This is a genomic window from Aquabacterium sp. (assembly GCF_036273115.1).
Classification (GTDB): domain Bacteria; phylum Pseudomonadota; class Gammaproteobacteria; order Burkholderiales; family Burkholderiaceae_C; genus Aquabacterium.
Map to the genome: position 1 here is coordinate 1 of NZ_DASUIN010000022.1, position 57671 is coordinate 57671.

The 57671-nt window shown below is 61.1% G+C and carries 45 protein-coding genes (1 of these 45 running past the window's edge); 17 read left to right on the forward strand and 28 right to left on the reverse strand.

Translation table 11 applies throughout. The features are described 5' to 3' along the window. The 7 genes from VFW72_RS08120 to VFW72_RS08150 form a co-directional block, all read left to right on the forward strand. A partial coding sequence (locus VFW72_RS08120; RefSeq protein ID WP_329673784.1) for a UDP-3-O-acyl-N-acetylglucosamine deacetylase occupies positions 1–204 on the forward strand: 204 nt, incomplete at its 5' end. A gap of 18 nt (positions 205–222) precedes the next feature. Beyond that, positions 223–408 carry a hypothetical protein gene (locus tag VFW72_RS08125; protein ID WP_329673785.1) on the forward strand — a complete coding sequence of 62 codons (186 nt, stop codon included), beginning with the start codon at positions 223–225 and terminating at the stop codon, positions 406–408. Positions 409–552: 144 nt separating this feature from the next. Continuing rightward, positions 553–2460 carry a propionate--CoA ligase gene (locus VFW72_RS08130; RefSeq protein WP_329673786.1) on the forward strand — a complete coding sequence of 636 codons (1908 nt, stop codon included), beginning with the start codon at positions 553–555 and terminating at the stop codon, positions 2458–2460. A gap of 54 nt (positions 2461–2514) precedes the next feature. Then, a complete protein-coding gene (locus tag VFW72_RS08135) occupies positions 2515–3234 on the forward strand; it encodes a UPF0149 family protein (RefSeq protein WP_329673787.1) in 720 nt (239 codons plus the stop codon). Positions 3235–3387: 153 nt separating this feature from the next. Beyond that, positions 3388–4968: a methyl-accepting chemotaxis protein gene (locus tag VFW72_RS08140; RefSeq protein WP_329673788.1), complete on the forward strand. Its 1581-nt coding sequence runs from the start codon at positions 3388–3390 to the stop codon at positions 4966–4968. A 53-nt stretch (positions 4969–5021) separates the two neighbouring features. Continuing rightward, positions 5022–5813 (forward strand): metallophosphoesterase, encoded by a 792-nt coding sequence (locus VFW72_RS08145; protein ID WP_329673789.1) that lies wholly within the window; start codon positions 5022–5024, stop codon positions 5811–5813. Positions 5814–5831: 18 nt separating this feature from the next. Next, the gene (locus VFW72_RS08150; protein ID WP_329673790.1) at positions 5832–6254 is read left to right on the forward strand and encodes a universal stress protein; all 423 of its coding nucleotides are present in this window, start codon (positions 5832–5834) and stop codon (positions 6252–6254) included. A gap of 8 nt (positions 6255–6262) precedes the next feature. Here VFW72_RS08150 and VFW72_RS08155 read toward each other — a convergent pair whose 3' ends face one another. From VFW72_RS08155 to VFW72_RS08170, 4 genes are read right to left on the reverse strand one after another with little or no spacing between them, the layout of a single operon-like run. After that, positions 6263–6646 carry a response regulator gene (locus tag VFW72_RS08155; protein WP_329673791.1) on the reverse strand — a complete coding sequence of 128 codons (384 nt, stop codon included), beginning with the start codon at positions 6644–6646 and terminating at the stop codon, positions 6263–6265. Beyond that, positions 6643–8295 carry a sensor histidine kinase gene (locus VFW72_RS08160; protein WP_329673792.1) on the reverse strand — a complete coding sequence of 551 codons (1653 nt, stop codon included), beginning with the start codon at positions 8293–8295 and terminating at the stop codon, positions 6643–6645. Before VFW72_RS08160 ends, VFW72_RS08155 begins: the two co-directional genes overlap by 4 nt. Before the next feature lie 48 nt (positions 8296–8343). Further along, entirely contained in the window at positions 8344–8775 is a 432-nt protein-coding gene (locus VFW72_RS08165; protein ID WP_329673793.1) for a hypothetical protein, read from the reverse strand. A gap of 30 nt (positions 8776–8805) precedes the next feature. After that, positions 8806–9918: a GGDEF domain-containing protein gene (locus VFW72_RS08170; protein ID WP_329673794.1), complete on the reverse strand. Its 1113-nt coding sequence runs from the start codon at positions 9916–9918 to the stop codon at positions 8806–8808. Positions 9919–10139: 221 nt separating this feature from the next. Between VFW72_RS08170 and VFW72_RS08175 the strand changes: the two genes are divergently transcribed. Both VFW72_RS08175 and VFW72_RS08180 read left to right on the forward strand, forming a co-directional pair. Then, entirely contained in the window at positions 10140–16130 is a 5991-nt protein-coding gene (locus tag VFW72_RS08175) for an excinuclease ABC subunit A (RefSeq protein ID WP_329673795.1), read from the forward strand. Between the two features lie 82 nt (positions 16131–16212). Next, on the forward strand, positions 16213–18714 hold the full coding sequence (locus VFW72_RS08180; RefSeq protein WP_329673796.1) for an alkaline phosphatase D family protein: 2502 nt from the start codon (positions 16213–16215) through the stop codon (positions 18712–18714). Positions 18715–18722: 8 nt separating this feature from the next. On the opposite strand, the gene VFW72_RS08185 is transcribed toward VFW72_RS08180, so the two are convergent. The 5 genes from VFW72_RS08185 to VFW72_RS08205 all read right to left on the reverse strand — a co-directional run bounded on the left by VFW72_RS08185 (position 18723) and on the right by VFW72_RS08205 (position 24898). After that, complete coding sequence (locus VFW72_RS08185; RefSeq protein ID WP_329673797.1) at positions 18723–19508, reverse strand: transporter substrate-binding domain-containing protein; 786 nt, start codon at positions 19506–19508, stop codon at positions 18723–18725. Between the two features lie 63 nt (positions 19509–19571). Beyond that, positions 19572–20543: an AEC family transporter gene (locus VFW72_RS08190; RefSeq protein ID WP_329673798.1), complete on the reverse strand. Its 972-nt coding sequence runs from the start codon at positions 20541–20543 to the stop codon at positions 19572–19574. A 1-nt stretch (position 20544) separates the two neighbouring features. Continuing rightward, entirely contained in the window at positions 20545–21177 is a 633-nt protein-coding gene (locus tag VFW72_RS08195) for a protein-methionine-sulfoxide reductase heme-binding subunit MsrQ (RefSeq protein ID WP_329673799.1), read from the reverse strand. Continuing rightward, the gene (msrP, locus tag VFW72_RS08200; protein ID WP_329673800.1) at positions 21177–22199 is read right to left on the reverse strand and encodes a protein-methionine-sulfoxide reductase catalytic subunit MsrP; all 1023 of its coding nucleotides are present in this window, start codon (positions 22197–22199) and stop codon (positions 21177–21179) included. The genes VFW72_RS08195 and msrP overlap by 1 nt, the downstream gene beginning before the upstream one ends. 65 nt (positions 22200–22264) lie before the next feature. Further along, positions 22265–24898 (reverse strand): DNA topoisomerase III, encoded by a 2634-nt coding sequence (locus VFW72_RS08205; RefSeq protein WP_329673801.1) that lies wholly within the window; start codon positions 24896–24898, stop codon positions 22265–22267. Positions 24899–25003: 105 nt separating this feature from the next. Between VFW72_RS08205 and VFW72_RS08210 the strand changes: the two genes are divergently transcribed. Genes VFW72_RS08210 through VFW72_RS08220 form a run of 3 tightly spaced genes read left to right on the forward strand, consistent with a single transcriptional unit; the run spans position 25004 to position 27108 of the window. After that, a complete protein-coding gene (locus VFW72_RS08210; RefSeq protein ID WP_329673802.1) occupies positions 25004–25489 on the forward strand; it encodes an SET domain-containing protein in 486 nt (161 codons plus the stop codon). 26 nt (positions 25490–25515) lie between these two features. Next, a complete protein-coding gene (locus VFW72_RS08215) occupies positions 25516–26415 on the forward strand; it encodes a biotin--[acetyl-CoA-carboxylase] ligase (protein ID WP_329673803.1) in 900 nt (299 codons plus the stop codon). 15 nt (positions 26416–26430) lie between these two features. Then, a complete protein-coding gene (locus VFW72_RS08220) occupies positions 26431–27108 on the forward strand; it encodes an SPOR domain-containing protein (RefSeq protein ID WP_329673804.1) in 678 nt (225 codons plus the stop codon). Here VFW72_RS08220 and VFW72_RS08225 read toward each other — a convergent pair. The 14 genes from VFW72_RS08225 to recA all read right to left on the reverse strand — a co-directional run bounded on the left by VFW72_RS08225 (position 27083) and on the right by recA (position 43100). Further along, positions 27083–28792: a S8 family serine peptidase gene (locus tag VFW72_RS08225; protein ID WP_329673805.1), complete on the reverse strand. Its 1710-nt coding sequence runs from the start codon at positions 28790–28792 to the stop codon at positions 27083–27085. The genes VFW72_RS08220 and VFW72_RS08225 overlap by 26 nt on opposite strands. Before the next feature lie 344 nt (positions 28793–29136). Beyond that, positions 29137–30138, reverse strand: coding sequence for a type I glyceraldehyde-3-phosphate dehydrogenase (gene gap / locus VFW72_RS08230; protein WP_329673806.1), 1002 nt, complete (start codon positions 30136–30138; stop codon positions 29137–29139). A 65-nt stretch (positions 30139–30203) separates the two neighbouring features. Next, on the reverse strand, positions 30204–32255 hold the full coding sequence (tkt, locus tag VFW72_RS08235) for a transketolase (protein WP_329673807.1): 2052 nt from the start codon (positions 32253–32255) through the stop codon (positions 30204–30206). A 106-nt stretch (positions 32256–32361) separates the two neighbouring features. Continuing rightward, a complete protein-coding gene (locus VFW72_RS08240; protein WP_329673808.1) occupies positions 32362–33768 on the reverse strand; it encodes an O-antigen ligase family protein in 1407 nt (468 codons plus the stop codon). A gap of 97 nt (positions 33769–33865) precedes the next feature. Next, complete coding sequence (locus tag VFW72_RS08245; protein WP_329673809.1) at positions 33866–34321, reverse strand: pilin; 456 nt, start codon at positions 34319–34321, stop codon at positions 33866–33868. 253 nt (positions 34322–34574) lie between these two features. After that, on the reverse strand, positions 34575–35387 hold the full coding sequence (locus VFW72_RS08250) for a 3',5'-cyclic-nucleotide phosphodiesterase (protein WP_329673810.1): 813 nt from the start codon (positions 35385–35387) through the stop codon (positions 34575–34577). A gap of 25 nt (positions 35388–35412) precedes the next feature. Then, a complete protein-coding gene (locus VFW72_RS08255; RefSeq protein ID WP_329673811.1) occupies positions 35413–36153 on the reverse strand; it encodes an FHA domain-containing protein in 741 nt (246 codons plus the stop codon). A gap of 23 nt (positions 36154–36176) precedes the next feature. Beyond that, a complete protein-coding gene (locus tag VFW72_RS08260; RefSeq protein ID WP_329673812.1) occupies positions 36177–36962 on the reverse strand; it encodes a Stp1/IreP family PP2C-type Ser/Thr phosphatase in 786 nt (261 codons plus the stop codon). A 98-nt stretch (positions 36963–37060) separates the two neighbouring features. Next, a complete protein-coding gene (locus tag VFW72_RS08265; RefSeq protein ID WP_329673813.1) occupies positions 37061–38506 on the reverse strand; it encodes a serine/threonine-protein kinase in 1446 nt (481 codons plus the stop codon). Between the two features lie 3 nt (positions 38507–38509). Then, positions 38510–39211: a TerC family protein gene (locus VFW72_RS08270; protein WP_329673814.1), complete on the reverse strand. Its 702-nt coding sequence runs from the start codon at positions 39209–39211 to the stop codon at positions 38510–38512. Positions 39212–39272: 61 nt separating this feature from the next. Beyond that, positions 39273–40166 carry a succinate--CoA ligase subunit alpha gene (gene sucD, locus VFW72_RS08275; protein WP_329673815.1) on the reverse strand — a complete coding sequence of 298 codons (894 nt, stop codon included), beginning with the start codon at positions 40164–40166 and terminating at the stop codon, positions 39273–39275. Positions 40167–40189: 23 nt separating this feature from the next. Then, positions 40190–41350, reverse strand: a complete 1161-nt coding sequence (gene sucC, locus VFW72_RS08280) for an ADP-forming succinate--CoA ligase subunit beta (protein WP_329673816.1) — start codon at positions 41348–41350, stop codon at positions 40190–40192. Between the two features lie 221 nt (positions 41351–41571). Continuing rightward, positions 41572–42024 carry a recombination regulator RecX gene (gene recX, locus VFW72_RS08285; protein WP_329673817.1) on the reverse strand — a complete coding sequence of 151 codons (453 nt, stop codon included), beginning with the start codon at positions 42022–42024 and terminating at the stop codon, positions 41572–41574. A 23-nt stretch (positions 42025–42047) separates the two neighbouring features. Next, positions 42048–43100 (reverse strand): recombinase RecA, encoded by a 1053-nt coding sequence (recA, locus tag VFW72_RS08290; RefSeq protein WP_329673818.1) that lies wholly within the window; start codon positions 43098–43100, stop codon positions 42048–42050. Between the two features lie 196 nt (positions 43101–43296). Between recA and VFW72_RS08295 the strand changes: the two genes are divergently transcribed. From VFW72_RS08295 to VFW72_RS08310, 4 genes are all read left to right on the forward strand, one after another. After that, the gene (locus VFW72_RS08295; protein WP_329673819.1) at positions 43297–43533 is read left to right on the forward strand and encodes a YdcH family protein; all 237 of its coding nucleotides are present in this window, start codon (positions 43297–43299) and stop codon (positions 43531–43533) included. Positions 43534–43675: 142 nt separating this feature from the next. Further along, positions 43676–46495 (forward strand): methionine synthase, encoded by a 2820-nt coding sequence (metH, locus tag VFW72_RS08300; RefSeq protein ID WP_329673820.1) that lies wholly within the window; start codon positions 43676–43678, stop codon positions 46493–46495. A gap of 127 nt (positions 46496–46622) precedes the next feature. Further along, a complete protein-coding gene (locus tag VFW72_RS08305) occupies positions 46623–48359 on the forward strand; it encodes a DUF1800 domain-containing protein (RefSeq protein ID WP_329673821.1) in 1737 nt (578 codons plus the stop codon). Between the two features lie 7 nt (positions 48360–48366). Further along, a complete protein-coding gene (locus VFW72_RS08310; protein WP_329673822.1) occupies positions 48367–49956 on the forward strand; it encodes a DUF1501 domain-containing protein in 1590 nt (529 codons plus the stop codon). 25 nt (positions 49957–49981) lie between these two features. Here the strand turns inward: VFW72_RS08310 and uvrA are convergent, their stop codons facing one another. The 5 genes from uvrA to VFW72_RS08335 all read right to left on the reverse strand — a co-directional run bounded on the left by uvrA (position 49982) and on the right by VFW72_RS08335 (position 57538). Then, positions 49982–52897 (reverse strand): excinuclease ABC subunit UvrA, encoded by a 2916-nt coding sequence (uvrA, locus tag VFW72_RS08315; protein WP_329673823.1) that lies wholly within the window; start codon positions 52895–52897, stop codon positions 49982–49984. A 78-nt stretch (positions 52898–52975) separates the two neighbouring features. After that, positions 52976–53872, reverse strand: a complete 897-nt coding sequence (locus tag VFW72_RS08320; RefSeq protein ID WP_329673824.1) for a fumarylacetoacetate hydrolase family protein — start codon at positions 53870–53872, stop codon at positions 52976–52978. Positions 53873–53929: 57 nt separating this feature from the next. Further along, positions 53930–54772, reverse strand: a complete 843-nt coding sequence (pyrF, locus tag VFW72_RS08325) for an orotidine-5'-phosphate decarboxylase (RefSeq protein WP_329673825.1) — start codon at positions 54770–54772, stop codon at positions 53930–53932. A 16-nt stretch (positions 54773–54788) separates the two neighbouring features. Beyond that, entirely contained in the window at positions 54789–56159 is a 1371-nt protein-coding gene (gene purB / locus VFW72_RS08330) for an adenylosuccinate lyase (protein ID WP_329673826.1), read from the reverse strand. A gap of 35 nt (positions 56160–56194) precedes the next feature. Continuing rightward, entirely contained in the window at positions 56195–57538 is a 1344-nt protein-coding gene (locus tag VFW72_RS08335) for a DUF898 family protein (protein ID WP_329673827.1), read from the reverse strand. A gap of 126 nt (positions 57539–57664) precedes the next feature. On the opposite strand from VFW72_RS08335, the gene VFW72_RS08340 reads away from it, so the two are divergent. Further along, a protein-coding gene (locus VFW72_RS08340; RefSeq protein ID WP_329673828.1) for a glutathione S-transferase N-terminal domain-containing protein crosses the window boundary here: on the forward strand, positions 57665–57671 show its 5' portion. 620 nt of this gene lie beyond the right edge of the window; 7 of the gene's 627 nt are visible here — the first part of the coding sequence; the start codon lies at positions 57665–57667; its stop codon lies beyond the right edge, outside the window.

Consider the following 57671-nt stretch of genomic DNA (forward strand, 5'->3'; position numbering starts at 1 on the left):
CACAAGATCCTGGACGCCATTGGCGACCTGTATGTGATCGGCCACCCCTTGCTGGCGTCCTACAGCGCCTACAAATCGGGCCACGCGCTCAACAACAAGCTGCTGCGCGTCTTGTTGGAGCAGCCCGATGCCTATGAGATCGTCACCTTTGCTGACGAGGCCAAGGCCCCCAAGGGCCTGAACGAACTGGCTCCGGCCTGGTAACCCCACCCGATCTCGACCATGGCCCTCGTTCGATTGCTGGTGATGGCCATGGGCCTGGGCTTTTTGCTCTGCATGGGCATGTTCACCCTCAGCGGTGAGCCCATCTGGCGCCAGCGCGCCATCCAAATCCTCAAATGGGGCGTGGTGCTGGGCCTGTGTTTTGTTGGCCTGTTTGTGCTGCGTCGCGCGGCGGTTTTCATCTAGATCAAGCTTTTTCTGGCTCAGCTTTTTCTGACCCGCAAACATGGGGTAACCCCCCTACATGCGGGATGTTTGACGTCCCTAGTATGACAACAAACATCGCATCAGACGCTTGGCCAAGACCGGCGCTAGAGGAGACCCCGCACCATGGATTACGCCGCTGTGTATCGGCGCTCTGTCGCCGACCGTGACGCTTTTTGGCGCGATCAGGCCTACCGCATTGACTGGCATCGCCCGTTCGATCAGGTGTGCGATTACAGCCAGCCACCGATGGCAAAGTGGTTCGTGGGCGGACAGACCAATCTGTGCCACAACGCGGTCGACCGCCATGTGCCCGCCCGCCCCGATCAGCCCGCGCTGATCCATGTGTCGACCGAAACCGGTGAGGAACAAGTCCTGAGCTTTGGCCAGTTGCACGTCGAAGTGCAACGCATGGCCGCCGTGCTGCAAAGCATGGGCGTCAGCAAGGGCGATCGCGTCCTGATCTACATGCCGATGATCCCGCAAGCCGTGATCGCCATGCTGGCGACCGTGCGCATCGGGGCCATCCACTGTGTCGTGTTCGGCGGCTTTGCCTCTCAGGCATTGGCCAGCCGCATCGATGATGCCAGCCCCACCGTGATCGTCACCGCCGATGCGGGATCACGTGGCGGCAAGGTCATCCCCTACAAGCCTTTGCTGGACGAGGCCCTCAAGCTGTCCACGCACAAGGTATCGCATGTGGTGTTGGTCAACCGCGGGCTTGCGCCGGCCGAGATGATCACCCCCCGAGATGTGGACTACGCCCTGGCCCGCAAGCTACATATGGACGCCATGGTGCCTTGCGAATGGGTGGAGTCCACGCACCCTAGCTACATCCTCTACACCAGCGGCACAACCGGAAAGCCCAAAGGGGTGCAGCGGGACTCGGGGGGTTATGCTGTGGCGCTGGCCGCGTCGATGGAACACATCTACCAAGGCCGCCCCGGCGAAACGTTCTTTTGCGCCAGCGACATTGGCTGGGTGGTGGGGCACAGCTACATCGTCTACGGCCCGCTGCTGGCCGGCATGAGCACCATCCTGTACGAAGGCCTGCCCGTGCGCCCCGATGCCGCCATCTGGTGGTCGCTGGTCGAGAAGTACAAGGTCAGCGTGATGTTCTCGGCACCCACCGCCATTCGGGTGCTGAAGAAGCAAGACCCGGATTGCCTCAAGCGGCATGACCTTTCCAGCCTGAAGCACCTGTTCCTGGCGGGCGAACCGCTCGATGAACCGACCGCCAAGTGGATTGGCGACGCCATCGACAAACCCATCGTTGACAACTATTGGCAAACCGAAACCGGTTGGCCCATTCTCAGCCTGGCGCGCGGCATTCAGGCTCAGCAAGCGACCAAACTGGGCTCACCCGGCATTCCCATGCTGGGCTACAACGTGAAGTTGCTGAGCGACCAGACAGGCGAAGAACTGAACGAACCGAACCAGAAAGGCGTGCTGACCATCGAAGGCCCCCTGCCCCCAGGCTGCATGCAAACGGTGTGGGGTGACGACCAACGCTTCGTCAACACCTACTGGAAGAGCTTTGGCGACCGCCTGATCTACAACACCTTCGATTGGGCCATCCGCGATGAAGACGGCTATTACTTCATCCTGGGCCGCACTGACGATGTGATCAATGTGGCCGGACACCGGCTGGGCACCCGCGAAATCGAGGAAGCCATCAGTCGCCATGCGGCCGTCACCGAAGTGGCGGTGGTGGGCGTGGCCGATGCCCTCAAAGGCCAGGTTGCCCGCGCCTTTGTCGTGTCCAACAACCCTGCCGTGCTGCAGGACGAAACCTTGCGCCAACGTCTCGAAGCCGAGATCATGCAAACCGTTGACCAGCAACTGGGCGCTGTGGCTCGCCCAGCCCGGGTGCTGTTCGTCGGAGCCCTGCCCAAAACCCGATCGGGCAAGCTATTGAGACGCGTGGTGCAAGCCATTTGTGAAGGCCGCGAACCTGGTGACCTGAGCACCCTGGAAGACGCCCAGACCATTCAGCAGCTGAAAGACGCGGTCAGCGCCATTGCATGTGGTTGACGCTCAACCGGACTCCGGCACAATGGGGTCTTTGATACGAACCGTGTTCCCATAATGAAGACCCCTGCCCCGCTTTCCGACGCCGACATCAACGACATCGACATGCTGCTGGGTGCCGTACCCGAGCCCTTTGAGACCGTTGATGCCGTGATCCTGGACGGCTACCTGGCCGGGGTGCTGGTGCAGCCCGTCATGCTGACGCCTGAGCAATACCTGCCGCCCATCTTCGGCACCGAAGGCATGCCTGAGCCCGGCATTCCTGGCTGGACCGAAGAACAGCACAACAAGCTGATCAGCCTGATCGAACGCCGCAAGGACGAAATCTTGCGTGGCATTCTGGAACAGGGTTGGTTCGACCCGATCATCCCGATGATCGAGGAAGAAGATGGCCAGCCAGCAGAAGGCAAGGCCGCCATGGAAGGTCTGGGCTACTGGGCCGCCGGCTTTGAATGGGCTCTGGCCAACTTCCCGCAATTGGAAGAAGCGGGCCTGCCCGGCGTGCCCGACCTGCTCGACTCCATCTGGCGCCACCTGCCCGAACAAGACGAAACCCAGCGCGAAATGACCAAGGCGCTGGACCAGGAACACCCCCTGCGCAACCTCGACGAAGGCATTGAGCAACTGGTGTTCGACGTGGTGGACCTGGCCGAAATCGGCATTGCCGAGCGCCACAAGGTGGAAACCGTGGTGCGCGACCAACCCAAGGTGGGCCGCAACGACCCCTGCCCCTGTGGCAGCGGCCGCAAGTACAAGCAGTGTCACGGCGCAAACTGATCGCCGCACCGCTCCCCCAGACAAGGCGCTTCGGCGCCTTTTTTCATATCGCGAACTTCCCTTGATTTCCGGACAAGGCTGCCGAAATCCTTCCGTTGTGCGGCGCTCAAGCGCCTCCCTGAAGATGCCTTTGTTCTGATTAAGGAAATTTGCATGAACGGTTTGCTCAGCAGCTTTCGAGCACGCTTGCTCAGTATCTTGGTCGTGATCAATGTATGCGTCCTGGCTCTCGGCACGAGCTCCTACTTTCTGCTAGGTCAGGTTGGGGAAAAGCTCGATGAATTCACGGGGGGCATTTACTACCGCCTGGAAATCAGCAACCGACTGCGAACCGCCGCGCAAGACCGAGCCATTGCCCTGCGCAACCTCGCTCTGATCGACACCCCCGACGAGCGGGCCAAGAGTCTGGCCAACTACCAACGCCGTCAGCAGGAAACCACTGAATCGCTCGCCGAGTTGCAGCGCCTGGTCTCGCAACCCGACATGCCGGCAGAGGTGCAGACTCGCGTCGCGGCCATCACCGCGGTCGAGAAGAAGTACGCCCCAGCCGCCGCCGCCATCGTCGAACTGCTGAAGAACGGTCAACGCGAAGCCGCCATCCAACAAATCGCGGCGATCTGCAACCCGACCTTGGCTGAGCTGAATGAAGCGATTCAGGCTTACACCAGCCTCACGGAAAAACGCACCCGCGCCTATGTGGCCGCAGCCAACGCCAGCAGCCGCAGCCAGCGCCAATTCCTGCTGGGCTTCGTGCTGGTGTCGCTGAGTGTGGTGGCGACGCTGGGCTACTTGCTGCGACGCAATGTGGAAAACACCCTGGGCACCGAACCGGAAACGCTGCGGTCGATGCTGGCCCGCATGGCGGATGGAGACCTGGCGACCTCAACCGGTTCAGCCAACGCCCGCCCCGATAGCGTGTTGGCGGCGCTGGGTCGCATGCGACTGCAGATGAGCCAGATCGTGGGCCAGGTTCGCCAGGCCAGTGAATCGATTGCCACCGGATCGACCGAAATCGCCATGGGCAACTCTGACCTGTCGGTGCGCACCGAGGAGCAAGCCTCCAACCTGCAATACGCCTCGGCCTCGATGCTGGAAATCCGGGCCATGGTGGAACGCAATGCCGATACCGCACGGCAAGCCTCCCATCTGGCCAGCACCGCCAGCGAGGCCGCTCAAAACGGTGGCGCCGTGATGCGAGAGGTGGTGGAGACGATGCAGGAAATCGCCGCGAGCTCGCAAAAGGTCACCGACATCATTTCAGTGATTGATGGCATCGCGTTTCAGACGAATATTCTGGCCCTGAACGCCGCGGTTGAGGCGGCCCGCGCCGGTGAGCAGGGCCGTGGCTTTGCTGTGGTCGCCGGTGAGGTGCGTTCGCTGGCCCAGCGCAGCGCCGAGGCGGCCAAGGAAATCAAGAGCCTGATTGGCAGCAGCACCGAGAAGGTCGACAACGGCAAACAACTGGTTCACGATGCAGGCAGCTCGATCGAGGACATCGTCAACCAGGTCAGCAAGGTGGCGCATTTCATCGAAGAGATCAGCTCGTCGGCGCTGGAACAGAAGTCTTCCATCGGTCAGGTGTCTGACTCGGTTGCCAACCTGGACCAGGTCACACAACAGAACGCCGCTCTGGTCGAACAAAGTGCCGCCGCAGCAGAGAGCCTGAAGCACCAGGCAGCCAAGCTCGCCGAGTTGGTTAACCAGTTTCAGGTGTCTGGCATGCAGCCAGCCTGAGTGCGCATGCCGGAAGTCACCGTGGCCCGATTGGGCTCCGGTAGACTTTGCACATGCGCATCCAGGTGTTATCTGACCTGCACCTCGAAACCGAGGATTTTTCGCCCCAGCCAGCCCCTGGGGCGAATTTATTGGTATTGGCCGGCGACATCGACACCACCTGGACCAGTCTGAGCCTGTTTGCCAACTGGCCTGTGCCGGTGGTGTTCGTGCCTGGCAACCACGAATTCGATGGTCGTGACCTAGACGAAGCCCTGACCGGCCTGCGCGATCAATGTCGCCATCTCGGCATTCGGCTGCTTGAAAAGGACAGCTGGATTGCCACCGCACCGGACGGCCGCCGCATTCGTTTTGTGGGCACCACACGCTGGTCTGATTTCGACCTCTTCGGCGAAGCCCAACGTGCCCGCGCCATGCGCGCGGCCAGCTACTACGTCAAGGTGATGCGCGCCACACGTCAGGGGCAGGTCTTCGACCCCGAGGCCGTTCGTCAGGAGGCCTTGCAGTGTCGCGACTGGCTGGCCCATGCGATCAAGCAGACGCCCAGCGCCGATGCCCACAGTGAATCACGCTGGGACACGACCGTGGTCATCACCCACTACGGCCCCAGCCTGCAAAGCGCCGACCCGCGCTATGGCAAACAGCCTGGCACCGCCAGCTTCTGCAATGCCGATGAAGACCTGATGCCCGGCGTGGCCCTTTGGATTCACGGCCACCTGCATTGCCGCCATGACTACGTGGTCCATCATGCACAGGGTCAGACCCATGTGGTGAGCAACGCACGCGGACATGGCTACAAAGGCGAAGCAGAGCACTATGATGGGCTGAGATGCATCTCAGTCTGACCTCTGGAAGGAGACCCCATGAAAATCTTGTTGGCCGTTGACGGCAGTTCCTACACCAAGCGCATGCTGGCTTGGCTGACCACCCATGAAGAGTGGTTGAGTGCCCCCCACGAATTCACCGTGTTGACCGTGGTGCCCGCGATTCCGCCCCACGCTGCATCGATGTTCACCGCCGAGCAACTCAAGTCGTATTACGACGACACCGCCGAAGGCATCTTCAAGCCCATTCGCAAATTCACCGCCAAGCACGACCTGGCCACCAACTTTGTCAGCAAGGTCGGTCACGCCCCTGAAGTCATTGCCAAGGTGGCCGACAAGGGCAAGCACGACATGATCATGATGGGCTCGCACGGCCACGGCAACCTGCTCAACCTGATCACCGGCTCGGTGACCACGCAGGTGCTGGCACGCAGCAAGCTGCCCGTCTTGCTGGTGCGCTGAAGCGGAAATCAGCTGCCCAGGAGTTGCCGCGCCTGATCAGGCTCAAGAGGCTTGGTCAGGAAGCCACTGACCCCTGAGGTCGAAGCGGCCAAGGCCTTGTCCTCAGGGCTGGCCGATGAGGTCAGCATGTAAATGCGCATGTCAGGCCAGCGCGGCAGGCTGCTTTGCAACGCCTGCAAAACAGCCCAGCCATCGATGGCCGGCATGTTGATGTCAAGCAGCACGAGGTCAACGGGGCCATCTGGCTGCTGCAAGAGGTAATCGATGCCCGCCTGGGGCGAATCAAAGCTCTTGACGTCGCCCTCAAAGTCGGCAGTCGCCAAGACCATCTCGTGGAAGACGTTGTCTGGCTCGCTGTCGTCAATCAACACGATGCGCTGAACTCGATTCACGTGGCCCCCTTGACTGCAGGCAATTCAAACCAGAAACAGCTGCCCTGACCGGGCTGCGACTCGACCCCGATTCGGCCCCCATGCATGTCGATGATGCGTCGACAGGTGGCCAAACCCATTCCGACTCCATCGTACTGCTTTCGGTTGTTCAGACGGCGGAACAGCTGAAACAGTTGGGCATGGTGCTCTGGGGCAATGCCAATCCCATTGTCATGCACAGACAGACGCACACCTGCGGCCACGGCCTCGGCCTGTACGCGAATGTGCGGCACCACGCCTGGCGCGACAAACTTGATGCCGTTGGAAACGAAGTTCTGAATCACCACTCGCAACAGGTGCGGATCGCCCTGAACTTCGGCCTGCGCTTCGCATTCAACGACCGCACCGGTTCGCTGGATGGCATCGCCCAAGTCCGCCACCACGCTGTCGACCAGACTGCATAGCTTGACGGGTTCCTGCCGAATGGTCTGGTGCTCCAGGCGCACGTACTCGAGCAGATCGTCAAGCAAGGCCTTGAGGCGCGTGCCGCCCCCATGCACGAACTCTGCGAAGCGGCGCACGTCAGCCTCGCCGGTCTGGCTCAGCCGGGTCTTCAACACACCCGAGAAGTTGATGATGGTGTTGATGGGCTCGCGCAGGTCATGCGAGAGCATGTAGATGAACTTCTGTTGGGCCAGGGTCTTCTTTTCCAGGGCGGCAATCGTGTCACGCAGCTTCTGCGCGGCTTCGGCCAGCTCTTGAATGTCGTGCTCATCGATGACCACGCCCACGATGTCACCTGCAGCCGAACGGACCGGCACGAAGGTGACCTGCATGCGGCGCAAGCCTTGCGCAGGGTAGATCACATTGGTTTCAAACGAGGTTTGCTCGCCCGCCAAGGCCAGGTCAATGTGCGGCTTGAGTTGCTCCAGAAACACACTTTGCCCACGCACCTCGGCAACGGTTCTGTCTTGCACATCAGCGAGGTCGCGGCCCCAGTAGCGCAGGTAGGCGGTGTTGACCGCACGGTAACAATACTGGCGGTCCACAAACACCTTCAGGTCCAGATCGACCACCGCAAACGACATCAGGCGCATGGCTTCCTGGGCCTGAGCCTGAAGCTGTTGCTCGACAGCGCGAACACGATCCAACGAAGCGCGACGGAAAGTGAGCAAACGTGCGACCTGACGCGACAGGGCTTGCAAGCTCTGCAGCTGACCCGGAGTCAACTGCCGTGGTTCGCGGTCAATGGCACACACCGTGCCCAACGGATAGCCTTCGGTGCTGACGATGGCTGCACCCGCATAGAAGCGGATGTGCGGATCGTCGGTGACCAAGGGATTGGTGGCAAAACGCTGATCGTCGAGGGCGTTGCCGACCACGAACACCTGGTCGGGTTGCAAGATGGCGTGGGCGCAAAAGGCCAGCTCGCGCGGCGTTTCGGGCGCATCCAAGCCCACCCTCGCCTTGAACCACTGACGCCCTTCATCCACCAGAGAAATCAAGGCAATCGGGGTGCCGCAGATTTGCGCCGCCAGCTGCGCGATGTCATCGAACATGGGCTCTGCCAGGGTGTCCAGCACATCGAGTTCATGCAGCGCTTTCAGACGCAAGGACTCCTGGGGATGGGGGGCGGCAGGACAGGCGCCATTAGGCAGCTTCGGGCTCACAGACAGACCTCACTCATCAGATGCTGAACAGATGCCGACGCCCCAGGATCAGGGCGCCGAGGCAGCGCTTTCGGGTGCCGATGCCGGGGTGGTGTGCACGACCACGCCCGGGGTCAGGGTGATGTCATCCACCGCGACCACCTTGGTGACGAAATAACGGGTGTCGCCAAAGCAGCTGGTGGGCAAGCCCACCTTTTCTTCGTAGCGCAAAGCCACTCGCTTGCCCATCAACCGGTTGACCTCTTCGGCCACGGCGTCGTCATGGATGGTGAAGAGGAACTTTTCTGCCACCGCCCCGGGCTGCGAAACCAGGGCCTGCTCGCCCTCCCAGGTCTTGCAGATCCACCCCTTCTTGGAGAGCTTTTGCACCCAGCCCGCACGCTCGCCCATGGAGTAGCTCCAGTTCAGCACCACGGCGAAATAGGCCACCACCAGGCCCACGATGATCACAACCGGAAGAACAAGACGCTTGAAAGACATGGCTATCGGTACGCGAAGACGTCACAGCCATCATGTTGACACGTTTTCGGTACGAACCACGTCGCAGCCGCGGCCGGCATTTTTGGCTTCGTACAACGCCAGATCGGCCCGGTGAATCGCGTGCAGGGGAGGCTCGCCAGCACACAGCAAGGTCACCCCGGCTGAGAAGCCCACCCGCAACTCAGGCACCCCTGCAACCACCTCGACCTGGGCCAGCCCCGAGCGCAGCCGCTCCAGCGCCACCAAGGCACCCGCCTGGGAGGTGTCGGGCAAGACCAGCAAGAACTCTTCCCCGCCCCATCTCGCGATCAGCTCGGAGCCTCTGAGCACCTCCTGCGCCTGACGCGCAAAGCACTTCAGAACCTCATCGCCCACGGCGTGACCATATCGATCATTCACCTGCTTGAAATGATCCAGATCGATCAGCACCAGAGCACAAGGGGTGATGGCACGGGCCTGGCGCTTGAGCAGATGGTCCAGCATCTCCAGGGCATGTCGGCGGTTGTACAAACCGGTCAGAACATCGCGGCTGGCCAACTCTTGAATACGAAGGACCGCTGCCTGAAGTTCCTTGCGATGCCTCATCAACTGCTGACGCAAAGCACTGAACTGACTACCCAGCACCACCAGGCTGGGCTGCAGCATGAGCAAGATCATGAAATGAACCCACTCGGCGCCCCTGGGAAAGCGCTGTGGATCTTGATGGCTCATGAAGTACATGACGCCCCCCATCGAGACCAGCACGTACACGCAGAACCCCCACAGCGCTCGCTGCCGCAAGTTGAATGTGCCAAATACCACCACAGCCAATTGCACGCATATCAGCGCGCCACGCATTTCCGGGAATTGGGAGTACGCGAAGGTGGCAAAACTGGAGGCAAACACCATTTGCCATAGGGTCAAGGCAGGATCGGCAGAGCGATTCGCCAAGCCAAAGCGCACGACGACATACCAGCCGACCGTCGCCAGCAGCGCTATGCCATCGTAAAGACGGACTTTGTCCACATCAGCAAGGCCATGGAAGCGCCCGACCTCCATGATGATGCAGCCCCCGACGTAACCAAAAATGGCCAACAGGGTGCGAAGCACGTAGCGCTGCTGCTTGGGATCTGCCCCCAGCAACGCCCCCCTCAAATGAAACATCAGTGTGCGCAAGTCGTCATGGCACGGCGTGTGCCCAGAAACGTTCACCAAAAGGTTGATTCTGCGCCGCAATCGGCCTGCGTGGGGTAGGAATTTTCCACGACATTTGTCAGTCTGCACGCAAGACCACACCCGCCCCGGCCCCGGCTTTCCCACCCTAGAATGTTTGCGCCCCGCAATTTGGCATCCTCCTGTAGCGGGCGCTAGCTTCAAGGTGTCTCATGTCTGTGATCCGCATTCGCGGTGCCCGCCAGCACAACCTCAAGAACCTGGACCTCGACATCCAGACCGGCGAATTGACCGTCGTGACCGGCCCCAGTGGCTCGGGCAAGTCGTCGCTGGTGTTCGACACCCTCTACGCCGAAGGTCAGCGCCGCTATGTGGAGACATTCAGCGCCTACGCCCGACAGTTCCTGGACCGCATGGACCGCCCGGCGGTCGATCGCGTCGAAGGCGTACCTCCCGCCATTGCGATTGACCAGACCAACCCAGTTCGCACCTCGCGCTCCACCGTGGGCACGATGACCGAGCTGAACGACCACCTGAAACTGCTCTACGCCCGCGCCGCCCAGTTGTTCGACCAGGACACCGGCCGCCTGGTGCGCGAAGACTCCCCCCAATCGGTGTTTGACGACCTGCTGGCCCGCTGTGCCGCCACGCCCGGCGGCCGCCGCGTGGTCATCACCTTTGGGGCCGAGCTGCCGGCCAACACCACGCCCGAGCAGATGGAAGAGTGGCTGTCGGCCAGCGGTTTTTCGCGCATCCAGGCGCAGCGGGTGGTCAAGGCCAGTGAGCTGCCCTCCGCCGCGTTGACGTCCAACCAGACCAGTGCATCGCTGGATGACCCTGATGCCGCAGGCGCAAAGCCTGCCAAGAAAAAGCCTGCCGCCAAGAAGGCCAGCAAAGCCGCGGGCAAGAAGGGCCAAGACACCACCGCCGTGGCCGCCGACGAACGCCTGGTGCTCGACGTGGTGGCCGACCGCTTCCGCATAGGCGCGGACCCCACCGGCGCCGATCTGGACCGCCCCCGCGTGATGGAGGCCCTGGAAGTGGCCTTCAAACGCGGCAGTGGCCACATCACCGTGTACGCCTTGCCTGAAGGGGATGGCGAGCCCGATCTGTGGCGCTTCTCTGCCGGCCTGCATTGCCCAGAAAGCCACCGCCGCTACAGCGCGCCTACACCCGGCATGTTCTCGTTCAACTCGGCGGCGGGGGCTTGCCCCACCTGCCGAGGCTTTGGCCGCGTCATTGGCGTGGACTGGGGCCTGGTCATCCCCGATGGGAAGAAGACCCTGCGGGGCGGCGCTGTCAAACCCTTGCAAACCCCGGCCTGGGAAGACAGCCAGAAAGACCTCATCAAGTACGCCGGTGATGCCGGTGTGCCACGCGATACCGCCTGGTCGCAACTGAGCCCCGAGCACAAGCAATGGGTGATCGATGGCGACCCCGCCTGGAAAGGCAACTGGACCACGCAGTGGTATGGCCTGAAGCGCTTCTTCGAATACCTGGAGAGCAAGGCTTACAAGATGCACATCCGGGTGCTGCTGTCGAAATACCGCAGCTACACACCCTGCCCGACGTGTGAAGGTGCCCGCCTGCAACTGGAAAGCCTGTTGTGGCGCCTGGGCAGCCGCGAGGACGCCGATGCCGTTTTGCCCGCCGCCAAGCGTTTCAAGCCCGTCGGCGCAGCGCTGAGCCGCGAGGTGCTGGAAACACTGCCCGGCCTCAGCCTGCACGACCTCATGCTGCTGCCCATCAAGGACATGCAGCGCTTCTTCAGCTTTGTCACGCTGGCGAACCGGGGTGACAACGAAGCCCTGTCTTTGCTGCTCGACGAAATCCGCACCCGCCTGAAATACCTGGTGGACGTGGGCCTGGGCTATCTGACACTGGACCGTCAAAGCCGCACCCTGTCGGGCGGCGAAGTCCAACGCATCAACCTGACCACGGCCCTGGGCACCTCGCTGGTCAACACCTTGTTTGTGCTGGATGAGCCCAGCATCGGCCTGCACCCGCGCGACATGGATCGCATCAACGTGGCCATGCAACGCCTGGTGGATGCCGGCAACACCCTGGTGGTGGTCGAGCACGACCCCGCCGTGATGCTGGCCGCCGACCGCATCATCGACCTGGGCCCCGGCCCGGGCCACCAAGGCGGCCGCATCGTGTTCGACGGCACCCCCGAAGACCTGAAGCACGCCGAGACCTTGACGGGTGCTTACCTGGGCGCCCGCCGCACCATTGGTTTGGGCCTGCGCCGCCCGGTGGAAGACAACACGCCCAAGCTCATCTTGCAAGGCGCGCGTCAGCACAACCTCAAGAACCTGAACATCGAATTCCCGCTGCAACGCCTGGTGGGTGTGACCGGCGTGAGCGGCTCGGGCAAGTCCACCCTGATCCAAGACATCCTCTACCCGGCCCTGCTGCGCCACTTTGGTCAGGCCACAGAAAGCCCCGGTGAGCACGATGACCTGCTGGGAGCCGATTGGCTGTCCAGCGTCAACTTTGTGGACCAGTCGCCCATTGGCAAGACGGCGCGATCCAACCCTGCCAGTTATGTCGGGGCTTTCGATGCCGTGCGTGCCTTGTTTGCCGTGACCCCACTGGCGCGCGAACGCAAGTACACGGCCGGCACCTTCAGCTTCAACGCGGGCACCGGCCGTTGCGCCACCTGCGGCGGCTCGGGCTTCGAGCACGTGGAGATGCAGTTCTTGAGCGACGTTTACCTGCGTTGCCCCGACTGCGATGGCACCCGCTTCCGTGCCGAGGTGCGCGAAGTGAAGATCGAACGCGGCAACCGCCAGCTCAGCATCTCCGACGTGTTGGAGCTGACCGTGGCCGAAGCCGTGCGCCTATTCCAGCACGATGTGGACGTGGTGCGTGCCCTGCAACCCCTGGCCGATGTGGGCCTGGACTACGTCAAGTTAGGCCAACCCGTGCCCACCTTGTCAGGTGGTGAAGCGCAGCGCTTGAAGCTGGCGGGCCACTTGGTGGAAGCCGCCCAGCAAGCCAGCAAGACGGGGCAGCGCGTGGCACGCAAAGGCACGCTCTTCATGTTTGACGAACCCACCACGGGTCTGCACTTTGACGACATTGCCAAGCTGATGCGTGCCTTTGGCAAGCTACTGGATGCGGGCAACTCCATCATCCTGATCGAACACAACCTGGACGTGATCCGGGCTTGCGATTGGTTGATCGAACTGGGCCCCGAAGGCGGCGATGCGGGCGGCACCCTGGTGGCCTATGGCCCGCCCGAACAGGTGCGCCTGGGCAGCAGCCACACGGCCATTGCCTTGCGTGAGTACGAACAGGCCTTGGGCCTGGACGTGCCCGTGCTGCAAGCTGCCGAACGTGCGGCCACCTACCAAGTCCAGGTGGATGAGGCCGCACTCGCACCCCACATCGGCCCTGATCACAGCGCCGAAGAAGGCGCGTCCTTACAAGCCCTCATCAAAGCCCGCCGAGACAAGCGCCGCGAGCTGGCCGCCAAGGCGCCTGGTCACAGTGCCATCGAAGTCGTCAATGCCCACGAGAACAACCTCAAGGGCATGAGCGTGAACATCCCGCGCGGCAAGTTCAACGTCATCACCGGGGTGTCGGGCTCAGGCAAGTCCACCCTGGCGTTTGACATCTTGTTCAACGAAGGCCAGCGCCGCTATCTGGAATCGCTCAATGCCTACGCGCGCTCGCTGGTGCAGCCCGCAGGCCGCCCCGAAGTGGATGCGGTGTACGGCATCCCCCCCACCGTGGCCATTGAGCAGCGGCTGTCACGTGGCGGCCGCAAGAGCACGGTGGGCACCACCACCGAAGTGCACCACTTCCTGCGCCTGCTGTACGTGAAACTGGGCGTGCAGCACTGCACCCAGTGTGTGGACGAAGACGGGCACCCGATGCCCGTGCTACCCCAAACACCCGAAGCCATTGCGGCCCAATGGGTGCGCGAGTACCGAGGCCAGCACATCGGCCTGCTGGCACCCTTGGTCGTGAACCGCAAGGGCCTCTACACTGAGCTGGCCAAATGGGCCTCCAGCAAAGGCTATCCGTATCTGCGGGTCGATGGGGAATTCATTCCATCCGCCGGCTGGGGCACGTCCAAGGGACCGAAGATCGATCGCTACCGCGAGCACACCATCGAGCTGCCTGTGGGCGACGTGCTGGTCACGCCTGAAAACGAAGGCCGCTTGCGCGAACTGCTGGCCCAAGCGCTGGAACATGGCAAGGGCGTGGTGCACCTGCTTTCGCCATTGGACAAACTGGCCGAGGCATTGGAAAAAGGCCAATCGACCCTGCACATGGGCCGCGTCAAGGTGTTCTCGACCGAACGCGCCTGCCCCGCCTGCGGCACCAGTTATCCCGAACTCGACCCACGCCTGTTCTCCTACAACAGCAAACACGGCTGGTGCGAAGACTGCGTGGGCACCGGCTTGGCCTTGACCCGCGACCAACGCAAGGTGCTGGACGACTCCGACCCCGACGAGAAGCGTGGCCGCGAACAGACCTTTGCCGAACCCGATGTGGAAGACGTCAGCGACGACGCCTGCCCCAGCTGCCACGGTGCGCGCCTGAACCCGATTGCACGGGCCGTGAAGTTGGGCGGTACCGGCCCGGGGCGCAACTTGTCGATTGCCGAGTTGTCCGCCTACTCGGTGAAGGAATCCAAGCGTTGGGCTGAACAACTCAAGCTCGATGGCCGCGAAGCCACCATCGCCCGCGACATCGTCACCGAAATCAAAGGCCGCTTGAGCTTCATGGAACAAGTCGGCCTGGGTTACCTCAGCCTGGATCGCGCCGCGCCCACCTTGTCGGGTGGCGAAGCGCAGCGCATTCGCCTGGCGGCCCAATTGGGCTCGAACCTGCAAGGCGTGTGCTACGTATTGGACGAGCCCACCATCGGCCTGCACCCGCGTGACAACCAACTGCTGCTCAATGCGCTGCATACGCTGGGTCAAGAGGGCAACACCCTGGTGGTGGTGGAGCACGACGAAGACACCATCCGTCGCGCCGAACACGTCATCGACATCGGCCCCGGTGCGGGCCAACGTGGCGGCACCGTGGTGGCCGAAGGCACGGTGCAAGACATCATGGCGTCGCCCGACTCGATCACCGGCCGCTGCCTGCGTGAACCCATGCAGCACCCGCTGGGCCAACGCCGCGAGATCACGCCCGACTTGGAACAACTGACGCTGCACGGCGCCAAGTTGCACAACCTGCAGAATGTGACCGTGAAGGTGCCACTCAAGCGCCTGGTGGCCGTCACCGGCGTGAGTGGCTCGGGCAAATCGACCCTGGCGCGTGATGTGCTGCTGGCCAATGTGCAGCACGCCGTCGGCATCCCACCGAAAGAGCGCGACACCACGCGCCCCCAATGGCATGGCTGCACCCAACTGGACGGCTGGGGCGCCGTCGACCGCGTGCTGGAAGTGGACCAAACCCCCATTGGCAAGACACCGCGCTCCTGCCCTGCCACCTACATTGGCTTCTGGGACACGATTCGCAAACTGTTTGCCGACACCCTGGAAGCCCGCGCACGTGGCTGGGCCGCCGGCCGCTTCAGCTTCAACACGGGCGAAGGACGTTGCCACGCGTGTGAAGGCCAAGGCATTCGCACGATTGAAATGGCCTTCCTGCCCGATGTGAAGGTGCATTGCGATGCCTGTAACGGCTTGCGCTTCAACCCCGAAACACTGGCCGCCACTTGGCGTGGCAAGTCCATTGGCGATGTGCTGAAAATGGAGGTGGACGAAGCGGTGGAGTTCTTCGCGTCCATGCCCGCCATTTCACACCCGCTGAAGTTGCTGCAAGACGTAGGCTTGGGTTACCTGACCCTGGGGCAGCCCTCGCCCACTTTGTCAGGCGGCGAAGCCCAGCGCATCAAGCTGGTGACCGAATTGAGCAAGGTGCGCGACGACGTCACCAAGCGCGGCAACAAGGCCCCGCACACCCTGTATGTGCTCGATGAACCCACCGTGGGCCTGCACCTGGCCGACGTAGCGCGATTGATCAAAGTCCTGCACCGCCTGGTCGATGGCGGCCACAGCGTGGTGGTCATCGAACACGATCTGGACGTGATCGCCGAAGCCGACTGGATCATCGACATGGGGCCTGAAGGCGGCACTGGGGGTGGCAAGGTGGCCGCGCAAGGCACGCCTGAAGCGGTCATCAAAGCCAAAACCCATACAGGGATTGCCCTGGCGCGTTTGTTTTCGAATTGACGCCCGAAGTCAAGAAAGATACACAAACGAATCCTACGATATTGCCCTCAGCTTGAGGGCAGTACTTTTTCCGGAGCACGCAATGGATCGTCGGCAGTTCATCAAATTCAGCAGTCTCTTCACCACGACCGCGCTGGCCTCTGGCCTGACGACCACCCTGTCGGGCTGCAACAGCAGTCTGCCCCCCACCGCCACTGGCACCGCTTGGAAATTCCCGCAATCGGTCGCCTCGGCTGACCCTCGCCCCGACAGCATCGTGCTGTGGACCCGGGTTGTGCCCACCTCTCTGGACGACGTGACCGCCGTGCCAGCAGGCTCTGACATCACCATCAGCCTGCTGATCAGCACCACCACAAGCAACCAAAGTTTGCTCGGCAGCAACGAACCGCTGCGTGGGCAGATGATCGTGCCGCTGTCTGTGCCAGCCTATGCCGACTTTGACGGCACGGTTCGTCACAAGGTCACCGGCCTGCAAGCGGGCAAGACCTACTACTACCAATTCATGGCTGGCAGCGTTCGCTCCAAGGTGGGTCGATTCAAGACCGCCCCGGCCAAACAGGCCGATGTGCAGCAAATGAAGTTCGCCTTCATTTCCTGCCAGGACTGGAGCATCAACCACTGGGGAGGCTATTCGGAACTGGTCAAGCAAGACGATCTGGATTTCTTCATCCACCTGGGCGACTACATCTACGAGACTGTGGGCGAGGCCTTTCAGACCGGCCTGGTCGAAAGCCGACACACCGCCTTGAACCTGCCCAACGGCACCTTCAAGAACGGATCGTCTGGTGCGAAATACGCCACCACCCTGAACGACTACCGCTACCTCTACAAGCAGTACCGTACCGACCCGCGCCTGCAAGCCATGCACGAGCGCTTCCCCATGATCGCCATCTGGGACGATCACGAGTTCTCTGACGATTGCTGGCAAGACGCCGAAACCTACGACAACGGCACCTTCAACGGCCTCGTGGGCGACAACACCCGCCAGACCTCACGCCGCCTGAGCGCCAACCAGGCCTGGTACGAGTTCATGCCCGCAGACATCCAGTACGACGAAAAGGGCACTGACATCCATGGCATCCGCATCTACAGAGACTTCCAGTTCGGCAAGCTCGCTCACCTGGTGATGACCGATGAGCGCCTCTACCGTGCCGACCACCTGATCCCAGAGGCCGCGACCAACCCCTCCACCGGCCAGCCCTTGGGCAGCATTGGTTCGCGCTACATGGTGCCGGCCAACACCTTGGCTACCGTCGAAGCTGCCAAGATGGCCGCCCTCGGTGGAGACCTGAGCCTGGTCTCCATGCTGGGTGCCACCCAGCGCGACTGGTGGAAGACCACCATGAGCCAGGCCACCTCAACCTGGAAGCTGTGGGGCAATGAAGTGTCCCTGCTGCGCATGGGCTTGAGCGGCACCGACGCCATCGCCACCTTGATTGCCCTGAACTCGATCGCCAGCACCACGACCAACATCGTCTCGGCATCGGCCAGTACCAGCGGCAACATCCCGGCCGCAGCGGCCATCGTCGCTGCCGTCGCGGCTGGTGCAGGCCAAAGCACTGCCGCCAATGCAGCCACCGCCATCGCCACCGCCGATGCATCCTCAGGCGATTTGCAGGCCGCCGCAACGGGTGCGGGCTTGACCACCGCCCAAGCGAGCATTGCAGTGGCTTGCTACAACGGCGCCAAGGCCCAAGCCGCCAGTGGCAGCACACAACAAGCCACCGTGGCCGCCCAGATTCTGGCCTTCGGCTACATCAAGCCCGACATCCAGGCGAACAAGGCCAATTCGCCATTCGTCATTGCCTCGGGCAAGCAAGCTGAACTGAGCCCCTACTTCACTCAGTTCTTGCTCAACGCCGACCAATGGGACGGCTACAACGCCGAGCGCAAGGCCTTGATGCAGCACCTGCGCAGCCAGAACATCAAGAACGTGGTGGCCCTGACAGGCGACATCCACTCGTTCTTCGCGGGCACGGTCAGCGACGACTTCGATGCGGCACAGGGTGGCACCCCCACCATGGTCGATCTGGTGACAGCCGGCATGAGCTCCGACTCATTCTTCTCGTATCTGCGCGACGCAGTAGGCAGCCTCTCAGCCGATCTCGCCACCTTGGTGTACTACCCCATCAGCATCCCGACCGGGACCGCGCTGGGCACTTTGAACATCAATTTCAATCTGCTCGACTACACCTTGGGCCAAGCGGTGCCCGATGTGAACGCCTTGGCCGAGCAAGCCCGAGTTCAGGTGCGTGCCGCCTTGGCCCAGGCTGGCGCGCCGGAAGCCCAACTGGACGCCTGGACCGAACTGGTCTTGACTGGTCTGAAGTCGACCGCCAGTTTCAACACCACCCTGCTGGGACTGGCTCAGGTGCTGTCGGGCCTGCAATCCAACCCTTGGCTGAAATACGCCCGCACGGATGCGCAAGGTTTCGCCGTGGTCACCCTGACCCCTGCGAAATTGAGCTGCGAGTTCAAGCAGGTGAACCGGCTGGTGGGCAACAGCGCCCCCAGCACCTCGGTCATTGCGCGCACGACCACGGCCACCGTCGTCAAGGACGTGGTCGACGTGACCATCAGCTGACTTACTTGTCAGCCCTTGTGCTGAAAAATCTTCATCGTCGTCAAACGACGGGCTGCGTCGATGTTGTAGTGATCGCGCAGCTTGTCGCAAAAATCCTTCTCCTGGGCCACAAAGTCATCGAATTTCTTGATGATGTCCGGGCGCTTGAAGGACGACAGACGGTAATCACTCTGGATCATGGGCAGGTCAGGCGCGAACACCACATCTTTGATCTTCGCCGTGCGAGCGTAGTACAAGGCGACGTCCACGTTGTGATAAATCGCGTCGACCTTGCCTGAGCGCAGCGCCTCCACCAACTCTTGCGTGGAGTTGAACTCAAGAACCTTTAACCCTGCTTCGATGGCACTGCTGTAGGGGGGCGTAAAAAATCCTGCCGGTTTACCCAACACCTTGATCTTGCCTGCCACCAAGTCTTGGTTGGAAGCCAGCTTGAGCGTGCCATCAACATACCCGACAGAAGGTTTGCTGTAAGCCACCTTCAAGCCCTTGCGAGCATCTGCGCGCCAGGCCGCGTCATCGGGGTACTTGAAATCGACCTGTCCCTTGAAAAAGGCGGCGTACAGGTCATCAATGTCCATCGGTTTATAGATGACCTTCAAGCCTTCCTTTTTGGCAAAGGCATCCATCAGGTCTCGAAAGTACCCGGTGTATTCCCCATTTTGCGTACCGTAATGGGGCTGAAACGCCAGGTTCTCCACCCCCACCGTGATGGTTTTGGGGTCAGCCGCCCAGGCGGCATGGGCCAGCCCCAAACCGGCCAGCGAAACTACGAGTGAACGCCGAAGACGGTCCATGTGCGCTCCATTGCAAGTCGAAATGCCCTCTCGGCGGGCATACGTCTTGTCTTTCGGCAGCGGTTACCTGATCTGAAGCCCGTGGGCCCAAGCCGTGATGGAAACCAAAGCGGCAGCCGTGGTCCACAAAATGATACGGGCCACCAAGGCCGTGTTGGCGCCTTCTCGCTCGGCCAGCATCGACACATTGCTCGCACTAGGCAAGGCAGCAGCCAACATCAAGGTGATCAAGCCGTCGGTGGGCACGGCCACCCCCCAGGCGGACAAGCCCTGCGCGAACAGCCACACAGCCGCCGGATGGGCGGCCAGCTTCAGAACAGCCCACAACGCAATCCGCCCTCCTGGCAAACTTGCATGCGGCGAGGGCACCATCTGAGCCCGCGCCAGAATGGCACCCAAGGTAAACAAGGCGGCTGGCGAGGCCGACAAGCTCAACAAGCGCAAGGTTTCATCGACCGCGTGAGGCATAGTCATACCAGCGACCGAGGCCAGCAGGCCCAGTGCCATCGACCACAGCAGCGGGTTGCGCAGGGCCCCCATCAGCGAGGCACGAAGCGCATGCCAGGCATCATCGTGGGCGCCGTTTTCGGCACGAGAATGCGCCCAAGCCAGGCACAGGGAACTCAACACCAGCACATCAATGACCAAGGTGGCCGCCACCGGCCCTGCTGCTTTGGCCCCCAGCAAGCTGGTCAGGAGCGGCAGCCCGAGAAAGCCGGTATTGGGAAACGCCGTCACCAAGGCCACCAGCCCCCCATCGCGCCGCGACAGACCTGCGTGCACGGCCCAGGCCAAAGCCAATACCACCATCAGGCCGCCAGCCAAACCATAGGCCAACAGCAAGCTGAGTAAACCGCTTTGCTGCAAGGCCCCGCTCGCACTGAGTCGAAACACCATGGCCGGCAAGCCAAAAAACAGCACAAAGGTATTGAGCGCCCCAATGCCCTCCAGCGGCAACAAGCCCCGGCGGGCGGCCCCCCAGCCCATCAGAACCAGAGCGAAAAAAGGCACAAACAACAAGACCAGGTCGAGCATTTCAGCGGACCTGCCACAGGGCCTTGAATCCACCCTTGCGCATGACGCGCCAGCCCAATAGCACCGCCAGAATCAGGGCGTAGACCATCACTTCGCTGATGTCGTTCTTGGCTGCTTTCTTCCAATAAAAATGCAACAAACCAAGCAGCGCCACCAGATAGACCAGCTTATGCAACTGCTGCCAGGCGCGCCCTCCCATGGCGCGAATGGCACCATTGAATGAGGTCAGGGCCAAAGGCAGCATGAACAGCAAGCCAGCCACGCCCACGAAAATGAAGTTGCGCTTGAAGACGTCCTTGATGATGTCGTCCACCACCAGGCCCTTGTCGAGCCAGGCATACGCCACAAAATGCAGCAGCGCATAGACGAAGGTGGTCACCCCCAGACTGCGCCGATACCGCAGCAATGCGGGCAAGGACGCCACCTCGCGCAAAGGCGAAATGGCCAGAGTCAACCACAGCCAGCGCAAAGTCCACTCGCCGGTTTCACGCACCAACTTCTCTGCCGGGTTGGCACCCAGTCGGTCGGTGAAAGCCGCCACCAGCAGCCCCACCAGCGGCAAGGCACACACACACCACAGCACTGGCTTGCCCCAAGGACGAAGCAGCCATTGATTCACACGAGACAGTTGCATCAGTAATACTTTTTCAAATCCATGCCAGCATACAACTGGCCGACCTGGGCTTCGTAGCCATTGAACATCAAGGTGGGGCGGCGCGGGCTGAACAAACCGCCCTCACCCAGTCGGCGCTCGGTGGCCTGACTCCAGCGGGGGTGGTCCACCTGCGGGTTCACATTCGAGAAGAACCCATATTCACGCGCATTGGCCTTGGTCCAAGACGACACCGGCTGCTGCTCCACCAGGCGAATCTTCACGATCGACTTGGCACTCTTGAACCCATATTTCCATGGCACCACCAGGCGCATCGGCGCACCGTTCTGATTCGGCAGCACCTCGCCATACAAACCAAAGGCCAAGAGGGTCAAAGGGTGCATGGCCTCATCCATGCGCAAGCCCTCGACATACGGCCAATCGAGCACCTGGCTGCGCACGCCAGGCATTTGCTGCGGGTCAGCCAGAGTCGTGAACTCGACGTAGCGAGCTCGGCTATTGGGTTCCACTTTCTTGAGCAAGGTCGACAAGGAATACCCAACCCAGGGAATCACCATGGACCAGCCCTCTACACAGCGCAAGCGGTAAATGCGCTCTTCCATCGCACCCAGCTTGATCAGGCTGTCGAGGTCGAAGCGCTGCGGGCGGTTCACCTCACCCTCCACCACCACTGACCAAGGGCGAGGCTTCAGCGTATGGGCTCGCTGCGCCGGGTCATCCTTGTCGGTGCCGAACTCGTAGAAGTTGTTGTAGTGGGTCACATCCTCGTAGGGCGTGACTTTGTCGGGCACCACGGCACCCGCCACCCCCGAACGGGAGGCAGGCAAAGCCGCGAGCTTGCCCGGGCGCTGGACAGGCGGCACTGCCGAGCCCTGCGCCCACAACCCCGGCGTCGCCGACAACCCCAAGCCGCCCAAACCTGCCGCTTTCAGCCACTGACGCCGCGCTTCGTAAACCGCTGCGGGGGTGATCTCGCTAGGGTGCGGGTGAACCATCCCGCTGTCGGGATGGAAGGGGTGACGAGGGGTGCGTAGCCAGACCATGGGGCGCTCCTGTGTGACGTGGGCGTAACCTTACACCCACCCCCAAGAGCGCGTCAGCCCCAGGGTCATGCAGCCTTCTTGGCCACCTTGCGGGCAGGTGCCTTCTTGGCTGCGGGAGACTTGGCTGCACGGGGCTCGAACTCGAAACCCACCTTACCGGCCTTGGCATCCCAAGACAGAAACGCCTTGAACTTGCGCCGGGTCTTGTTGGACACAAAATTCTCCAGCAGATCGGTCTTGCCGGTTTCCAGCAGTTTGCCCATCTGCTCAGGGGCGATGGGCTGCTGCAAGATGATCTTGCCGCTCTTGAAATCGCAAGTGACCTGGCCGACCGCATTCTCGCAAACGTAGTTGGCGCCATGCTCATAGACATGGCCCTTGCATTTCGGGCAAGTACCCAAGCTGGTCTGGCCGCTGAAGTCCACGGCCTCGCCAGCCTCCTCGTCCTTCTTGGCGTCTTCGCCGAAGTCGAACTCCATCTTCCAGTTGTTCAACTCGTCGTCACGCACCAGCTTGAGCTCGGCCGTGAAAGGCCAACCGGCTTTCGAGCGGAAGCCCTCCAGAGGCCCCAGTTTGTGATCACGCAGCAGCTGCTCCACCTCGTGCAACTCGAAGCTGCGGCCCGCGGGAATCTTGGTCATGCTGAAGCCGCAACCGGTACCGCCCTCGGCATCGCCGCCGTGCTTGCCCGTGCAGGTAAAGCGCCGGTAGTTTTCTTTCACCACGCCACCGCAGTTCGGGCAGGGTGTGCTCAGGGTGGCGTAGTCACCCGGAATGGTGTCGCGGTCGTACTCTTTGGCCTTTTGCACCACGCGCTGCGTCATGGCTGCAATCTCGTCCATGAAGGCTTCACGGCTCAGGCGGCCCTTCTCCATTTCAGACAGCTTGAATTCCCAGTTGCCGGTCAACTCGGGCTTGGTCAGGTCTTCCACCCCCAGGCCACGCAGCAGCGTCATCAACTGGAATGCCTTGGCCGTCGGAATCAGCTCGCGCCCTTCACGGAAAATGTACTTTTCAGTGATCAAACCTTCAATGATGGCCGCGCGGGTGGCTGGGGTACCCAGCCCTTTCTCGGTCATGGCCGCCTTCAGTTCCTCATCGTCAATCAGCTTGCCGGCGCCTTCCATGGCACTCAGCAGCGTCGCTTCGGTGTAGCGTGCTGGGGGCTTGGTCTTGAGGGCATTGACAGCAATGTCATCGGCCGTGACCGGCTCATTGGGCTTGACCGCCACCAGATTGGCACCCGACTCATCGTCTTGCGCCTCTTTGCCATACACCGCCATCCAACCCGGCTTGACCAGCACCTTGCCGTTGGTCTGGAAGCAGTGTTCCGCGCCGGGCACCGCCACCTTGGTGATGCGGGTGGTGACCATGAACTCTGCCGGCGGGAAGAACACCGCCAGGAAGCGCTTGACGACCATGTCATACAGCTTGGCCTCGGCCTCCGTCAGGCTCTTGGGGGCCTGCAGGGTCGGAATGATGGCAAAGTGATCCGAAATCTTGCTGTTGTCGAACACCCGCTTGTTGGGCTTCACATAGCCTTCGTTCAGCGCCACGCGGGCGTGCTGCGCCAGATCACGCAAGGGCCCAGGCATGTCCTCATCGGCAATCATGCCCATGGTTTGCTTGACCACGCCAAGGTAGTCTTCTGGCAGCGCGCGTGAATCAGTACGGGGGTAGGTCAGCACCTTGTGCTTTTCATACAAGGCTTGCGCCAGCCCCAGGGTGGTTTTGGCACTGAAGCCAAAGCGCGAGTTCGCCTCACGCTGCAGCGTGGTCAAGTCATACAGCAAGGGGCTGGACTGCGTGCTGGGCTTGGCTTCTTCGGTGACCGTGCCGGTCTGGCCCTCTACCGCCTTGGCAATGGCGTCGGCATCGGCTTTCGACCAGATGCGATCGGCCTTGGCCTCAGGGTCGTGCTCACTCTTCTTCCACTTGGGGTCGAACCACTTGCCTTCATACGCACCTTGCGCGGCACCGAAGCTGGCCCGAATTTCCCAATAGTCGCGATAGACGTGCTTGCGAATCTTCTCTTCGCGCTCCACCACGATCGACAAGGTGGGCGTCTGCACCCGACCCACGGTGGTCAGGAAGAAACCACCATCGCGTGAGTTGAACGCTGTCATGGCCCGCGTGCCGTTGATGCCCACCAGCCAGTCGGCCTCAGAGCGACAACGCGCGGCGTTGGCCAGCGGTTGCATCTGCTCGTCGCTGCGTAGCTTCTCGAAGCCGTCGCGAATGGCCTGCGGCGTCATGCTCTGCATCCACAAGCGCTGCACAGCCTTGCCCAAGCCCTTGGCCTTGGTGGTCGCGGTGCTGTCCTGCGCGTACTGCACGATCAAGCGGAAAATCAGTTCCCCTTCACGCCCCGCGTCACATGCGTTGATCAGGGTGTCAACGTCCTTGCGCTTGATGAGCTTGACCAGGGCATTCAGGCGCCCCTTGCTCTTGTCAATCGGGTTCAGATCGAAATGGGGGGGAATGACGGGCAGATTGGCAAAACTCCATTTGCCACGCTTGACATCAAACTCGTCGGGCGCCTTGATTTCAACCAGGTGGCCCACAGCGGAGCTGACCACATAGTGTTCGCTCTCGAAATAATCGTCGTGCTTGTCGAACTTGCCATCGACCGGCGTCAGGGCCCGCACGATGTCTTGCGCAACAGAGGGCTTCTCAGCGATGACCAGGGCTTTGCTCATGGGTTCTGTGTTTTTGTTGACTAGAATCGGGCCTCGCGCGCACGTACGCATGCGCACACACGCACACGCGCGCGCCCACTCATTTCAATGTACATAAAGTTGTCGATGACGCAAGCACCCTCTTCCACTTCCGGATCCGGCCGTCGTATTCAGGTGCGCCAGTCGGGCATTCATGGCAAGGGCGTGTATGCGGTCCAGCCGATCTCGGCCGGCGACACCGTCATCGAGTACAAGGGTGAAATCATCACCTGGGAAGAAGCCCTCGACCGCCACCCGCACGACCCCGAGCAGCCCAACCACACGTTCTACTTTCACCTCGACGACGGTCACGTCATCGACGGCAAGTACAACGGCAACTCGGCTCGCTGGATCAACCACTCCTGCGACCCGAACCTCGAAGCCGAGCAAGATGGCAACCGCGTCTTCCTGAAGGCCCTGCGCGACATCGCCCCGGGTGAAGAGTTGTTCTTTGACTACGGCCTGGTCATCGATGCCCGCCTGACGCCCAAGCTCAAGAAGGAATATGCCTGCTGGTGCGGTGCAAAGAACTGCCGAGGCACCATGCTGGCGCCCAAGCGCGGCCGTCGCTGAAGCACGCAGGGGCCCTGTCCACGACCATGTCGAAGCCTGCCACCGAAGCCGGATTCAGCGCCTCCCTGGAAGAGTCCTTGGCCGACTTGCATGCCGCAGCCGAAGCCATCTGGGTCGACACCCAGGCAGACTGCCCCGGCCTGAGCATTGACGTGGTTCCCGAACTGGCCTCGACCAACGCCACGCTGATGCAGCAGGCGCGCCAGGGCCTGTGCACGCCCACGCTGCTCACCACCGCCCATCAAACCGCCGGTCGCGGGCGTCTGGGCCGGCAATGGGTGGCGCAACCGGGCGACTGCCTCACGTTTTCTCTGGGCATGCCCTTGCGGCTGGACCAGATTCCGGGCGGCGGCAGCGCCCTGGCACTGGCGGTGGGCCTGTCTTTGGCGCAATCGATTGACGCTGCCTTCACACGGCAGGGTCTGGCCAGCCCAGGCACCCGATTGAAGTGGCCCAACGACCTCTGGTGGCACGAACGCAAACTGGGCGGCATCCTGATCGAGGCCACCCAAGCGGTCGGCCAGCCCGTCGACCAACGCTGGGTGGTCATTGGCGTGGGGCTGAACCTGCGCCCCGCGCCTGGACAAATCCAAGCTGCCTGCCTTCAGGAACACTGGCCGGACACGGCCCCTCGCTTGCTACCGGGCCAGGTATGGCGCTGGGTGGCCCCGGAGCTGATTCGCGCAGTCCAGCGATTCGAACAGACCGGCTTTGCCCCACTGGCCGACGCCTTTCGGCAACGCGATGCCCTTCTGGGACGCGAAGTCCTGCTTTGGCAACGCGCCAGCATGCCGGGCGATCAAGCCCCCAGTGGCCGCGGCATGGCACAGGGCGTGAACGAACAAGGCGGGCTGCTCGTGCATACTGACGGGCAAGTCCAGACTTGGACATCCGGCGACGTCACCGTTCGCCTGCAAACCCCTTAACCGATCGAGTCTTTCATGCTGCGTTCCCTGGTGCTTGTTCTGCTACTGGTCAATGCGGGCTTTTATGCCTGGACCCATGGCTGGCTCAACAGTGTCGTCGGCGTACAGGCTGATGCTCAGCATGAGCCTCAAAGGCTGAACCAGCAGGTCCACCCCGAGCGGCTCATCGTGTTGCCGCAGGGGGCCGCCTCCCGGGCCGAAGCGGCCAGCGCGGTCGCGGCTGCCAATGCCCCGATCTGCCTCGAAGCCGGTCCCTTCGATTCAGCCGAAACCGCGCAAGCCACTGGCTCACTGGCCAGCGTCTTGCCCGCCGGGAGCTGGACCAACAACACCGTCTCGTTGCCGGGCGAATACCTGGTCTACATGGGCCCATACCCTGACCCAGAAATGTACGCGCGCAAGATCATGGAAATCAAACGCATGCGCAATGTCACCCTGGAAGAGGTTCAGAGCCCTCCCGCTTTGGCGCGGGGCCTGTCCTTGGGGCGTTTCAATCGACAGGACGAAGCCGTGGCTGCGCTTGAGGCCTGGAAGGCCCGCGGCATCCGCACGGCACGTGTTGTGACCGCCCGCCCCCCAATGGAACTGCAGATGGTACGTGTGCCTCAGGCCGATGCACGCACCCAAACCGCATTGGGCTCGGTCAAACTGCCGGCAGGCAAGTCGTTCAGCGTCTGCCAGTCGTCGCCATGAGTGTCAGGGCCATCAGCAAGCCCAACACAGCCAGGCTGACCGAATCGGTTGCCCCACCACCGCCAGAGTTCGAGCTGGAGTCCGGTGACGGCGCGGCGACCTGTGCTCTTGATGGCGAAAAATAGTCCACTCGGCTGGGACCAGCCAGACCACCGGTCCCGGCGGGGTGAAGAAGCAACTCATTGAGCGCGTACTGAATGGCCCCCTCGGCATCCAGTCGCCCCGCCCCACAGGTAGACGCCGTGCAGTAGCAGCGGCCCATGTTGCGCCCAGCTTCACAGGTCGGCAGATCAGGCATCCCCAGGCTCGCCGCCTCTTGCGCGGTGATGTGCGGCAGGGCCGTTCGGGTCAGGCCGGCCACCACTTCGTCCACACTCAGGTTGGGATCCACCGCCCACATCAGGGCCGCGACACCAGCCGCTGCAGGCGCCGCGAAGCTGGTCCCCACCATCGACTGAATGACGTAGCCCTGTGGATCGGGTGAACGTTGCCCCGTATTGGACACCGTCACGATGCCGGCTGGCTCTTCCATGGGGTCGAGCGGCACATCCCCCCCATGAGTGGCCAGGCTCGGATAGGCCGCTGCGTCAACCAGATTCGCGTAACTGGACTTGAACCCCTGCGGGTGCAAGGCCGTCACAGCCAACACCCCTGGGCAGTTTGCCGGCCGAGAAGGCTGCGCCTGAGGACCGAGGTCATTGCCATTGCCAGCTGACGCCACCACCAGGGTGCCTTTGGCTTTCAAGGCCGCAACGGTCTGCCGATACAGCCAGGCCGCATCTTGCTGCCCTGTGACCGCACAAGACCCATCGCCACCAAAACTGAGGTTGATCACGCGAGCGGGATGAGGATTCAAGGCCGGCGAACCTTGGTAGGCAATACCGGCCGCCCAGAGCATGCCCTCGACGATGTCGCTCACTTCGGCACCACATGCCCCCGCCACCCGCACCGGCAACAGCACAGGGCCAGCCAGCGGTGCCAGGATGCCGCCGCCATCCAGACCGTTATAGGTTTGTGCCGCCAGCATGCTGGCAATCGAGAGACCATGCCAGGAACTGTCATGGTCTGGGCAGACCCCATACAAAGCGGGGTTGGCTGCCCGCTCGCTTGCCGTCAGCCAGTTGCCCGGATCGCTCGGGTCTGGGTCGACGCCATTGCCATCGCGGGCAAACTCAACTTCAGACACAAAGTCATAGCCAGGCCAGGTGCGGCCCGCCAGATCCGCATAAGGCAGGATCCCCGAATCGAGTACCGCGATCACCACCGGACTCAAGGAACGCGAGGCCATGGCCTGCCAGGCTTTGGGCACATTCGCGACCCCACGCAAGCCTGTATCGCGCGCGCGCAACCAGGTCTGCCAATAGAGCCACGGGTCGTTTGCCACCATGGCGGTGGCTGGCCGCTCGATGACGTTGGGAATAGCCCAGGCCACATTCGGATCCAGCATCAAGCGGGCCGCCTGCGCTTGCGCTTGCGCCAAGGGCACCGGTCGCGCAGCCCGCAGTACGTGGGCTGCAAACGCGGTCTGCTTGTGGGCCACAAAGGGCACTTGGTACCGCCACGACAGGCTGGTCAACCGCTCTTGCACACGTGTGGTCGACTCGAAGGCCAGCGCGGAAGGGCGCACCGCCCCGTTACCCCCACTGCCCGGCTGCTTGAGTTTGACGATGATGCCACTGGCCATGGGCTGCCCTTGGGCCCAGGCACACGGTGCCAGGCAGATTGCCAGGCACACACCCCATAGCCAATTCGCCCCCAACAGGCATGAAATCACGCGCGCCAACTCAACCCTCTTGCTCGCACTTTGAACCCGGCGCGACCGTGAACTTCTCGCACCATGTGAAACCCGCGATTATCGAGGTAAGGCCACACCTCTCAACCGAGGCCGCGGCGCCAAAAGCCACCCTAGATGAGGGACAGAGTTCCCTGAACACTCGCACCACACGGCACATGAAAAAAGCCCTCAGGACACTCGTCCCGAGGGCTTTCATTTCGAACCCGGCACCCAGAAGGGTGCGCTCGGTCAGATTACTTGGCGATGACGCGAGCCATTTCCAGGCACTTGTTGGAATAGCCCCACTCGTTGTCGTACCAGGCCACAACCTTCACGAAGGTCTTGTCCAGAGCGATACCGGCTTCGGCGTCGAACACGGAAGTGCATGGCTCACCACGGAAGTCGGTAGCCACAACCTTGTCTTCGGTGTAACCCAGCACGCCCTTCATGGCGCCTTGCGAGGCGGCCTTCATGGCATTGCAGATGTCTTCGTAAGAAGCTTCCTTGTTCAGCTCCACGGTCAGGTCCACCACCGACACGTCAGAGGTGGGCACGCGGAACGACATGCCGGTCAGCTTCTTGTTCAGCTCAGGAATCACCACGCCCACGGCCTTGGCAGCGCCGGTGCTGGAAGGAATGATGTTTTCCAGAATGCCACGGCCGCCGCGCCAGTCTTTGTTCGAAGGACCGTCCACGGTCTTCTGTGTGGCGGTGGCAGCGTGCACGGTGGTCATCAGGCCACGCTTGATGCCAAAGGTGTCGTTCAGCACCTTGGCCACAGGGGCCAAGCAGTTGGTGGTGCACGAAGCGTTGGAAATGATGGCTTGACCTGCGTAGGTGGTGTGGTTCACGCCATAGACGAACATGGGGGTGTCGTCCTTGGAGGGAGCCGACATGATCACCTTCTTGGCGCCAGCCTTGATGTGAGCTTCAGCGGTTTCCTTGGTCAGGAACAGGCCGGTCGACTCGATCACGACGTCAGCACCGACTTCATCCCACTTCAGTTCAGCGGGGTTCTTCACGGCGGTCAGGCGGATCTTCTTGCCGTTGACAACCAAGGTGTTGCCGTCGACAGCCACGTCGCCCTTGAAGCGGCCGTGCACGCTGTCGTACTTCAGCATGTAAGCCAGGTAGTCAGGCTCCAGCAGATCGTTGATGCCGACGATTTCGATGTCGTTGGCGAAGTTTTGCACAGCAGCGCGGAACACCATGCGACCGATGCGGCCAAAGCCGTTGATACCAACCTTGATGGTCATGACGAGATCCTCAGTGAGACAAGAAACAACGTGAACACAAATTCAATGCTAGGCGTCAGCGGCGATCAACGACGCTTGGCCAGACCCAGAGCCACCTTCACGGTGTCGACCACGTTCTGCGTGGTGAAACCGAAGTGCTTGAACAGGTCGCCAGCCGGTGCCGATTCGCCGTAGGAGTCGATGCCCACCACGGCCGCAACGCCATACTTCCACCAGAAGTCTGTGACGCCGGCTTCCACCGCAATGCGGGGCACACCCACCGGCAACACACTCTTCTTGTAGTCCAGCGGCTGACGGTCGAACACGTTGGTCGATGGCATGGACACCACGCGCACCGGCACACCGGCCTTGGCCAGTTCAGCCTGGGCATGCAGCGCCAGCTGGACTTCGGAACCGGTCGCGATGATCACGGCAACGGCCTTTTTCTTCAACCCCACCTCTGAGGGTTCAGCCAAAACATAGCCACCTTGCGTGATGACATCCGCATCTTGCTTGGGGGCGTAAGGCAGGTTCTGACGCGACAACAGCAGCGCCGAGGGGCGATTCTTGTTGGCCAGCGCCATGGACCAGGCCACTGCGGTTTCGGTGGTGTCAGCAGGACGCCAGACATCCAGGCCAGGGATCAAGCGCAGGCTGGCTGCATGCTCGATGGACTGGTGAGTCGGGCCGTCTTCGCCCAGACCGATGGAGTCGTGGGTGAACACATGGATCACGCGCTGCTTCATCAGCGCTGCCATGCGAATGGCGTTGCGGCTGTAGTCCGAGAAGGTCAGGAAGGTGCCAGCGTAGGGGATGTAGCCACCGTGCAGGGCCACGCCGTTCATGATGGCGGCCATGCCGAACTCGCGCACACCGTAGTTGATGTGGCGGCCAGGCTTGCCTTCGGACAAGACCACTTGGCCTTCGTCATCGAAGCGCAGTGCAGGTGTGCTCTTGGTGTTGGTCAGGTTCGAGCCGGTCAAGTCAGCCGAACCACCCAGCATTTCAGGCAAGGCTGCGGTGAAGAACTCCAGCGCAATCTGGCTGGCCTTGCGGCTGGCCACGGTCTCGGCCTTGTCATGCGCAGCAGCCACGGCTTGCACGCACACTTCAGCGAAGTTGGCAGGCAAGTCGCCAGCCATGCGGCGCTTGAACTCGGCGGCCAGCTCGGGATAAGCCCTTTCATATGCAGCAAAGCGCTGGTTCCAATCGGCCACCAGTTGCTCGCCTTCGGCCTTCGCGTCCCAATCGGCATAGACCTCTTCAGGAATCACGAAGGGATCATGCGACCAGCCAATGGCTTCGCGCGTCAGCTTGATCTCGTCGCCACCCAGCGGCTCGCCGTGGGCCTTGGCGGTGTTGGCGCGGTTGGGCGAACCCTTGCCGATGCTGGTCTTACAGACGATCAGCGTGGGCTTATCGGTGCTCAACTTGGCCTTGGCAATGGCGCCGTCCACGTCGTCCACATCGTGGCCGTCGATCATGTCGATCACGTTCCAGCCGTAGGCCTCGAAGCGCTTGGGGGTGTCGTCAATGAACCAGGGCGCAACCTGACCATCGATGGAAATGCCGTTGTCATCGTAGAGGGCGATCAGCTTGTTCAGCTTCCAGGCGCCAGCCAGCGCGGCGGCTTCGTGGCTGATGCCTTCCATCAAACAACCATCGCCCAGGAAGGCATAGGTGTAATGATTCACGATGGTGTGGCCATCGCGGTTGAACTCAGCAGCCAACATCTTCTCGGCCAGCGCAAAGCCCACGGCATTGGTGATGCCCTGACCCAATGGGCCAGTGGTGGTTTCCACGCCTGGGGTGATGCCCACTTCGGGGTGACCTGGCGTCTTGCTGTGCAGCTTGCGGAAGTTCTTCAGATCGTCGATAGACAGGTCATAGCCCGACAGATGCAGCAAGGCATAGATCAGCATCGAGGCATGACCGTTGGACAACACGAAACGATCACGATCGGCCCACTGAGGCTGCGCAGGATGATGGCGCAGGTGGCGCCCCCACAGGGCCACAGCCATGTCCGCCATGCCCATCGGGGCACCGGGGTGACCGGAATTGGCTTGTTGGACGGCATCCATAGCCAGCGCGCGAATGGCGTTGGCCATGGCGGTGATGTTCTTGGTGGTGTCGGACATGGTGGGAGGGGCTGTTGCGGGGAAACGCTGATTTTAGCGCGCCACAGCAGGCTCCTCACGTGCTAAGTGTCACTTTGATCGCGGTTCATCGACATGAGTCAACCCGTCAAAACCACCCCTTGCGCCAGAACCTTGGGCGGTCGAGGGAACCAATGTTCGGCGGCGGCGTGACTCCCAACATGGTGGTTTGCGAGCCTTTGAACTCACCCCATGACTGTATAAAAAACCACCCCTGCACCACCACAATCGAAACCAGCACCACTCGCCATACCAGTTGAGGGGCGGCCATGCGCAAACCCATGGCGTATGGTTCTCGCGTGATGTTGAGAAGCAGTCCGAACGAGAGCGCAAGCCATAGCTGAGAGTTCGGCATGACGAAATTTCCAGAGAACAGGCCGTCAACAAGTGCTCCCGCACACGCGACGAATACGGCCATCGGGAAACACCCCTCGTCTCGCTTGTGTATCACCCTAGCAGCACGCCACATGACCGACAGCAAGAGCACAATCGCAACCAGACCACAAAATATGCCCCATTCGGCAATCATCTGGATGTAGATATTGTGCGGATGAGCTCCTGCCCGATTGGGAAAATGTGCAAGGTGCATCGGCCCGACACCCCAAAAAGGCGACTTCGAAAAATGAGCGAACGCCTCGCGCCACAAAAATATTCTCGAATGGTCCGAAAAAACCTCGACGGGTTCAGTTTGTCCACCTGCGGCGGCCCCAGCAACTCGAGGTCCGACACACATGAAGAGGACGTATAGCAGCGCACCTACCGCTACCCCCTTCAAAAGGCCGCGCAGGAACGAATCGACCTGTCGCCCAAACAATATCCTGGCAACAACCGCAGCGATCGCCAGTGCGACGCCTGCAGATCGACCAAAGGTGACCGCGACGATGCAGAACTGGCCGCCAATTGCAAACCACGACAGTAAAGACCAAAGCCGAGTCAAGGCGCCTAGCTCCTTGAGTCGCGCAATTGAGCCAACCAGGATCGGAATCAAGAGAACTTGAACGTGATTGAGTAGGCGTGGGTTATCAAACCCCATGACCAGATCCCAAGGGCGCAGTTCATCACCACGAAGCAACACCGAGAGCAACAGCACAAAGAAGCTGCATGCATGCAGAAAGCCACCCAATAGCAGCAATTTGATGAAGGCGAGCTGTTGCGAAGCATCGCGCCAGAAAGCGCATCTGGAAATCACCAAGACCAGAACACCGGAGCCCAAAATCAGCGCCCATTCCCGAAACGCAACGATCGGCACATCAGCGACACCGCAACTGATTGCTCCGCCCAAGATCAGCACAGCCACCGCGATCGAATGGAAATGCCAGCCTTCTGAAGGGCCAGACCAGGCAAGCCGCGCCCAAACCACACTGCCGCAACACAGCACGAACAACTGCAGCAGCCGGTTGAAATTGTGAGGACTTTCTGCATAGCCCCCGACAAAGGGCATGGCTGCCAACAGTATGCCTAGGGCGAACAGGGGGTTCGCCAAAATACGAAGCATTGGACAGATCCGATCCATAGCTGTTGAGTCCATTTCGATCTACCAAAAAAGAAAGGGGCCGAAGCCCCTCTCTTGGTTTGAACCGAACCCGGTTGTATTAGGTACCTGCCGAGCAACCCTTAGGCAGCAAGTCGGCCTTGGTCACCGCGGTCGTGCAGGTCCAAGCACCAGCGTTGTCACGCGTCCAGGTGATCAGCTTGCCATCCACGTCAGGGCCACCCTTCATCTTGCAGTTGATCGAGCCGGTGCCATCTGTGCCAACCGCAGAGTTGTACTCGGAGCAACGAGCCGAATCGATACCAGTAATACCTACCAGCTTCAAGGCAGCCGCAGTTTTACCCGTCATGGCGGTCGAGTCGGCCGCAGTCACGCCGGCGCCAATCTTCTCGTCAATGTTCACCTTCGCACCAGTGATTTCCGACAGAGCACCGGCAACCTGCGCCTTCTGGGTGTAGTTCTGATATGCGGGCAGCGCCACAGCAGCCAAAATACCAATGATCGCCACCACGATCATCAGTTCGATCAGGGTAAAACCTTTTTGAATCGCCTTCATGTTGAACTCCTTGGGGCTGTGCCCGCTGGTCAATGAACTTGTCTTGGGGAAGACCGGTTTTCGCCGGCCGCACGTTCTATTAGGCAGGTGGCGTGCCAGGTTTCAAGCCTTGAAAAAGCGTGATTTTCTGCCCGGTTTCTGAGGATGGGCTGCCGCGATTGGTCACATCGGTATCGGGTGTTGCATTTGCTGCTGACAATTTTTGTCAGCTCACCCGCATCTGACGCAAAGCGTCACCCCTGTTCAGACCCAATCAGACCTCGGAAGGGGCGTGGAAACGCTGCCCCTCGCGCAGGGGCTCAATGCGATGGCGACTGTCCAGCGCGCGAATCTGCGACAACACGGCAGGCACCTCACCCGGCTTCGGGTGGGTGATGTAGACGCTGACTTCACCATCCAACTGCGCCAACTCTTGCGCCAGGCTTTGCGGAGACAGGTGACCGCTGATGTTGGCAAGGTGCGCCTCGTCATTGCCAAAAGCGGTTTCAATGACCAGTTGTGCGATGCGCTGCCCTTGCAGAGCCTGCCACAACGCAGGGTTAGGGCCCGTGTCGCCTGTGAACACCCACCACCCCTGAAACGTTTCAACCGCATAACCCACGGCGGGCACGGTGTGCGCGGCCGGCAGCACGCGAATGAGGCGATCAGGCGCTCCCCCTCTGGCCTGGAAGCTGATCAACTGACCCACCTGAAGCTCGTGAAAGCGAATGATGGGATGTGCCGCACTGGGAAGACGAGTGAAGTCAGGCCAGATCACGCCATTGAAAATGTGCTGGCGCAAGGCCTCCAACGTTTCCGGCAAAGCATGAACGTGAATGGGCCGGAGATCCGAGAGCCCGCCGGGGCCCTGGCGCAGGCGAATGACACTGTCTGCCAGAAGCGGAATGCTCAGGACATGGTCCAGATGGCTGTGAGACAGCAAGATGTGGTCGATGCGAGCCAACTCGTCGAGCCGCAATTCGCCCACGCCACTGCCTGCGTCGATGAGGATGTCGTCGTCAAGCAGGAAGGACGTGGTGTGACACCGGGCGGCGATGGAGCCCGAACAGCCAAGGACTCGAATCATGTGGGGCCCGGTCTGAGGTAGAGCGTCAGCCCTGGACGAATTGCATCTGAGTGCCAGCCAGCTCGATCACGTCACCGGTCTTGAGGTGAATAGGCTCGTTGCCCACCTGCGCGCCGTTGACGGTGGGGCGCGCCGCGCCCTCAACGTGGGCAAACACGTAGCCACCGGGCCGCTTGGTGATGGAAGCCACCTGTACGCCAGGCTTGCCGACCGTGGTCACCACCTTGGTCAAGGCCACTTCGCGACCAGCCGCAGCGCCATTGAGCACCTTGATGGACGCCGGCTGTTGCGGTGCCAGGCCACCAAACCCGCTGGGCAGTCCGCCGGTGAGCGTGCTGCCAAAACTGGGGGCGGCGGGCGCACCCAGACCACCCGGCGACGTGCTAGGTCCGGTATGGGGTACAGAAGGGTTGTGCCCCACGATGGGCGAGACAACCATGCCTGGACGCATGATCATCGTCTTTTCGTAGTCGTGCCCCTCATCGGCCAGGAACTTGATCTTGTACTTGCCAATCTCGACCGTGTCGTTGTGATTGAGCAGCTGCTTCTTCACGGCCTTGCCGTTGATGTAGGTGCCGTTGGTGCTGTTGAGGTCTTCAATGAACACATCAGAGCCAACCAACTGCATCACGGCGTGCTCACCGCTAACCGCCAGGTTATCGATCACGATATCGTTATACGGGCGGCGTCCGAGCGTGGTCTTGTCCTTGGTAATCTGGACTTCTTTGATCACGACTCCGTCAAGTGAGACGACCAACTTTCCCATGAAAAAACCTCTCGGGTATTGTCTTAACGTTTAAACGGCCACCAGGAACGAGCAGGGGGCGGTGCCACACCCTGCGCCCGAACCAAAACCACGGCAATGTTATCCCGCCCACCTGCTTCACAAGCGGCAGCAATCAACGCGGCGCCCATTTCAGGGAGTGAAGAATGCTCGGACATGACAGCCGCAATTTGCGGATCTCGCAACATATCGGACAAACCGTCCGAGCACATGAGATAAATGTCGCCCGACTGGATGTCGTGAATATGGGTTTCCAGCAAGACCAGGTCTTCCACACCCAAGGCACGGGTGACCAGATTCTTGTTGGCGGAATAAGCCGCTTGCTCAGGCGTCAGAATGCCAGCGTCGATCTGCTCCTGCAGTAACGAATGGTCTTTGGTGATCTGCTGGAGCTGACCGCCGCGAAGCCGGTAGGCGCGCGAGTCTCCAATATGCCCCATTAACAGGCGCCCGGATCGAAACACCCCGAGAACGAGGGTCGTGCCCATGCCCGCAAATGTAGGGTTCGAGTTCGCTGCGTTAAATATGGCGCGGTTGGCGTTATCAACGCAGATGTCCATAGCACGCTTGACATCGTTGTCGCTGGCATTTTGTGCCGCTTCCAACAACCAACGGCCCAGCTCGGCCTTGATGAAATCACAAGCCATGCCGCTGGCCACTTCGCCGGCGTTGTACCCGCCCATGCCGTCGGCCAGCACGGCCACGCCGCAGGCCTCGTCCACGGCGATCGAATCTTCGTTGTTCGATCGCACACGGCCGGTGTCTGTCTGGCTGTAGTACTCAAATTCCATACCGAATTGTCGCTGTGTTTTTGGGTTGGAATGCTCGGGATTGTCAGCAGCATTTGTGCGCTGCAACAGGATATTTTGTCAAACAGAGACGAAATCCATCAAATTGACCGTAAATCTTCTGCCATTTGATGCCCATTCGAATACCGCGTGTTCGGGTGTTTCTGTAATGCGAGCGCCACAATATCGTCAAGCGTGACAGGCAACTCTGGCCGAATCGACGACACGGGGGGCGGAACCTCCTGGGCAATCGCCCGCATCAAGGTCGCCATCGAGGTGTGCTGGTAGGGTAGCTTGCCCGTCAACAGTTGGAAAAGCGAGACGCCTAGGGAATAGAGATCGCTGCGCCCATCAACGGGCTGCCCCGCCAACTGCTCCGGCGACATATAGGTTGGGGTTCCCAGAACCACACCGGTGCGAGTGCGCGCAGCATCGGCCACCCGTGCCACGCCGAAATCCATCACCTTCACCACCCCCTTATCCAGATCAACCATGATGTTGGCGGGCTTGACGTCGCGGTGCGTGACGCCCTGAGTGTGCGCATAAGCCAGCGCCTCGGCAACGCGTGCGATGATGGACAGCAGTTGCCTGACCGGCAGGAGATGCCCTGCGCGGGTGAAGAATCCCAAGTCGGTCCCATCAACAAACTCCATGGCGATATAGGCCAGGCCTTTGTCTTCCCCGGATTCGATGATGCGCACGATGTCAGGATGATTCAGCCGCCCTGCCATCTCGGCCTCACGCTGAAAGCGCGCCCGCGCGTCGGCCAGCCCATCGCCTTCGAATTCCTGGCTCAGGGCCATGGTCTTGAGTGCCACCTTGTCACCTGTGCTTGGGTCAGTGGCGAGGTAAACCGCCCCCATGGCACCGCGACCAATTTCGCCACGCACCAGAAACCGACCAATGGTGGTTTGCCCCGCAGGCGCCTCGGCTGAGGTCAACGGCACAGCAGACGTCCGCTCGCGGGCCAGGTCTAGGGCTTTTTCTCGGGCAAGCGTCAAACGCGGCTTGATGTCGGGCCAGTTGGGGTCCAGATCTGCCAGATGCTCGTAGACATCACGAGCCAGATCAAAGCGTTGCATGACTTCGAAATCAAGGCCCAGGCGATCCAGCGTCTGCAATACCATCAAGCGCTGCCCTGGCAAGGGTTGGAGTTGCTTGAGCGTGCCCCAGGTGCGCTCCAGTGCATCCAGGTCGCCACTGAGCGAGCGATGAAGTCGGGCCAAGCCATCCTGCGCACCAGCTTGCAGCGGCGTCGCTCCGACACCCGATTGCACCCCCAGCGGCACGGTCGAACCCAGTGCATCCAGAGCCACCATGCGGGATGCAACTGGCTGATTGCGCGGCGCGTCAATGTATGGCGCCTCGTCGTCAGGTTCTGACACAGGCACGGACTGCCCCGCTTTGCCGACGGGTACCCGTATAGGTGGCCGAGCAGACTCAGAATTCGCCGGCCCCCGTGAGCGGCGCCAGGCCCAAAGCCCACCAACCAGCACCAGGACCAGCGCCAAGGCTGACCACCAGAACAGGTTGGACGAACTCGTCATGACTCAATCTGCTTGCGAAGTTTGCCGCTTGGCCAGAAGGGTTCCCAGAGCCAAGACCAGAATCGCGCCCCCCACGGCCGCGGCGTAATGGTTGAAGCCCGTGTCGGCCACATAAGGTCGAATAGCGGGATCTCCCAGCGCCAGGGTACCGGCAATCCAGCCCAGCAACATGGCTCCCACCGTGATGATGATGGGGAATCGATCCATGAGCTTGAGCACGAAACCGCTGCCCCAAACGATGATCGGGATGCTGACGAGCAAACCAAAGATGACCAAAGGCATTTGATGCCCCTCATGACCGGCCCCTTGGGCTGCGCCGGCAATGCCGATCACGTTGTCGATGCTCATGACCAAATCGGCCACGATGATGGTCTTGATCGCACCCAGCAATTTGTCGCTGGCCTGGAGATCGCCGTGCCCTTCGTCGTCAGGTGCCAGCAACTTCACACCGATCCACAGCAGAAGCGCCGCCCCCACCAGCTTCAGATAGGGCAAGCCCAACAAGGACATGGCAAAGAAGATTAGCACCACACGCAAGGCAATCGCGCCCAGGGTGCCCCAGATGATGCCCTTCTTGCGTAAGTCAGGCGGCAGATTGCGGCAGGCCAGGGCAATCACCACGGCGTTGTCGCCACCCAGGAGGATGTCGATCATCACGATCTGGCCGACAGCGAGCCAGAATTCAGGGGTCAGTAGAGCTTCCATGTATCCAAAATGAAATCAGCCCCTGAGTGTAGGGGCTGATCGTGTCAGGTGCACAGGTGGTTTACAGCAGCGCCTTCAGCAGCTTACCCATCTCGGACGGGTTGCGCGTAACCTTGAAGCCACACTCTTCCATGATGGCGAGCTTGGCATCGGCCGTGTCAGCACCACCAGAGATCAAGGCGCCAGCATGCCCCATGCGCTTACCCGGAGGCGCGGTGACACCCGCGATGAAGCCCACGATGGGTTTCTTCATATTGGCCTTGCACCATTGAGCAGCTTCGGCCTCATCAGGGCCACCGATCTCGCCAATCATGATGACGGCATCGGTATCGGGGTCGTCGTTGAAAGCTTTCATCACGTCGATGTGCTTCAGGCCGTTGATGGGATCGCCCCCAATGCCAACAGCACTTGACTGACCCAGGCCCAATTCCGTGAGCTGAGCCACGGCTTCATAGGTCAGCGTGCCTGAGCGCGAGACCACGCCGATGCGGCCCTTGCGGTGAATGTGGCCGGGCATGATGCCGATCTTGATTTCTTCAGGCGTGATCAGGCCGGGGCAGTTCGGGCCCAGCAGCAAAGTCTTCTTGCCGCCAGCCGCTTCCTTGGCCTTCATCTTGTTGCGCACCATCAGCATGTCGCGCACAGGAATGCCTTCGGTGATGGCCACAACCAAGTCAAGGTCAGCCTCAACGGCTTCCCAGATGGCATCGGCAGCGCCGGCTGGCGGCACGTAGATGACCGACACGGTGGCGCCGGTTTCCTTGGCGGCTTCCTTGACGCTGGCGTAGATGGGAATGTCGGAAAACTTCTCGCCTGCCTTTTTGGGGTTCACGCCAGCCACAAAGGCATTCTTGCCGTTGGCGTAGGCCTGGCAGCCGAGGGTGTGGAATTGACCGGTCTTACCCGTGATGCCTTGGGTGATGACCTTGGTGTCCTTGTTGATCAGGATGCTCATGATGGTTCTCGATTCCTAGGCAATTACTTGACGGCAGCCACGATCTTGGTGGCCGCTTCGGCCATCGTGTCCACGCTGATGATGGGCAGACCGGAGTCGGCCAGCATCTTCTTACCCAGGTCTTCGTTGGTGCCCTTCATGCGCACCACCAACGGCACATTCAGATTCACGGCCTTGCAGGCGGTGATGACGCCATCGGCAATGGTGTCGCACTTCATGATGCCGCCGAAGATGTTGACCAGGATGCCCTTGACCTTGGGGCTCTTGAGCATGATCTTGAACGCTTCGGTGACCTTTTCTGCGGTGGCGCCGCCACCCACGTCGAGGAAGTTGGCGGGCTCGCCACCGAACAGCTTGATGGTGTCCATGGTGGCCATGGCCAGACCGGCGCCGTTGACCAGACAGCCGATGTTGCCATCGAGCTGGATATAGGCCAGATCGAACTTGGAAGCCTCGATCTCAGCAGGATCTTCTTCGTCCAGGTCTCGCAGCGCCACGATTTCAGGGTGGCGGAACAGTGCGTTGCTGTCGAAGTTGAACTTGGCGTCGAGCGCGATCAGGTTGCCCTTGGAGTCGCGATTGAGCGGATTGATTTCAACCAGACTCGCATCGGTTTCCATGTAGCACTGGTACAGCTTCTTGAACAGGTCGATGGCCTGCGCGGTGGAATCGGCCGGCAAGCCAATGCCATCCGCCAATTCCTTGGCTTGCGCGTCGGTCAGCCCGGCCAGCGGGTCAACAAAGATCTTTTTGATCTTGTCAGGCGTGCTGTGAGCGACCTCTTCGATGTCCATGCCGCCTTCGCTGGAAGCAATGAACGCCACTTTCTGGGTGCCACGGTCGGTGACGACCGAAACGTAGTATTCCTTTTGAATGTCTGCACCGTCTTCAATGTACAGACGCCGCACCTTCTGCCCCTCAGGGCCAGTTTGATGCGTTTTCAATTGCATGCCGAGAATTTCGCCTGCGAGACGCTTGACATCGTCCAGCGACTTGGCAACCTTCACGCCACCGCCCTTGCCTCGCCCCCCGGCATGAATCTGGGCCTTCACCACCCAGACCGGCCCACCCAGCTTCTGGGCAGCCGCCACGGCCTCATCGACAGAAAACGCCGGGATACCTCTTGGGACCGGCACGCCAAATCGGCTCAGGATCTCTTTGCCTTGGTACTCATGAATCTTCATCGCGCTCTCGCTTCAGATGTTGTGTTCTTGTCGAACATGACAGAGCCCACCAGGACCGATCAGGCCTTGGCGAGCGCACGCTTCCAGGGAGACACCGTGGTGTGCAGTGCAGCAATCAGCATAGCACCGCACCCTGAGCAAACAGTAAGTAATTCCCGCAAGCAACTGATGGTGATCAGGATTTCACGGCGAATTCGGAACTTTGGCGTTGGGATGACACATCAGTCGTGGTCAGCTGACCCTTTGACCACGCGGCGGATGACATCGCCAGAGAAACCGCGCCCCGCCAGAAACCGCATCTGGCGGGCCAGCTCCGCCGGGGTCTGAGCCACCTCGCCAAAACGCTTGGACCACAGCGCCTGGGCACGTTCCAGCTCGGTTTCTTTCAGCGACTGGGTGACAGCCCGAGTCACATCTTCAGGGAGTTTGTGCTGTGACAACTCCGCCTTGACCCGGGCAGCGCCGTAACGGGCGGCCTTGCGGTGCACAACCGACTCGGCAAACCGCTCGGCAGAGAGGAAGCCGCGAGACTCAAGTTCGTCGAGCACTTTCTCGACTTCTTCCTGAGACTCGGCATGCGGTGCCAGTTTACGCACTAGCTCCACACGCGAGTGCTCCCGCGCCGCCAGGTATTTCAGAGCTCGCCCTTTGAGGGACAGCGTGGCGGCGCGCATGGACTTCTACGAGCAGGTGATGCTCAGGCTGCCTCATCAGCCGCGGCAGCCGGAGGCATTTGTGCAATGCCCAGCGATTCGCGGATCTTGTTTTCGATTTCTCGGGCCAGATCGGGGTTCTCGCGCAGGAATTCGCGGGCGTTGTCCTTGCCTTGGCCAATTTTTTCGCCGTTGTAGGCATACCAAGCACCGGACTTGTCCACGATCTTGGCGTTGACGCCCATGTCGATGATTTCGCCTTCGCGCGAAATGCCTTCCCCGTACAGGATGTCGAACTCAGCCGTCTTGAAGGGAGGCGAGACCTTGTTCTTGACCACTTTGACCTTGGTCTCGTTGCCGATGATGTCGTCGCCCTTCTTGATGGAGCCGACCCGACGGATGTCCAGGCGCACCGAAGCGTAGAACTTCAGAGCATTACCACCGGTGGTGGTTTCGGGCGAACCGAACATCACACCGATCTTCATGCGGATCTGGTTGATGAAGATGACCATGCAATTGGTCTTCTTGATGGTGGCAGTGAGCTTGCGCAGGGCCTGGCTCATGAGACGGGCTTGCAAACCTGGCAGCGCATCGCCCATTTCGCCTTCGAGTTCGGCCTTCGGGGTCAACGCAGCCACCGAGTCCACGATGATCAGATCAACCGAGCCGGAACGCACCAGGGCATCAACGATTTCGAGGGCCTGTTCGCCGGTGTCAGGCTGCGAAATCAGCAGGTCTTGCAGGTTCACGCCCAGCTTTTGTGCGTACTGAATATCCAAGGCGTGCTCGGCATCAATGAAGGCAGCCACACCGCCTTGCTTTTGCATTTCAGCCACCACTTGCAGGGTCAGAGTGGTTTTACCGGACGACTCCGGGCCGTAGATTTCAACCACGCGACCACGAGGCAAACCGCCCACACCCAAGGCCACATCGAGACCGAGCGAACCGGTCGACACCACCTGAATGTCTTCAATGACTTCGCCCTCGCCCAGGCGCATGATGGAGCCCTTGCCGAATTGCTTTTCGATCTGGGCCAAGGCAGCCTGCAGGGCTTTGGCTTTTTCGGTGCTGAGGGTGGACTTGGCGGTGGCTTCCATGCGAGTGACTCCGATGCGACGGCTGATGAATTGGTCGCCATTATGTCAAAGACTGGATGCCTGTACAGTACTTTTGCAAAAAAACTCACATCACTCTGATTGGGGGCATGCTTGATGTGTCTCAAAGTCATTCGAGCGAATCAGTCGCAACATGAAGCCCTGAGATAGCTGACTTTCATAGAGAAAGAGGACACGAATGGTTCAAGATCATCACCCGCTGGCCAAAGACTTCCCTGAGTTGAAGGACAAGATCCACACACTGAAGACGACGAATGCGCACTTTGCCAAGCTGGAACGTGATTACGAAGAGCTCGACAAAGCCATCGTGCGGTTGGAGACCGGCATTGAACACGGCTCTTCCGCCGAACTGGAACAAAAGAAGTTGCAGCGCGTTTCGATGAAAGACGAGCTGTACTCCATGCTCAAAGCCTGAGCTGGCTGACAAGTTAAGGCAATCGCTGCACATCGGCTGACCGGCTGATGTCGACAGCGCCTCGGGGCTCGGCGCCACAAGCGTCGCGCCCTTTCCTTTTTTTGGATCAATATGCCTGCGGCGCCTCGTAAAATGCGGGGTTATGACCGAGTCTGCACGCCCCAACGCAGTCGCCAGCAGCGACACCCCCCGCCCCACCTTGGCTGAAGTCCCCCCCATGCGCCTGTCAGGCCTGGAGCCGGTGAACATTGGCGAGGGCTCGTTGTTCGTCAACGTGGGCGAGCGCACCAACGTGACGGGCTCGAAAGCCTTTGCCCGCATGATCCTGGAAGGCCGCTTCGAAGATGCGCTGTCGGTTGCACGCCAGCAGGTCGAAAACGGCGCCCAGGTCATCGACATCAACATGGACGAAGCCATGCTCGACAGCAAGGCCGCCATGGTGCGTTTCCTGAACCTGATCGCCGGCGAGCCTGAAATCGCGCGTGTGCCGATCATGATCGACTCGTCCAAGTGGGACGTGATCGAAGCAGGCCTGAAGTGCATTCAGGGCAAGGGCATCGTCAACTCCATCTCCTTGAAGGAAGGCGTTGAGAACTTCGTTCACCAGGCCAAGCTGATCAAGCGCTATGGCGCGGCCGCCGTGGTCATGGCGTTTGACGAAGTCGGTCAAGCAGACACCTATCAGCGCAAGATCGAGATCTGCGAGCGCGCCTACCGCATCCTGGTCGACGATGTGGGCTTCGCGCCCGAAGACATCATCTTCGACCCCAATATCTTCGCCATTGCCACCGGCATTGAAGAACACGACAACTACGCGGTCGACTTCATTGAGGCCACCCGCTGGATCAAGCAGAACCTGCCTGGCGCCAAGGTGTCGGGTGGTGTGTCGAACGTGTCGTTCAGCTTCCGCGGCAACGAGCCCATGCGCGAAGCCATCCACACCGTGTTCCTGTACCACGCCATTCAGGCGGGCATGGACATGGGCATTGTCAACGCCGGCATGATCGGTGTGTACGACCAGTTGGAAGCCCATCTGCGCGAACTGGTCGAAGACGTGGTGCTGAACCGCAAGTCGGTGTTCAAGGATGGCGAAGACACCAGCCTGACCCCGACCGAGCGCTTGCTGGCCGTGGCCGAGCAGGTCAAGGGTGCGGCCAAGGATGACAGCGCCAAACTGGCCTGGCGTGGCACCCCTGAGAACCCCGTCTCCGTTGAGCAGCGTTTGAGCCACGCCCTGGTTCAAGGCATCACTGAATTCATCACGGCCGACACGGAAGAGTGCTACCAAGCCATCAAGGCCAAGGGCGGCCGCCCGCTGCACGTGATCGAAGGCCCGCTGATGGCCGGCATGAACACCGTGGGCGACCTGTTTGGCGCTGGCAAGATGTTCCTGCCGCAAGTGGTGAAATCCGCCCGCGTGATGAAGCAGGCTGTGGCCCATCTGGTGCCCTACATCGAAGAAGAAAAGCGTCAGCTGGAAGCGTCGGGCGCCGATGTGCGCAGCAAAGGCAAGATCGTGATCGCCACCGTGAAGGGCGACGTGCATGACATCGGCAAGAACATCGTGACCGTGGTCTTGCAGTGCAACAACTTCGAAGTTGTGAACATGGGCGTGATGGTGCCGTGCAAGGACATCCTCGACAAAGCCAAGGAAGTTGGCGCCGACATCATTGGCTTGTCTGGCCTGATCACCCCCTCGCTGGAGGAAATGCAATACGTGGCCGCCGAGATGGAGCGCGACGAATACTTCCGCTCGCGCCAGATTCCCTTGCTGATCGGCGGGGCCACTTGCTCGCGCGTTCACACGGCCGTCAAGATCGCGCCCAACTACAGCGGCCCCGTGGTCTATGTGCCCGACGCTTCGCGTGCCGTGGGCGTGTGCTCCGAGTTGCTGAGCCCCGAGCGCCAGGATGCCTACATTGCCGAACTGAACGCCGATTACGAGCGCGTACGCCAGCAACATGCCAACAAGAAGGCCACGCCCATGGTGTCTTTGGCCGAAGCCCGCGCCAACAAGCACCAGGCCGACTTTGCCACCTACACCCCCGAGAAGCCCAAGTTCATTGGCCGCCGCGTATTCCAGAACTACGACTTGGGTGAGTTGGCTGCCTACATTGACTGGGGTCCCTTCTTCCAGACCTGGGACTTGGCTGGACCCTTCCCCGCCATCCTCGACGACGAGATCGTGGGCGTGGAAGCGCGCAAGGTGTACGCCGATGCGCAAGCCATGCTCAAGAAGATCGTGGAAGGCCGCTGGCTGACCGCCAACGGCGTGATCGGGCTGTACCCAGCCAACACGGTGCAAGACGACACCATTGAGATCTACAAGGACGAGTCACGTACAGACGTGCTGATGAGTTGGGACCCGCTGCGCATGCAGACCGAGCGCCCTGTGGTAGACGGAGTGAAGCGCCCGAACCGCTCACTGGCTGACTTCATTGCGCCCCGCGAAGCCAAGGCTGACTACATCGGCATGTTCGCGGTCACGGCCGGCTTGAACATTGAAAAGAAAGAGGCCGAGTTCCTGGCGCAGCACGACGACTACTCGGCCATCATGCTCAAGGCGCTGGCAGACCGCCTGGCCGAAGCCTTTGCCGAGCGGATGCATGAGCGTGTGCGCAAGGAGTTCTGGGGCTACGGCGCCGAGGAAAAGCTGGACAACGCCGAACTGATCAAGGAACAGTACCGCGGCATTCGCCCCGCTCCGGGCTACCCCGCCTGCCCGGATCACACTGTCAAGCGCGAGATGTTCCGGGTGCTGGATGCCCACGAAATTCACATGCACCTGACAGAAAGCCTGGCGATGATGCCTGCGGCCAGCGTCAGTGGTTTTTACATGGCCCACCCCGAATCGACGTATTTCAACGTCGGCAAGATCGGGCGTGATCAGATGGAAGATTGGGCGCTACGCACAGGGCATTCCCTGAGTGACGCCGAGCGCGCATTGGCACCCAACTTGTGATCAAAGCACGCTAACTGCTGGCATCTCGCAACACGCTTGCGACTGCTTACAACTGAGGCAGGCTTGCTGCACAGCCGTGCAACATGACATGGCATTCTTCGGCCACATTTTCTGGCCGAGGCCCGCCATGTCCATCCAGCTGTCCCGCCCCTCCTCCCCGTCTCAGCGCCGCCTTTGGCCAGCGCTGGCGCTGATCGCGCTGGGTTCACTCAGCGCATGCGGCAGTGACGAGGAAGCGCGCCCCGAGCCCATCACCGAAGCACAAGCTGTACGGTTCCTGGAACAAGCCAGCTTCGGCCCGACACCGGAAGACGTGGCTCGCCTGCAATCGCTCGGCTACGGGAAGTGGATCGACGAACAGTTCGCACAAGCCAGCACATTGCCCACCCATCTGCAAATGGCCGAGGCCACGGCTCAGGCCCGCAGTGTCAGCAAGCCCGATGGCAACGACGTTACCTACAGCTGGTGGACCCACGCGATCAAGGACAACGCCCAGTTACGCCAGCGCGTTGCCTTCGCCTTGTCTGAAATTTTCGTCATCTCAACCGCCAGCGACAACCTCGCCATGCAGGGACGCATGGTGGCCAGCTTCATGGACATGCTGGCCCGCAACAGCAGCACAACATACCGGCAGTTGCTGGAGGAGGTCGCGCTCCATCCGGCCATGGGCGCCTATCTGTCCCACCGCGGCAACCGCAAAGAAGACGCCAGCAGTGGCCGCGTCCCCGACGAGAACTTTGCACGCGAGGTGATGCAGCTGTTTTCGATCGGCCTGTATGAACTGAACCCCGATGGCAGCCTGCGTCTGAATAACGGTCAGCCCATCGAAACCTATACGGCCAACGACGTCAAAGGTCTGGCCAAGGTATTCACAGGATTCAGCTGGAACTGGCCCTCGACCAAATCGGCGCTGGTGTGGTGGAAGTGCTTCTGGCGCACGGCAGAGTGCACCGAGACACTGCAGGAAACCACCAGCATGTCGGGGTATGCACAGGAACACTCCACCAGCGTCAAACAGTTCCTGGGAACCACGATCGACGCCCAGACAACCGCCAACCCTCAGCAAAGCTTGCAGACCGCGCTGGACCGCCTGGCGAATCACCCCAATACCGCGCCGTTCATCAGCCGACAGCTGATTCAGCGGCTGGTCACCAGCAACCCTAGCCCTTCCTATGTGCAAGACGTGGCCAGCACCTTCCGCAGCTCGCGAGGCAACCTCAAAGAGGTAGTCCGCGCCATCTTGCTTCACGCCGAAGCGCGCAAGCCCTCTGATCCGGAGACAAGCGGCAAGTTGCGCGAACCTGTGCTTCGGCTCGCCCACCTGATGCGCTCGCTGCCCCACACCTCTGACACCTACAGCGCACAAGCGGCCGCCGGTGGTGTGGCCTACTACCCTTTGGGTGAAACCGACAACCCAGGCACGTCGCTGAGCCAGACGCCCATGCGCGCCCCCTCTGTGTTCAACTTCTTCCGCCCTGGCTACATTCCGCCGCAGACTGAATTAGGGGCCCGCGGCATGATGGCCCCCGAAATGCAGCTGACCACCGAAACCACCGTGGTTGGCTACGCGAACTTCATCGCTTCGATCCTCAATGACGGGTTGGGCAAATGGGACAGCAACAAACGTCTCAATGACATCCGGTTTGACCTCACGTCCTTTGAAGCCCTGGCAGATCAACCGGCCCAGATGGTGTCAGCGGTACATCGGCGCCTGCTTGGCACCGAGCCCCCGGCAGAGCTGATGTCGGAAGCCGTCGCAGCCATCGAGAGCATGCCCAACCGAAACGTCGGGGAACGTCGCAAGCGCGCCCAGGCCGCCGTGTTGCTGGTTGCGGTGTCGCCTTCTTTCCTCGTTCAGCAGTGAGGCTTTCATGAGTCAAGCCAGCCGTCGCGCATTCCTCCAACAAGCCGCCACCCTGTCCAGTTTGGGCGCAGCGGGCCCCTTGGGGCTGAGTCTGTTGTCCATGAACGAGGCCGCCGCCCAGTCCAGCCCCAATGACTACAAGGCACTGGTGTGCATCTTCCTGTACGGAGGCAACGATGCCTACAACACCGTACTGGCAACAGACACCGATTCGTGGACACACTATGTGAACCACCGCAACCCGGCATCGCGCAACGCTGCCGACACCAGCACATCGATCGCCCTGATGCCTGCAGGAACCACGCCGGTCTCTGGCGCAGCAGGAGGGAGCCCAGCCCGCTTTGGCGGCGTTCTGCCGATCAACCATGCGGGGCGCGCGGTTCACAGTGGCCGCCAGTTCGCGCTGCACCCGGCCTTGCCTCAGATTCAGCAACTGCATCAGAGCGGTCGTGTGGCGGTGCTGGCCAACGTGGGCCCGCTGACCCGCCCTTTGACCAAGGCCGATTACAGCGACGTCCGCATTCGCAAGCCGGCCAAACTGTTCTCGCACAACGACCAGCAATCGACCTGGCAGTCTTTCCAACCCGAGGGGGCAGGAAACGGCTGGGGCGGACGCATGGGCGATCTGCTGATGGGCCTCAACAGCAGCAATTCGGCAAGCAATGTCGACATCATTCGTCGCTCCTTCACCTGCATGACGCCGAGCTCGACGTCGGTGTGGCTGTCTGGCCAATCGGTCATGCAGTACCAAACGGGCACGAGCTCAATTGCCGGCCTCGGCAGCGGCGGCAAGGTCTACGGCAACGCACGGCTGTTCACGGCCATGGGCAATGTCATGGCCAACCACAGTGCAGACAATCTGTACGCGCGCGATCACCAGCGTTTTGTACGCCGAGCAATGGACGCCAGCAGCCTGTTGATTGAAAAGATCCCGGTCATCGGCGCGCCGCCTTGGGGCAACCCCGGCGTGACCAATGTCTACAACGAGCCACTGCTGCAGATGACGGTGCCGTCAACCGGCACCACCAGCACCAACCCGCTGGCCATTCAGCTGCAGATGGTGGCGCGCCTGATCGAAACCAATCGCCTGGGTGGCTTTGGCATTCGACGTCAATTGTTCATGGTCAGCCTGGGAGGCTTTGACACGCATGACAACCAGAACCAGGTGCACGGCGACCGGCTGGCTCAACTGAACCATGCCATGGCCTATTTCGACATGGTGCTGGGCAATATGCCAGGAGGCGACATGCGCTCGCAGGTCACCACCTTCACCGCATCCGACTTTGGCCGCACCTTCACCAACAACGGCGATGGCACCGATCACGGCTGGGGGGCACACCACTTCATCATGGGTGGAGCAGTGCGAGGCACCGAGGTCTACGGCACCTTCCCTCAATACAGCACAGCCAATGCCCAGGGCGTATTCGGCAGTCCAGACCAGTTGCAAAACGGGGTGATGTTGCCCACCACGTCGGTGGACCAATACGCCTACACCCTGGGTCGCTGGATGGGGGTGCCGCAATCAGATCTGCTGACCATCCTGCCCAACCTGAACCAATTCAACGAATCGGCCTACGACCTGGGCTTCATGAGCTGAAGCGGCGGGCGATGCCGCCCAGCTTTCAGGCCCGGGCCTTGGCTTGCAACAGCGGTTTGAGGTAACGCCCGGTGAAGCTGGCTTCACATTCGGCCAGCGCCTCGGGTGTGCCCGCCATCAGCATGGTGCCGCCACCTGAGCCGCCTTCGGGGCCCATGTCGATCAACCAGTCAGCGGTTTTGATCACGTCGAGGTTGTGTTCGATGATGACGATGGTGTTGCCGGCATCGCGCAGCTGGTGCAGCACTTTCAGCAGCAAGGCAATGTCGTGGAAGTGCAGCCCTGTGGTCGGCTCATCCAGGATGTAAAGCGTGCGCCCGGTATCGCGCTTGGACAACTCGAGCGCCAGCTTCACCCGCTGGGCTTCACCGCCTGACAAGGTCGTGGCACTTTGGCCCAGGCGGATGTAGCCCAAGCCCACATCCATCAAGGTTTGCAGCTTGCGCGCAATCGAGGGCACCGCACTGAAGAAAGCCAAGGCGTCTTCCACCGTCAGGTTCAGCACCTCGTGGATGTTCTTGCCCTTGTACTGCACGTCGAGGGTTTCGCGGTTGTAGCGCTTGCCATGGCACACGTCGCAAGGCACGTACACATCAGGCAGAAAGTGCATCTCGACCTTGATGACGCCATCACCCTGGCAGGCCTCGCAACGACCACCGGCCACGTTGAACGAGAAGCGCCCAGCCCCATAACCCCGCTCGCGCGCCGTGGGCACATCGGCAAACAGCTCGCGAATCGGCGTGAACAGCCCGGTGTAAGTGGCAGGGTTGCTGCGCGGGGTGCGCCCAATGGGCGACTGATCCACATTGATGACCTTGTCGAACAACTCCAGGCCTTCGATCTCGTCGTGCGGCTCGGGCTCGGTATGGCTCTGGTAGAGCTTCTTGGCAACAGCGGCATACAGGGTGTCATTCACCAGGGTGCTCTTGCCTGAACCGGACACGCCGGTCACACAGGTCAACAAGCCCACCGGGAACTCGGCCGTGACCCCCTTGAGGTTGTGTCCACGGGCATTCACCACGCGCAAGCGCCGCGTCTCATCCGTGAAGGGGTGACGTTGGACAGGCAAATCGATGCGCAGGGCCCCAGCCAGGTATTTGCCGGTGATGCTGTCGGGGTTGGACTCCACGTCTTGTGGCGTGCCTTGCGCCAGCACACGGCCCCCATGCACCCCCGCGCCCGGCCCCATATCGACCACGTAATCCGCGGCGCGGATCATGTCCTCATCGTGTTCAACCACGATGACGCTGTTGCCCAGATCACGCAAGTGCTTGAGGGTTCCGATCAGACGGTCGTTGTCGCGCTGGTGCAAACCAATCGAGGGCTCATCAAGCACATACATCACACCCGTCAAGCCCGAGCCGATTTGGCTGGCCAGTCGAATGCGCTGTGCCTCCCCACCCGACAAGGTGTCGGCACTGCGATCCAGGCTCAGGTAGTTCAAGCCCACATCATTGAGGAAGCGCAGACGCGAACGGATTTCCGTGACGACCTTACCCGCGATCTCGGCCTTGGCGCCTTGCAGTTGCAAACCGTCGAAATAGCGATGCGCCTCGGCCAGCGTGGCATGCGCAATCTCGTAAATGGCTTTCGTGTCTCCCGTGACGGCATCCAACAGCTTCACATGGCGAGCTTCGGTGCGCAGGCGGGTGCCGTGGCAGTCGGGGCAAGCCTTGGGCTGCTGGTAGCGCCCAAGCTCTTCGCGCACGGCTGCCGAGTCGGTTTCTTTGAAGCGACGCTCGAAGTTGGGAATGATGCCCTCAAAGGGGTGCTGGCGCTTGACTTTGCGCTTCTTGCCACCGGCACCATCGGCTTCGTAGGTGAACTCGATTTCTTCGATGCCAGAACCGTACAACACGATGTGCTGGATGTTGGCTGGCAGTTCTTCGAAGGGCTGCTCCATGTCCACGCCATAGTGCTTGCCCAAGCATTCGATCAAGGAATAGGTGTAGGGGTTGCGACGATCCCAACCCTTCACGGCCCCACTGGCCAGACTCAAGCTGGGGAAGGCCACCACGCGCTGCGGATCGAAAGCGATGACATGCCCCAAACCATCACACGTAGGGCAAGCCCCTTGCGGCGAGTTGAAGGAGAACAGGCGCGGCTCCAGCTCCGCCAGCGAGTAACTGCACACCGGGCAGGCAAACTTGGCCGAAAACAGATGCTCTTGCTGCGTGTCCATTTCCAAGGCCAGAGCCCGGCCCTCTGCCAGGTTCAACGCCGCTTCAAAGCTTTCGGCCAAGCGTTGGCCCATGTCGGCACGCACCTTCAGGCGGTCCACCACCACGTCCACATCGTGTTTTTCGTTCTTGGCCAGTGGCTTGAGGTCGGCCGCTTCCACCACTTGCCCGTCGATCCGAAAACGCACATAGCCCTTGGCCTGCATTTCGGCAAACAACTCGGCGTGCTCGCCCTTGCGATCACGCAGCACCGGCGCCAGGATCATCAGCTTGGTCTCTTCTGGCATGGCCAACACGGCATCCACCATCTGGCTCACGCTTTGCGCTTGCAGGGGCTGGTGGTGATCAGGGCAGAACGGCGTGCCGGCACGCGCAAACAGCAGGCGCAGGTAGTCGTGAATCTCGGTCACCGTACCCACGGTGGAGCGCGGGTTGTGGCTGGTGGCCTTTTGTTCAATCGAGATCGCTGGCGACAAGCCTTCGATCACATCGACATCGGGCTTGTCCATCAACTGCAGAAACTGGCGCGCGTAGGCGCTCAAGCTTTCCACATAGCGACGCTGGCCTTCGGCGTAGAGCGTGTCAAACGCCAGGCTTGACTTGCCGGACCCTGACAGGCCGGTGATGACCACCAACTCGTGCTTGGGCAGGTCGAGGTCGATGTTTTTCAGATTGTGGGTACGAGCCCCGCGAATCTGAATGGATCGCTGGATTTCATAGGGCACACGAGGCGCATCTGACTTGGTAGAGGAGCGAGACATCGACGAACACGACAGGGGTCAAGGCAACCGACCATGATACGTCGAGATTCGGGTTTATGCCTAGCTCCCGCCCTTTCGTCAGACTTGTTCCTGCACGCAGCGCGATTCGATGTGACCCAGCTTGTCGATCTCGACCCGCACCACATCGCCCTCACGCAAGAACTTGGGCGGATTGAAGGCCGCGCCCACTCCGCTGCAAGTGCCGGTGTAAATCACATCACCGGGCTCCAGGGTCATGGCTTGGCTCAGGTGGGCGATCTGATCCCACAAATTGAAAATCATCAAACGTGTGTTGCTGCTTTGGCGCAGTTCGCCATTCACCCAGCATCGCAGATCCAGCGCGTGCGGATCCCCCACCTCGTCGGCGGTGGTGATGCAAGGGCCAAACGGGGCGTGGGTGTCGAATGACTTGCCCAGCGTCCATTGCGGGGTGCGCTTTTGCCAGTCGCGCACCGACACGTCGTTGCCCACGCAGTAACCGAACACCACCTCATGGGCTCGCTCACGGGACACATGTTTGCAGCGCTGGCCAATGATGGCGACCATTTCGCCCTCGTAATCAGTGGCTTGCGACACGCTGGGCAACACGATCGGGTCATAGGGCCCGTTGATGGCATGCCCCAGCTTGGTGAACCAGATCTGGTGCTGCGGCACATCTCGGGTTTCGCCCACGATCTGCTCTTGCACATGTTCCAGGTAGTTCAGGCCAATGGCCAGCAACTTGCCGGGCTTGGGCACCGGAGCGAGCAGGTGGACCTGGTCCAGACGCCAATCGGGCTGTCGTTGCGCCAACACCGCCTCGACCCATGGCTTGTTTTCAGCCCAATGGGCAATCAGGTCCACCATGGGCTGGTGAGTCGACAACACATTCGGCGGGGCAGACTGCATTTGAGCCTGGCTCAAGGACACGATGCGCTCGCCTTGAAGGACACCTATTTCATGGCGTCCGTCCACTTCAAATGTCACCAGTTTCATCTTGGCGCCCCTTCGAGCCTCACCCCTGCCATCCGTCAGGGGCGCGATGGTTTGAAATCAACGGCGAGCGGCGTTGAGGGTCTGACGCGTTTCCAGTGCCACCTTGCGCGCAGCACTGGCAAAGTCATCCCCACTGCTGGCATACAGCACCGCACGCGAGCTGTTGACGATGATGGGGCCGGTCACGGCGCCATCGGCCGCCACACGCAAGCCAGCCTTGACCGTGGCATCGGCATCGCCACCTTGCGCACCCACACCGGGAATCAACAAAGGCAGCGTAGGGGCCAGTTCGCGCACCCGCGCGATTTCCTGCGGGAAGGTGGCCCCGACCACCAGGCCCATCTGGCCGTTGGTGTTCCACTTGGTCTGAGCTTGCGCCGCAATGTGTTCATACACGCGAGGCTGACCTTCGATGTCAGCCAGTCGCAGGTTCTGCAAGTCAGAGCCACCTGGGTTGGAGGTGCGGCACAGCAGAATCACCCCCTTGCCGGGGTACTTCAGGAAGGGCTCGAGGGTGTCAAAGCCCATGAAGGGCGACAGCGTCACGGCATCGGCCTGATAGCGGTCAAACGCTTCACGGGCGTATTGCTCGGCGGTGCTGCCGATGTCGCCACGCTTGGAGTCCAGAATGACCGGCACATGCGGCGCCACGCGGCGAATGTGCGCCATGAGACGTTCGAGTTGCTCTTCCGCACGGTTGCCCGCGAAGTAGGCAATTTGCGGCTTGTACGCGCAAACCAGATCCTTGGTGGCATCGACGATCGCAGCACAGAAGTCGTAAATGCGATCGGGGTTGCCCTTCCAGCTACCGGGGAGCTTGGACGTTTCCGGGTCCAGCCCCACACAGAGCATGGAGTCGTTCTGGCGCTGAGCGTAAGCGAGCTGATCGATGAAGTTCATGGCGCGGCCGTCACTTTCAGCCGATGCGCTTGGCCAGGTCCACCGCCTTGCCAATGTAGTTGCCGGGGGTCATTTCCATCAGGCGCGCCTTTTCAGACTCAGGCAACTCCAAGGTCTGGATGAAGGCCTGGATGGACTCACGGGTGATGGCTTTGCCGCGGGTCAGCTCCTTCAGACGCTCATAGGGGTTAGGCAAGGCGTAACGGCGCATCACGGTCTGGATGGGCTCAGCCAGCACTTCCCAGGCGTTGTCGAGGTCGTCGGCCAACATCTGTGGGTTGACTTCGAGCTTGCCCAAGCCACGTGCCAGGCTGTCGTAAGCCAGGATGGCGTAACCGATGGCCACACCCATGTTGCGCAACACGGTGGAATCGGTCAGGTCACGCTGCCAGCGGCTGATGGGCAGCTTCTGGCTCAGGTGGGTCAACACGGCGTTGGCCAGGCCCAGGTTGCCTTCGGCGTTTTCGAAGTCAATGGGGTTGACCTTGTGCGGCATGGTCGACGAACCGATTTCGCCGGCCTTGGTCTTTTGCTTGAAGTAACCCAGGCTGATGTAGCCCCACACATCGCGCGACCAGTCGATCAAGATGGTGTTGGTGCGGGTGATGGCATCAAACAGTTCGGCCATGTAGTCATGGGGCTCGATCTGGATGGTGTAGGGGTTGAAGGTCAGGCCCAGCTGGTTTTCGATGACCGACTGGCTGAAGGCTTCCCAGTCCTTGTCTGGGTAGGCAGACAGGTGGGCGTTGTAGTTGCCCACAGCACCGTTCATCTTGGCCAGCAGCTTGACATCGGCAATGCGGGCGCGGGCGTTTTGCAGGCGGGCCACCACGTTGGCCACTTCCTTACCCACGGTGGTGGGCGAAGCGGTCTGGCCGTGTGTGCGGCTCAGCATGGGGATCTCGGCCAGCGACTTGGCCAGCTCGGTCATCGTGGCGATCAGGCCATCCACAGCGGGCAGCAGCACTTGCTCGCGCGCGGCCTTCAGCATCAAACCATGGCTGGTGTTGTTGATGTCTTCGGAGGTGCAGGCAAAGTGCACGAACTCACCAGCCTTCTCCAGATCGGTATGGCCAGCAAACTTCGACTTGATCCAGTACTCGACTGCTTTCACATCGTGGTTGGTGGTCTTTTCGATGTCCTTGATCGCTTGCGCATCGGCTTCAGAGAAGCGCGCGACCAGACCACGCAGGTAGCCACGGGTGGCTTCCGACAGAGGCGCCACTTCAGGCAAGCCGGCGTCCGACAGGGCGATGAACCACTCGATTTCGACCTGCACCCGGCGGTGCATCAGGCCGAATTCAGACAGCAAGGGGCGCAAAGCGGCAACCTTGGAGGCGTAACGGCCGTCGAGCGGCGACAAGGCGGTGAGAGCAGACAAGGACATGGCGGTAAGGGGGCTTGCAGACCCCGATCTTGGGATTAACCCGCCATTTTAGTTCGGTCGGCGCGTTTGCGGGGCGCCCAATTGGCTTTCAGAACGTCAGTTTCCACACGCGCCCACACTTGCAGGGCCTCGGTGCGCATGCGACGGGCAGCCACCTCCGCCCAGGGCCAATAGACCCCGAGGGTCAAGACAACCAGCACAGCGTGGCGCAAACGCAGCCACACATAAGCCTGTACATCCAACTGACAGCGAAAGCGCAGATAGCGGTTGCCTGTTTTGCTCCACACCAGGTTCTGCAGGCGCGCCTGCAGGTATGGCACCACGGCCGCCAGGACGCAAGCTGCCACCGCCACCCACACGCCGAACAGCACTTGGGTGCTGACCCGACCGCGCAGCAACATCACCCCAGCCAGCACCACGGCGGCCACACCCACCACCATCATGCTCGCCAGGACAAACCAGGCCAGCGCACGCACAAACAGCATCGCCATGGCCACCCGCTGGGCTTTCCACATCAAACGCACAGGGCCCAGCACCAGATGATGCTGGCGATACTGGAAGTAGCCCCAGACAAAGGCTGGTACCGCCATCGCCCACAGTGCGGCCACCGCCCCCCATGCCATCCAGCCCCCCGGTCGATTCCAGGCCAGTGTGGCCATCAGCAACCAAGCCACCAGACAAGCGCTGGCCAAAGGGGCCCACATCGCACGGTATACGCCCTGGTAACGGCCATCGAAATGCAGGCGTCGGCCGGCCCAACTCATGTGCGCCACCCGATAGCTCAGGTTCATGTAAGCCAGCAAGGGCAAGACCGCCAGTGCCAGAGACAAAGCCACCATGCCCGCCAGGCGGGAGCCCACCCAGGCCCCCACCACCCCGGCCACCAAGCCCCACACCATGAGATGACGCGGCAGCAAAAGCCAGGGGTTGGCATGGTCATCCAGCGCCTCGCCCGCCACCAGGGTACGCCGCAGGAAATACCGCCGCGTTCGTACCTGGGCCCAGGGCGCATACAAACCCAAGGTCAGCAACAGCCACATCAAGTTGCGCAAGCACAGGCCCGCAAACTCCAAAGGGCGCGCCGACAGCGTCACCGGCAAAGTGACCACCTGCCCCTGTGGCAAGCGAGGCAAAGGCCCGTGCACCTTCAATCGCACTTGTACCTGGGGGGCAGGCGCCTCATCCTGCGGCGCAGGACCAGAGCCAATCGGCGCCGGCCAGATCACCGGCTCGACCGCTCCAGACGCCATCGGATCGGAGACCACCCGCAGCACGGGAGCCTCATCCACAGGCGGCATGCTCCCCGCCGAAGCCTGGAGGGACTCCAGGTCGACCAGGCGAAACGCACGCACGGACGAACGGACTGCTGAGGAGTTCATGTCGCGTTAACTGTAACCCGGCATTTGGCGTCGGCACATGACCACAATCCCCACCCGAAACCCAGCCCTTTTTGACACAAGCCCCTCGGCCGCTAGAATCGTTCCAAACATTGCATCTGATCAAGAATGAAAC

Coding starts and splice junctions, on each gene's coding strand:
- VFW72_RS08215 (WP_329673803.1), top strand. CDS start 25,516: ATGTCGAAGCCTGCCACCGAAGCCGGATTCAGCGCCTCCCTGGAAGAG.
- VFW72_RS08265 (WP_329673813.1), bottom strand. CDS start 38,506: ATGACGAGTTCGTCCAACCTGTTCTGGTGGTCAGCCTTGGCGCTGGTC.
- VFW72_RS08125 (WP_329673785.1), top strand. CDS start 223: ATGGCCCTCGTTCGATTGCTGGTGATGGCCATGGGCCTGGGCTTTTTG.
- sucC (WP_329673816.1), bottom strand. CDS start 41,350: ATGAAGATTCATGAGTACCAAGGCAAAGAGATCCTGAGCCGATTTGGC.
- tkt (WP_329673807.1), bottom strand. CDS start 32,255: ATGTCCGACACCACCAAGAACATCACCGCCATGGCCAACGCCATTCGC.
- VFW72_RS08305 (WP_329673821.1), top strand. CDS start 46,623: ATGTCCATCCAGCTGTCCCGCCCCTCCTCCCCGTCTCAGCGCCGCCTT.
- VFW72_RS08220 (WP_329673804.1), top strand. CDS start 26,431: ATGCTGCGTTCCCTGGTGCTTGTTCTGCTACTGGTCAATGCGGGCTTT.
- metH (WP_329673820.1), top strand. CDS start 43,676: ATGACCGAGTCTGCACGCCCCAACGCAGTCGCCAGCAGCGACACCCCC.
- VFW72_RS08150 (WP_329673790.1), top strand. CDS start 5,832: ATGAAAATCTTGTTGGCCGTTGACGGCAGTTCCTACACCAAGCGCATG.
- VFW72_RS08170 (WP_329673794.1), bottom strand. CDS start 9,918: ATGTTTCATTTGAGGGGGGCGTTGCTGGGGGCAGATCCCAAGCAGCAG.
- VFW72_RS08250 (WP_329673810.1), bottom strand. CDS start 35,387: ATGATTCGAGTCCTTGGCTGTTCGGGCTCCATCGCCGCCCGGTGTCAC.
- VFW72_RS08205 (WP_329673801.1), bottom strand. CDS start 24,898: ATGAGCAAAGCCCTGGTCATCGCTGAGAAGCCCTCTGTTGCGCAAGAC.
- VFW72_RS08175 (WP_329673795.1), top strand. CDS start 10,140: ATGTCTGTGATCCGCATTCGCGGTGCCCGCCAGCACAACCTCAAGAAC.
- VFW72_RS08335 (WP_329673827.1), bottom strand. CDS start 57,538: ATGAACTCCTCAGCAGTCCGTTCGTCCGTGCGTGCGTTTCGCCTGGTC.
- VFW72_RS08245 (WP_329673809.1), bottom strand. CDS start 34,321: ATGAAGGCGATTCAAAAAGGTTTTACCCTGATCGAACTGATGATCGTG.
- recA (WP_329673818.1), bottom strand. CDS start 43,100: ATGGAAGCCACCGCCAAGTCCACCCTCAGCACCGAAAAAGCCAAAGCC.
- uvrA (WP_329673823.1), bottom strand. CDS start 52,897: ATGTCTCGCTCCTCTACCAAGTCAGATGCGCCTCGTGTGCCCTATGAA.
- VFW72_RS08145 (WP_329673789.1), top strand. CDS start 5,022: ATGCGCATCCAGGTGTTATCTGACCTGCACCTCGAAACCGAGGATTTT.
- msrP (WP_329673800.1), bottom strand. CDS start 22,199: ATGGTCTGGCTACGCACCCCTCGTCACCCCTTCCATCCCGACAGCGGG.
- VFW72_RS08180 (WP_329673796.1), top strand. CDS start 16,213: ATGGATCGTCGGCAGTTCATCAAATTCAGCAGTCTCTTCACCACGACC.
- gap (WP_329673806.1), bottom strand. CDS start 30,138: ATGACCATCAAGGTTGGTATCAACGGCTTTGGCCGCATCGGTCGCATG.
- sucD (WP_329673815.1), bottom strand. CDS start 40,166: ATGAGCATCCTGATCAACAAGGACACCAAGGTCATCACCCAAGGCATC.
- VFW72_RS08195 (WP_329673799.1), bottom strand. CDS start 21,177: ATGCAACTGTCTCGTGTGAATCAATGGCTGCTTCGTCCTTGGGGCAAG.
- VFW72_RS08255 (WP_329673811.1), bottom strand. CDS start 36,153: ATGGGAAAGTTGGTCGTCTCACTTGACGGAGTCGTGATCAAAGAAGTC.
- VFW72_RS08310 (WP_329673822.1), top strand. CDS start 48,367: ATGAGTCAAGCCAGCCGTCGCGCATTCCTCCAACAAGCCGCCACCCTG.
- VFW72_RS08210 (WP_329673802.1), top strand. CDS start 25,004: ATGACGCAAGCACCCTCTTCCACTTCCGGATCCGGCCGTCGTATTCAG.
- VFW72_RS08225 (WP_329673805.1), bottom strand. CDS start 28,792: ATGGCCAGTGGCATCATCGTCAAACTCAAGCAGCCGGGCAGTGGGGGT.
- purB (WP_329673826.1), bottom strand. CDS start 56,159: ATGTCCTTGTCTGCTCTCACCGCCTTGTCGCCGCTCGACGGCCGTTAC.
- VFW72_RS08240 (WP_329673808.1), bottom strand. CDS start 33,768: ATGCTTCGTATTTTGGCGAACCCCCTGTTCGCCCTAGGCATACTGTTG.
- VFW72_RS08130 (WP_329673786.1), top strand. CDS start 553: ATGGATTACGCCGCTGTGTATCGGCGCTCTGTCGCCGACCGTGACGCT.
- pyrF (WP_329673825.1), bottom strand. CDS start 54,772: ATGAACTTCATCGATCAGCTCGCTTACGCTCAGCGCCAGAACGACTCC.
- VFW72_RS08140 (WP_329673788.1), top strand. CDS start 3,388: ATGAACGGTTTGCTCAGCAGCTTTCGAGCACGCTTGCTCAGTATCTTG.
- recX (WP_329673817.1), bottom strand. CDS start 42,024: ATGCGCGCCGCCACGCTGTCCCTCAAAGGGCGAGCTCTGAAATACCTG.
- VFW72_RS08260 (WP_329673812.1), bottom strand. CDS start 36,962: ATGGAATTTGAGTACTACAGCCAGACAGACACCGGCCGTGTGCGATCG.
- VFW72_RS08165 (WP_329673793.1), bottom strand. CDS start 8,775: ATGTCTTTCAAGCGTCTTGTTCTTCCGGTTGTGATCATCGTGGGCCTG.
- VFW72_RS08135 (WP_329673787.1), top strand. CDS start 2,515: ATGAAGACCCCTGCCCCGCTTTCCGACGCCGACATCAACGACATCGAC.
- VFW72_RS08320 (WP_329673824.1), bottom strand. CDS start 53,872: ATGAAACTGGTGACATTTGAAGTGGACGGACGCCATGAAATAGGTGTC.
- VFW72_RS08185 (WP_329673797.1), bottom strand. CDS start 19,508: ATGGACCGTCTTCGGCGTTCACTCGTAGTTTCGCTGGCCGGTTTGGGG.
- VFW72_RS08270 (WP_329673814.1), bottom strand. CDS start 39,211: ATGGAAGCTCTACTGACCCCTGAATTCTGGCTCGCTGTCGGCCAGATC.
- VFW72_RS08295 (WP_329673819.1), top strand. CDS start 43,297: ATGGTTCAAGATCATCACCCGCTGGCCAAAGACTTCCCTGAGTTGAAG.
- VFW72_RS08190 (WP_329673798.1), bottom strand. CDS start 20,543: ATGCTCGACCTGGTCTTGTTGTTTGTGCCTTTTTTCGCTCTGGTTCTG.